This window comes from Micromonospora sp. DT44, assembly GCF_049841635.1.
Taxonomy (GTDB): Bacteria; Actinomycetota; Actinomycetes; order Mycobacteriales; family Micromonosporaceae; genus Micromonospora.
The window spans coordinates 73507-128883 of sequence record NZ_JBNCKS010000007.1 but is presented as its reverse complement, the minus strand read 5'-3'; the positions used below and the strand labels follow the sequence as shown (position 1 = coordinate 128883).

Annotated in this window: 54 protein-coding genes, 1 pseudogene and 1 riboswitch (1 of these 56 only partly in view); of the genes and pseudogenes, 31 read left to right on the top strand and 24 right to left on the bottom strand. The window is 72.4% G+C overall.

All coding sequences use genetic code 11. From position 1 onward, the window contains the following. The 3 genes in view from ACLQ25_RS06285 to ACLQ25_RS06275 are tightly spaced (at most 37 nt apart) and all read left to right on the top strand, a layout consistent with a single transcriptional unit that may run on beyond the window. Positions 1 to 702, top strand: partial view of a S8 family serine peptidase gene (locus ACLQ25_RS06285; RefSeq protein ID WP_425729948.1) — the end only. Its footprint begins 732 nt before the window's first position; only the last 702 of its 1434 coding nucleotides appear in the window; its start codon lies off the left edge, out of view; the stop codon is at positions 700 to 702. A 37-nt stretch (positions 703 to 739) separates the two neighbouring features. After that, on the top strand, positions 740 to 1303 hold the full coding sequence (locus ACLQ25_RS06280; protein ID WP_425729947.1) for a hypothetical protein: 564 nt from the start codon (positions 740 to 742) through the stop codon (positions 1301 to 1303). A gap of 18 nt (positions 1304 to 1321) precedes the next feature. Further along, positions 1322 to 2548 (top strand): WXG100 family type VII secretion target, encoded by a 1227-nt coding sequence (locus ACLQ25_RS06275; protein WP_425729946.1) that lies wholly within the window; start codon positions 1322 to 1324, stop codon positions 2546 to 2548. Between the two features lie 52 nt (positions 2549 to 2600). Here the strand turns inward: ACLQ25_RS06275 and mycP are convergent, their stop codons facing one another. Together mycP and ACLQ25_RS06265 are read right to left on the bottom strand one after the other, a co-directional pair. Further along, a complete protein-coding gene (gene mycP / locus ACLQ25_RS06270; RefSeq protein WP_425729945.1) occupies positions 2601 to 3839 on the bottom strand; it encodes a type VII secretion-associated serine protease mycosin in 1239 nt (412 codons plus the stop codon). 75 nt (positions 3840 to 3914) lie between these two features. Continuing rightward, positions 3915 to 4232 carry a helix-turn-helix transcriptional regulator gene (locus ACLQ25_RS06265; RefSeq protein WP_357124040.1) on the bottom strand — a complete coding sequence of 106 codons (318 nt, stop codon included), beginning with the start codon at positions 4230 to 4232 and terminating at the stop codon, positions 3915 to 3917. Positions 4233 to 4393: 161 nt separating this feature from the next. On the opposite strand from ACLQ25_RS06265, the gene ACLQ25_RS06260 reads away from it, so the two are divergent. Further along, entirely contained in the window at positions 4394 to 5116 is a 723-nt protein-coding gene (locus ACLQ25_RS06260; protein WP_425729944.1) for a carbonic anhydrase, read from the top strand. 58 nt (positions 5117 to 5174) lie between these two features. Here ACLQ25_RS06260 and ACLQ25_RS06255 read toward each other — a convergent pair whose 3' ends face one another. Next, a complete protein-coding gene (locus ACLQ25_RS06255; protein WP_425729943.1) occupies positions 5175 to 6197 on the bottom strand; it encodes a coiled-coil domain-containing protein in 1023 nt (340 codons plus the stop codon). A 4-nt stretch (positions 6198 to 6201) separates the two neighbouring features. Next, positions 6202 to 6332, bottom strand: a riboswitch (cyclic di-AMP (ydaO/yuaA leader). A 166-nt stretch (positions 6333 to 6498) separates the two neighbouring features. Next, positions 6499 to 6918: pseudogene (locus ACLQ25_RS06250) on the bottom strand (YibE/F family protein); the annotation flags it as partial. Positions 6919 to 7437: 519 nt separating this feature from the next. Between ACLQ25_RS06250 and ACLQ25_RS06245 the strand changes: the two are divergent. Next, complete coding sequence (locus ACLQ25_RS06245; protein WP_425729942.1) at positions 7438 to 9477, top strand: heavy metal translocating P-type ATPase; 2040 nt, start codon at positions 7438 to 7440, stop codon at positions 9475 to 9477. A 3-nt stretch (positions 9478 to 9480) separates the two neighbouring features. On the opposite strand, the gene ACLQ25_RS06240 is transcribed toward ACLQ25_RS06245, so the two are convergent. Then, positions 9481 to 9777: a metal-sensitive transcriptional regulator gene (locus ACLQ25_RS06240; RefSeq protein ID WP_007454936.1), complete on the bottom strand. Its 297-nt coding sequence runs from the start codon at positions 9775 to 9777 to the stop codon at positions 9481 to 9483. A 95-nt stretch (positions 9778 to 9872) separates the two neighbouring features. Between ACLQ25_RS06240 and ACLQ25_RS06235 the strand changes: the two genes are divergently transcribed. From ACLQ25_RS06235 to ACLQ25_RS06205, 7 genes are all read left to right on the top strand, one after another. After that, entirely contained in the window at positions 9873 to 10082 is a 210-nt protein-coding gene (locus ACLQ25_RS06235; protein ID WP_425729941.1) for a heavy-metal-associated domain-containing protein, read from the top strand. Between the two features lie 13 nt (positions 10083 to 10095). Further along, a complete protein-coding gene (locus ACLQ25_RS06230) occupies positions 10096 to 11034 on the top strand; it encodes a hypothetical protein (RefSeq protein WP_425729940.1) in 939 nt (312 codons plus the stop codon). 12 nt (positions 11035 to 11046) lie between these two features. After that, complete coding sequence (locus ACLQ25_RS06225; protein WP_425729939.1) at positions 11047 to 13299, top strand: heavy metal translocating P-type ATPase; 2253 nt, start codon at positions 11047 to 11049, stop codon at positions 13297 to 13299. 74 nt (positions 13300 to 13373) lie between these two features. After that, entirely contained in the window at positions 13374 to 13547 is a 174-nt protein-coding gene (locus tag ACLQ25_RS06220) for a CsbD family protein (RefSeq protein WP_278150219.1), read from the top strand. Between the two features lie 160 nt (positions 13548 to 13707). Next, complete coding sequence (locus ACLQ25_RS06215; RefSeq protein ID WP_425729938.1) at positions 13708 to 14055, top strand: ArsR/SmtB family transcription factor; 348 nt, start codon at positions 13708 to 13710, stop codon at positions 14053 to 14055. Further along, on the top strand, positions 14052 to 14321 hold the full coding sequence (locus ACLQ25_RS06210; RefSeq protein ID WP_425729937.1) for a hypothetical protein: 270 nt from the start codon (positions 14052 to 14054) through the stop codon (positions 14319 to 14321). The genes ACLQ25_RS06215 and ACLQ25_RS06210 overlap by 4 nt, the downstream gene beginning before the upstream one ends. Before the next feature lie 121 nt (positions 14322 to 14442). Beyond that, positions 14443 to 15906 carry an alpha/beta hydrolase gene (locus ACLQ25_RS06205; RefSeq protein WP_425729936.1) on the top strand — a complete coding sequence of 488 codons (1464 nt, stop codon included), beginning with the start codon at positions 14443 to 14445 and terminating at the stop codon, positions 15904 to 15906. Positions 15907 to 15925: 19 nt separating this feature from the next. On the opposite strand, the gene ACLQ25_RS06200 is transcribed toward ACLQ25_RS06205, so the two are convergent. From ACLQ25_RS06200 to ACLQ25_RS06175, 6 genes are all read right to left on the bottom strand, one after another. Then, a complete protein-coding gene (locus ACLQ25_RS06200; RefSeq protein WP_425729935.1) occupies positions 15926 to 17179 on the bottom strand; it encodes an RNA polymerase sigma factor in 1254 nt (417 codons plus the stop codon). After that, on the bottom strand, positions 17176 to 17532 hold the full coding sequence (locus tag ACLQ25_RS06195) for a YciI family protein (RefSeq protein WP_425729977.1): 357 nt from the start codon (positions 17530 to 17532) through the stop codon (positions 17176 to 17178). The genes ACLQ25_RS06200 and ACLQ25_RS06195 overlap by 4 nt, the downstream gene beginning before the upstream one ends. 147 nt (positions 17533 to 17679) lie before the next feature. After that, the gene (locus ACLQ25_RS06190; protein ID WP_425729934.1) at positions 17680 to 18957 is read right to left on the bottom strand and encodes a DUF2786 domain-containing protein; all 1278 of its coding nucleotides are present in this window, start codon (positions 18955 to 18957) and stop codon (positions 17680 to 17682) included. 164 nt (positions 18958 to 19121) lie between these two features. Next, positions 19122 to 19400 (bottom strand): hypothetical protein, encoded by a 279-nt coding sequence (locus ACLQ25_RS06185; RefSeq protein WP_425729933.1) that lies wholly within the window; start codon positions 19398 to 19400, stop codon positions 19122 to 19124. 70 nt (positions 19401 to 19470) lie between these two features. Continuing rightward, positions 19471 to 20619 carry a CaiB/BaiF CoA transferase family protein gene (locus ACLQ25_RS06180; protein ID WP_425729932.1) on the bottom strand — a complete coding sequence of 383 codons (1149 nt, stop codon included), beginning with the start codon at positions 20617 to 20619 and terminating at the stop codon, positions 19471 to 19473. Beyond that, positions 20609 to 21769, bottom strand: coding sequence for an acyl-CoA dehydrogenase family protein (locus ACLQ25_RS06175; RefSeq protein WP_425729931.1), 1161 nt, complete (start codon positions 21767 to 21769; stop codon positions 20609 to 20611). Before ACLQ25_RS06175 ends, ACLQ25_RS06180 begins: the two co-directional genes overlap by 11 nt. A 156-nt stretch (positions 21770 to 21925) precedes the next feature. On the opposite strand from ACLQ25_RS06175, the gene ACLQ25_RS06170 reads away from it, so the two are divergent. Continuing rightward, a complete protein-coding gene (locus ACLQ25_RS06170) occupies positions 21926 to 22243 on the top strand; it encodes a hypothetical protein (RefSeq protein ID WP_425729930.1) in 318 nt (105 codons plus the stop codon). A 51-nt stretch (positions 22244 to 22294) separates the two neighbouring features. Here ACLQ25_RS06170 and ACLQ25_RS06165 read toward each other — a convergent pair whose 3' ends face one another. After that, complete coding sequence (locus tag ACLQ25_RS06165) at positions 22295 to 22513, bottom strand: helix-turn-helix transcriptional regulator (protein ID WP_425729929.1); 219 nt, start codon at positions 22511 to 22513, stop codon at positions 22295 to 22297. 156 nt (positions 22514 to 22669) lie between these two features. Between ACLQ25_RS06165 and ACLQ25_RS06160 the strand changes: the two genes are divergently transcribed. The 4 genes from ACLQ25_RS06160 (at position 22670) to ACLQ25_RS06145 (ending at position 25325) form a co-directional block, all read left to right on the top strand. Next, positions 22670 to 22924 (top strand): hypothetical protein, encoded by a 255-nt coding sequence (locus tag ACLQ25_RS06160; RefSeq protein ID WP_425729928.1) that lies wholly within the window; start codon positions 22670 to 22672, stop codon positions 22922 to 22924. A 187-nt stretch (positions 22925 to 23111) separates the two neighbouring features. Beyond that, positions 23112 to 23768 (top strand): TetR/AcrR family transcriptional regulator, encoded by a 657-nt coding sequence (locus ACLQ25_RS06155; protein WP_425729927.1) that lies wholly within the window; start codon positions 23112 to 23114, stop codon positions 23766 to 23768. Between the two features lie 89 nt (positions 23769 to 23857). After that, positions 23858 to 24706 carry an MBL fold metallo-hydrolase gene (locus ACLQ25_RS06150; protein WP_425729926.1) on the top strand — a complete coding sequence of 283 codons (849 nt, stop codon included), beginning with the start codon at positions 23858 to 23860 and terminating at the stop codon, positions 24704 to 24706. Between the two features lies 1 nt (position 24707). Then, positions 24708 to 25325 (top strand): CGNR zinc finger domain-containing protein, encoded by a 618-nt coding sequence (locus ACLQ25_RS06145; protein ID WP_425729925.1) that lies wholly within the window; start codon positions 24708 to 24710, stop codon positions 25323 to 25325. A gap of 18 nt (positions 25326 to 25343) precedes the next feature. Here ACLQ25_RS06145 and ACLQ25_RS06140 read toward each other — a convergent pair whose 3' ends face one another. Further along, entirely contained in the window at positions 25344 to 26171 is an 828-nt protein-coding gene (locus tag ACLQ25_RS06140) for a zf-HC2 domain-containing protein (RefSeq protein WP_425729924.1), read from the bottom strand. A 72-nt stretch (positions 26172 to 26243) separates the two neighbouring features. Here ACLQ25_RS06140 and ACLQ25_RS06135 point away from each other — a divergent pair, with 72 nt between their 5' ends. The 8 genes from ACLQ25_RS06135 to ACLQ25_RS06100 all read left to right on the top strand — a co-directional run bounded on the left by ACLQ25_RS06135 (position 26244) and on the right by ACLQ25_RS06100 (position 37828). Beyond that, entirely contained in the window at positions 26244 to 27284 is a 1041-nt protein-coding gene (locus ACLQ25_RS06135; RefSeq protein ID WP_425729922.1) for a TRM11 family SAM-dependent methyltransferase, read from the top strand. Positions 27285 to 27574: 290 nt separating this feature from the next. Beyond that, positions 27575 to 27664: a K(+)-transporting ATPase subunit F gene (kdpF, locus tag ACLQ25_RS06130; protein WP_036390805.1), complete on the top strand. Its 90-nt coding sequence runs from the start codon at positions 27575 to 27577 to the stop codon at positions 27662 to 27664. After that, a complete protein-coding gene (gene kdpA / locus ACLQ25_RS06125) occupies positions 27664 to 29319 on the top strand; it encodes a potassium-transporting ATPase subunit KdpA (RefSeq protein ID WP_425729920.1) in 1656 nt (551 codons plus the stop codon). Before kdpF ends, kdpA begins: the two co-directional genes overlap by 1 nt. Before the next feature lie 20 nt (positions 29320 to 29339). Further along, positions 29340 to 31535, top strand: coding sequence for a potassium-transporting ATPase subunit KdpB (kdpB, locus tag ACLQ25_RS06120; RefSeq protein ID WP_425729918.1), 2196 nt, complete (start codon positions 29340 to 29342; stop codon positions 31533 to 31535). After that, complete coding sequence (locus tag ACLQ25_RS06115) at positions 31535 to 32419, top strand: potassium-transporting ATPase subunit C (protein ID WP_425729916.1); 885 nt, start codon at positions 31535 to 31537, stop codon at positions 32417 to 32419. Before kdpB ends, ACLQ25_RS06115 begins: the two co-directional genes overlap by 1 nt. A gap of 72 nt (positions 32420 to 32491) precedes the next feature. Further along, positions 32492 to 35044, top strand: a complete 2553-nt coding sequence (locus ACLQ25_RS06110; protein WP_425729914.1) for a DUF4118 domain-containing protein — start codon at positions 32492 to 32494, stop codon at positions 35042 to 35044. Beyond that, the gene (locus ACLQ25_RS06105; RefSeq protein WP_425729912.1) at positions 35041 to 35721 is read left to right on the top strand and encodes a response regulator; all 681 of its coding nucleotides are present in this window, start codon (positions 35041 to 35043) and stop codon (positions 35719 to 35721) included. The genes ACLQ25_RS06110 and ACLQ25_RS06105 overlap by 4 nt, the downstream gene beginning before the upstream one ends. A gap of 97 nt (positions 35722 to 35818) precedes the next feature. Continuing rightward, positions 35819 to 37828 carry an FAD-dependent oxidoreductase gene (locus ACLQ25_RS06100; protein WP_425729910.1) on the top strand — a complete coding sequence of 670 codons (2010 nt, stop codon included), beginning with the start codon at positions 35819 to 35821 and terminating at the stop codon, positions 37826 to 37828. Here the strand turns inward: ACLQ25_RS06100 and ACLQ25_RS06095 are convergent. The 3 genes from ACLQ25_RS06095 to ACLQ25_RS06085 form a co-directional block, all read right to left on the bottom strand. Continuing rightward, positions 37789 to 38157, bottom strand: a complete 369-nt coding sequence (locus tag ACLQ25_RS06095; protein WP_425729908.1) for an SAV_915 family protein — start codon at positions 38155 to 38157, stop codon at positions 37789 to 37791. The genes ACLQ25_RS06100 and ACLQ25_RS06095 overlap by 40 nt on opposite strands. Beyond that, on the bottom strand, positions 38154 to 38546 hold the full coding sequence (locus tag ACLQ25_RS06090; protein WP_425729906.1) for a hypothetical protein: 393 nt from the start codon (positions 38544 to 38546) through the stop codon (positions 38154 to 38156). Before ACLQ25_RS06090 ends, ACLQ25_RS06095 begins: the two co-directional genes overlap by 4 nt. Positions 38547 to 38673: 127 nt before the next feature. After that, entirely contained in the window at positions 38674 to 39633 is a 960-nt protein-coding gene (locus ACLQ25_RS06085; RefSeq protein WP_425729904.1) for an SDR family oxidoreductase, read from the bottom strand. A 132-nt stretch (positions 39634 to 39765) separates the two neighbouring features. On the opposite strand from ACLQ25_RS06085, the gene ACLQ25_RS06080 reads away from it, so the two are divergent. Beyond that, on the top strand, positions 39766 to 40521 hold the full coding sequence (locus ACLQ25_RS06080; RefSeq protein ID WP_425729902.1) for a dienelactone hydrolase family protein: 756 nt from the start codon (positions 39766 to 39768) through the stop codon (positions 40519 to 40521). A 6-nt stretch (positions 40522 to 40527) separates the two neighbouring features. Here ACLQ25_RS06080 and ACLQ25_RS06075 read toward each other — a convergent pair whose 3' ends face one another. The 8 genes from ACLQ25_RS06075 to ACLQ25_RS06040 all read right to left on the bottom strand — a co-directional run bounded on the left by ACLQ25_RS06075 (position 40528) and on the right by ACLQ25_RS06040 (position 47691). Then, positions 40528 to 41634: an L-dopachrome tautomerase-related protein gene (locus ACLQ25_RS06075; RefSeq protein WP_425729900.1), complete on the bottom strand. Its 1107-nt coding sequence runs from the start codon at positions 41632 to 41634 to the stop codon at positions 40528 to 40530. Between the two features lie 100 nt (positions 41635 to 41734). After that, the gene (locus ACLQ25_RS06070) at positions 41735 to 42616 is read right to left on the bottom strand and encodes an SMP-30/gluconolactonase/LRE family protein (protein ID WP_425729898.1); all 882 of its coding nucleotides are present in this window, start codon (positions 42614 to 42616) and stop codon (positions 41735 to 41737) included. 22 nt (positions 42617 to 42638) lie between these two features. Continuing rightward, positions 42639 to 43580 carry a sugar kinase gene (locus tag ACLQ25_RS06065; protein ID WP_425729896.1) on the bottom strand — a complete coding sequence of 314 codons (942 nt, stop codon included), beginning with the start codon at positions 43578 to 43580 and terminating at the stop codon, positions 42639 to 42641. Next, entirely contained in the window at positions 43577 to 44197 is a 621-nt protein-coding gene (locus tag ACLQ25_RS06060) for a bifunctional 4-hydroxy-2-oxoglutarate aldolase/2-dehydro-3-deoxy-phosphogluconate aldolase (RefSeq protein ID WP_425729894.1), read from the bottom strand. Before ACLQ25_RS06060 ends, ACLQ25_RS06065 begins: the two co-directional genes overlap by 4 nt. Before the next feature lie 11 nt (positions 44198 to 44208). Continuing rightward, complete coding sequence (locus ACLQ25_RS06055; RefSeq protein WP_425729892.1) at positions 44209 to 45063, bottom strand: hypothetical protein; 855 nt, start codon at positions 45061 to 45063, stop codon at positions 44209 to 44211. Continuing rightward, positions 45057 to 46202 carry a galactonate dehydratase gene (dgoD, locus tag ACLQ25_RS06050; protein ID WP_425729890.1) on the bottom strand — a complete coding sequence of 382 codons (1146 nt, stop codon included), beginning with the start codon at positions 46200 to 46202 and terminating at the stop codon, positions 45057 to 45059. The genes ACLQ25_RS06055 and dgoD overlap by 7 nt, the downstream gene beginning before the upstream one ends. Beyond that, positions 46199 to 46909, bottom strand: coding sequence for a FadR/GntR family transcriptional regulator (locus tag ACLQ25_RS06045; protein WP_425729888.1), 711 nt, complete (start codon positions 46907 to 46909; stop codon positions 46199 to 46201). The genes dgoD and ACLQ25_RS06045 overlap by 4 nt, the downstream gene beginning before the upstream one ends. A 35-nt stretch (positions 46910 to 46944) precedes the next feature. Next, the gene (locus tag ACLQ25_RS06040) at positions 46945 to 47691 is read right to left on the bottom strand and encodes an SDR family NAD(P)-dependent oxidoreductase (protein WP_425729886.1); all 747 of its coding nucleotides are present in this window, start codon (positions 47689 to 47691) and stop codon (positions 46945 to 46947) included. Positions 47692 to 47850: 159 nt separating this feature from the next. Between ACLQ25_RS06040 and ACLQ25_RS06035 the strand changes: the two genes are divergently transcribed. The 5 genes from ACLQ25_RS06035 to ACLQ25_RS06015 are packed head-to-tail and all read left to right on the top strand — an operon-like array spanning position 47851 to position 55275. Beyond that, entirely contained in the window at positions 47851 to 49146 is a 1296-nt protein-coding gene (locus ACLQ25_RS06035) for an ABC transporter substrate-binding protein (RefSeq protein WP_425729884.1), read from the top strand. Position 49147: 1 nt separating this feature from the next. Continuing rightward, positions 49148 to 50065 (top strand): carbohydrate ABC transporter permease, encoded by a 918-nt coding sequence (locus ACLQ25_RS06030; protein WP_358096092.1) that lies wholly within the window; start codon positions 49148 to 49150, stop codon positions 50063 to 50065. Next, complete coding sequence (locus ACLQ25_RS06025; protein ID WP_425729882.1) at positions 50065 to 50886, top strand: carbohydrate ABC transporter permease; 822 nt, start codon at positions 50065 to 50067, stop codon at positions 50884 to 50886. The genes ACLQ25_RS06030 and ACLQ25_RS06025 overlap by 1 nt, the downstream gene beginning before the upstream one ends. After that, positions 50883 to 52970, top strand: a complete 2088-nt coding sequence (locus ACLQ25_RS06020; protein WP_425729880.1) for an alpha-galactosidase — start codon at positions 50883 to 50885, stop codon at positions 52968 to 52970. Before ACLQ25_RS06025 ends, ACLQ25_RS06020 begins: the two co-directional genes overlap by 4 nt. Positions 52971 to 53016: 46 nt before the next feature. Further along, entirely contained in the window at positions 53017 to 55275 is a 2259-nt protein-coding gene (locus ACLQ25_RS06015) for a glycoside hydrolase family 27 protein (RefSeq protein WP_425729878.1), read from the top strand. Positions 55276 to 55377 lie beyond the last annotated feature (102 nt).

Here is a 55377-nt window from a genome sequence, read left to right as displayed (position 1 = left end):
CCGAACGGCTACTCGCTCGGCAGCGGCACCAGTTCGGCGGCCGCCCTCATCTCCGGGGTGGTGGCGCTGATCCGCGCGAAGTACCCGAAGCTCGACGCGCCCAATGTCATCAGCCGTTTGATCGAGACCGCCCGCGATGCCGGACCGGCCGGCCGGGACCCGCAGTTCGGCTTCGGCCGGGTCGACCCGCTCGCCGCGCTGACCCGCTCGGTGCCCGCGGTGACGGCGAACCCGCTGTTGAAGGGCGAGGCGGCCGGCCCGACCCGCGCCGGCGGCGCAACCCGACCGGGTGACGACGACGGTCCGGCGGTCGAGTTCGGCGTCTCGAACAAGGCGGGCGCGATCGTTCAACTGGGACTCTGCCTCGGCGTGCCGATCATCGGGTTGATCGTGCTGTTCGTGGTGCTGCGACGCCGCAGGCGGCGCAGACCGCCGGCGGCCGTCGGTCCGTACCCGGGCGCACCCGGCATGCCGCCACCCGGCTGGCCCGCCACCCAGCCGCCACCGGCCGGCTACGGCCCGCCGCAGCAGCCCGGCCCGGGGTACGGACCGGCACCGGGCCAGCCCGGCCCGGGGTACCCGCCGCCCGGCCATCCCATCCAGGGTTATCCGCCGGCGCCGACCGCTCCGGCGACACCGCCGGCCGGTTCCGGCTGGCCGGGCTCGGGCCCGCCGTCGCCGGGCCCGCACCAGCAGCAGTGAGCGCACACCACCAGTCAGGGTTTCGGGGAGGGGACCGATGACGGACGACAGGACCACCCAGCCGGAACGGTACGTGAACGACGACCTCTACATCCCGGTTCCGGTGGGCGGGATACCGACGTCCGGCCTCGCCGTGACCGGCCTGGAACTCGACAACGTCAACCACGCCGCGACGCCGGAGGGCCTGATCGCCGCGCCCGGTGAGGCCGGCGTCAAGACCGAGTGGGACGCGACCAGCCTGGACTCGGCCATCACCTGGCTGGAGACCCACGCCGCATACCTGAACAAGCTCTCCTACGACATGGTCGACATTCAGGACCTGATGGGTGGGGCGGCCGGCGGCGTGGCGGGCGGGGCCGGCGGCCAGCCGAGCCCGCTCGGGGGGTTCGACTGGGCGGCCCGGTTGGCCGCCAAGCACCAGGGGCTCTATCAGGGCACCGAGTCCGGTGTCCGCAAGCTGTCGCAGAGCCTGTACGACGCTGCGGAGGCGCTGCGCCAGGTCAAGCAGAACTTCGAGACGGCGGAGGAGCAGAACAGGATGTCCGCCGCCGAGATGCAGCGTGTCTTCGGCGACGTGGCCGGCAACGGCGACGGACGCTAGGACGGGGGAGGACGGCAGATGGGCTTGAGCTGGGAAGAGATGTGCCAGAAGGTCGTCATCGACGGCCGGCCGGGCGACGTGGAGAGCGCCGCCCTCGGTTGGGAACAACTGCTCAAGAATCTCAACAACGTCAAGCAGAGCCTCGAGTCCAACATCAAGGATCTGGGTACGACCTGGAAGGGCCCGGCGTACGAGGCGTTCAAGGGCCACGTCGAGCAGATCGCCAAGGACACCGGGCAGATCGTGGCGGACGCCGAGAAGGGCAACGGCATCGTCCAGTCGCTCAAACGCGCCGCCGCCGACCTCACCGCGGCCCAGCGGGACTTCCCGATCCCGGCGACCTGCGTCAACGACGTGCTGGAGGCGCGCAACGCCAAGCTGACCCTCGGGGTCGGCTTCTTCGAGGCGAAGGTCTCGCCGGACTTCCTGGGCTGGTTCGACCCGGTGACCGCGATCGCCGACTGGATCAACGACCAGTCGGAGGACGCCGCCCGGGTCTACGAGCAGGTGCGCGGTGACTACCAGGCCACTGCCCCCGGCATGGCGGGTGAGGCTAGCGGTCCCACGCATAAAGACCCCACCAGCCAGATTCCCGATCTGGACACCGGTGGCGGCGGTGGTGGCGGTGGTGGCGGCGTGCCGAAGCTCGGCGGCGGTCCGTCCGGGGGTGGCCTGGGCGCCTCGCCCTCGATCGGTACCAGCGACCTGCCGGGCACCGGCAACCTGCCCAGCGGGTCCGGCACCCACCCCGACCTCTCCGGCGGGTACGACACCGGCACGGGCAATTACCCGGGCACCGGCGGCGTTCCGAGCGTCGGCGGTGTGGACGACGAGTTCAGCAGCGGCCTCGCGGGCGCTGGCGGTGGCGGTTCCCCCGGGCTGGGCTCCGGCCTCGGCTCCGGTGGCCTGGGCTCCTCTCCCGGGCTCGGCGGCGGTGGTGGCGGCCTGGGTAGCGCCGGGGGAGGCGTCGGCGCTCTCGCGGGTGGCGGCGCGCTCGGTCGGGCGGTCTCCCCGGGCATGGGCCCGATGATGGGTGGCGGCGGCGGTGCGGGCCGCGGCGGCGCCGGTCGTGGCGCGACGGGTGCCGGGGGGCGTGGTGCGGGTGCGCGCGGCGCCGGTGGCCTGGCCGGCGCGGGTACCGGTGCCGGTTACGGCGAGGAGGACACCGCCCGCAACACCTGGCTGGAAGAGGACGAGGACGTGTGGGGCGCGGACGGCGGCGGCACCTCCGGCATCCTGCGCTGAGCGCTGCGGCACGGCGCTGGTGTGGTCGACCGCATCAGCGCCGTGACCGGGCTCAGCCGGCGACCGGCTCGTCCGTGCGGCGGCCGGCACGCCAGCCGCGTCGGCGGCCCCGCGCCACGATCGGCCGAGTGACCAGCAGCAGTACGGTGAGCAGCGCGCCGACCACGGCCGCCCAGATCGCCGCGGTGCGTTGCCAGCTCAGCGGATCGGCTGCGGAAGCGGGCGGGGCGAGCGCGCCGACCGGCGGGTTGGTGCGGGTGCCCAGCAGGCTCGACACCGCCCGGTACGGGTTGACCACGCCGTACCCGACCTCGGCGTTGCGGCCCTGCGGCGGGTTGTCCGCCGTACGCTCCAGCCGGTCGGCGACCTGCTCCGGGGTGAGGTCCGGGTAGGCGGCCCGGACGAGCGCCGCCGTGCCCGAGACGTACGCGGCGGCGAAGCTGGTGCCACCCGTCGGCTCGGCGCGGTAGCCGGCCCCACCGGGCGCGGGGCCGACGATGTTGAGGCCCGGCGCGGCGACGTCGACGTAGCTGCCAGTGACCGAGGTGCCGACGTGTCCGCCCTGCTCGTCCACACCGGCGACGGCGATGACGCCCGGGTAGGCGGCCGGGTACGCCGGCTTGTCCTCCTGTGTCTCCTGCCGGTTGCCGGCGGCGGCGACCAGGATCACCCGCTTGGCGAGGGCGCGTTCGACGGCCCGGGCCAGTTCGGGCCCGGGCAGGGTCACCAGGGACAGGTTGATCACGTCGGCGCCGTTGTCGACCGCCCAGTCGATGGCCGCGGCGATCTGCCCGGGCAGCGCCTCGTCGTTGGTGCCCTTGGCGTTGGGCAGCACCCGGATGGGCAGGATGCGGGCCGCCGGGGCGATACCGCTGAACGGCGCTCCGGTGCCGTCCTGGCCGGCGATGATGCCGGCGACCATCGTGCCGTGGCCTGCCAGGTCGCACTGGCCTCGGTAGTCGGTCAGGTTGTTGAAGTCGCGCCCGGGGAGAACCTGGTTCTTCAGGGCGGGGTGGATGGCCGAGACCCCGGAGTCGATGACCGCCACCGTCACCCCGGCGCCTCGCGAGATCGGCCAGGCCGAGACCGGATCCAGCCGTTGCAGCGCCCACGGCATCTCCACCATGCCGTCCTCACCGGGCGGGCCGCAGGCGGGTGCCGCCGCTGCCGCCGGCACGCATGGGGCCACCACCAGGGTGATCCCGAGCAGGGTCGCGACCGTTCCACTGAGGACAGCGCGGACGGTACGGCGGGGTGGTTCGGTCGCGCTCGGCGGCAGGCATTCGCGCACCCGCAGAGATTACCGCTGCGCCGCGTCGCGCAGCTGCCCCCCGACGCCGGCCGACGTCGGGGCGCACGGCGGTCGTCAGGGAGTGTCGTCGCCGGGGGTGGGGGTGAACAGCGCGAGGAGGTCACCGACCTGCACTTCGGCCTCGGCGGGGTGCCGGAACCGGCCGGCGGGGTTGAGGGTGTACTCGTTGCGCCGCCCAACCCGGGTGCGGTGCAGGTAACCCTCGGCCTCCAGGTCGGCGACGATGGCCTGGGCGGCCCGCTCGGTGACGCCCACCTCAGCCGCCACGTCACGGAGCCGGGCGGTGGGGTCGCGGGCGATGGCGAGCAGCACATGGCCGTGGTTGGTGAGGAATGTCCAGTTCCGGCCGCCTCCGGCCGTCGTGCTCGCCATCGTGGGGGCCGCCTTTCCGGGATCAACGTATGAAATCTAAATCACGCATATCTTGACGCATCTTGGCGTGCGTGTGACCGTTGAGCGCGAGCCAGCGCCCGCCGCCGGCCCGGTTCAAAAGACCATTGAGCAGGTCAAACGCGTGGAGACGAGGTGCGGGGATGAGCCCTTCCGGTACGCCCGGCGCGCAGCGGGGCACGCAGCGGACCGTCGAGCAGGCGCCGGTCGCCACCGAGCCGGCCCGAGCGTACGCCGAGCTGGTCTCCGGCAACCGTCGCTTCGTCGCCGGAGAGCCGCGCCACCCCAACCAGGATGCCGGGCACCGGGCCGCCGTGGCGGACGGGCAGCACCCCTTCGCGGTCATCGTCGGCTGCTCCGACTCGCGGCTGGCCGCCGAGATCATCTTCGATCGAGGGCTGGGTGACCTCTTCGTCGTCCGGACCGCCGGGCACACCACCGGGCCAGAGGTGCTGGGCAGCGTCGAGTACGCGGTGGCCGTCCTCGGTGCTCCGCTGGTGGTGGTGCTCGGCCACGACTCCTGCGGCGCCGTGCAGGCGGCGCGCGAATCGGCGGCCACCGGCATCGCGCCACCGGGACATCTCCCAGCGGTGGTCGACGCGGTGCTGCCCAGCCTGCGACGAGCCACGGCCGAGGGCGTGCACGACATCGACGGCATCGTCGACATCCACATCGCGCAGACCGTCGAGACGCTGCTCGGGCAGTCGCCCGTGCTGGCCGACGAGGTGGCGCGGGGGCGGTGCGCGGTGGTCGGGATGTCGTACCGGCTCGCCGCCGGGGCGGTGCGACCCGTGACCCCCGTACCGGACGGAGCCCCGACGGGCGACGAGCCCTCGGACGACCCGGCCGCGACAACCGCCGCCTGACGCGCCGAGGGCCGCCCCGCCGGACGGCGGGACGGCCCTCGCACTGCTGAGCGTCGGATCAGAGCAGCGACATGTGTACGTGGTCAGTGTGGTTCGACGGCCCGCTGTACGACTTCCAGCCGGTCGCCGGGAACCAGATCTGCCGGTTCCAGATCACGTAGTAGATGCCGAGCCGGTCGGCGTTGCGGATGAGGAACGCGGCCACGTTGTTGCCGTACATCCGGGTGTCGTTGTTGTGCCACGGGCTGAAGCCGCTCTTCTGCAACGACCAGTCACAGGCGCGACCCTTCGGGTGCTCGTACGGTCCACCGTTGCGGTGGCAGCCCACGAACCGGTTGAACCCGGCCCGCTTGACCTCCTTGTACGCGTGCAGCGTGCGCGGCGTGACGCAGCCGGAGGTGGTCGGGTCCTTCTCGCTGCACGACTGCGCCTTCCAGTCGCCGTCGGCGGTGCGACCCGGGCCGATCCGGGCGACCGGGGAGGTGGCGTCCACCAGGCCGCCGGTGAAGCCCTCGCCGCCGACCAGCGCGAGCGCCTTGTCCGCGTCGCGCTTGTCCTTCGCCATCAGCGCGGTCTGCTTCTGCTGCTCCCGTACCTCGGCGTCGAGGGCCAGCTTGGCCTCCTCGGCGCGGGACTTCACCGTGTTGACCTCGGCGAGCTTCTTCTCGTTGACCATGTTCATCTCGTCGAGCGCCGCGGCCCGCTGGACGAACGAGTCCGGTGCGTCGGCCTCCAGCAGCATCGCGATCGCGCCGACCCGTCCGGTCCGGTACGACTGGGCGGCGATCTGCGCGACCTGCGGGGCCAGCGCGGCCAGGTCGGCCTTCGCCCGCTCGACCTCGGCCGCCAGTTCGAGCTGCCGCTTCTTGGACCTGTCCAGTTTGGACTTGGCCGCCACGTAGTCCCGGTTGGTCTGCTCGATGACGTCGGTGAGCAGCTTGGGCTCGTCGCCGTCCTCCTCGTGCCCGGACGGTGTGGGGGTCGTCGGGGCGGCGTGGGCCGGGAGAGGGCCGGCGAGCACGGTCAGCGCAGCGAACACGGCCACCACGGGCGTCAACCAGCGGCGTAGGGGTGCCGTCACAATCTTCCCTTCCGTCGACCGCCGACCGGGTTAGCTGACGGGTTCGGGGCGGAAGTGGCCCCTACCGCTGTCGCGGATTCACCCCAGGTACCTGGGTCCCCGGCTCGCCGGTTGGCGATTGGGCGGTGGCACCGCAGGCGCCGCTGCGCGCCTTCGTCGGTGACCGGCAGCGAGGTTACCCGAGAGTCCACCGCCTCAGCTACGTCCTGATGCCGACTAAAAGCGTCATTTCGCCATGGCGTTGAGTGACCAGTGACGCGGTTCTCAGGGCGGGTGCCCGATCCGGTCACGCTGAGGAGTGTCACCATGCCGTATCCGTGCTCCTGTTCGGCTCTGGCCACCCGGTGGTGGCGGTGGATGGGGGTGTGTTCCGCTGTGGATCGGGCCGGTCGGCCCGATCCGCCGGCGGGGAACTGAGAGCGGCGAGCGCCTCCGCGCGGTCCGCGCGGGGGCGCGGTGGCACGGCGTCCGCACCGGGCGTGGCTGTCGACCCGGCTGCGGTCACCACTGCGGCCAGCCCGGTGGTGAGGGGTACGGCGGCGATCAGGCCGAGCGTGGCGACCGCGCTGCGGACGATCTCCTGTGCGAGGAGCTCGCTGGTCAGAATCTGCCCGATGGGGCGCGAGTCGGCGGTGAGCAGAAGCAGCAGCGGCAGCGACGCGCCCGCGTACGCCAGGACGATGGTGTTGACGGTGGAGGCGATGTGGGCCCGGCCGACGCGGTTCGGTCACCATCCGGGTCACCGTGCCGTGGTGGCGCGGAAGATCCGCGCCACCGCCGCTCTTCGGTGCGCCGTCCCGTGGCCACAGCACCACGGCGGCGACGACGGTGGCCACGAAGAGCGGTACCACCGTCGCGACGAGGATCCGTCGTACCCGGGGCGGGGCGGGGCGGGACGAGCGGAATGGCTGTGGTCGGAACCCAATGCGAGAGACTCCCAACGATCCGGTGCGGGGTACGTGCCGGCGGCCTGTGCGGTTCAGTTCCGCCGGACGAACGTGGGCGCGAGCGCGTCGGTTCGCCGCCTGACGACCTGGCAATCACGGAGAGTGATGAAGTGACCCGGTCGGCGCCGTACGGGGCCGCGCTGTTGCAGCGCCGTCGCCCGTCTCGGCGGCGGGATCCGGTGGGTCATCGCCGGACGATGCTAACCAGCGCCCCGGGGTGACGCAGGATGTGCGGACGTGTCGGGGGAGTCGAACCGCCGACACCGCCCCGGCCGGGGCGGGATGGTGGGGTCATGCCTGAGCCACCCGCCGAGCACCGACAGCACGACAAGCGCGCCGGGCACGACAAGCACGCCGGGCACGACCCGGCCATGTTCCGTCGCCGGTTCTGGGTCTGTCTGGTGCTCACCGTGCCGGTGGTGCTGACCAGTGACCTGGTGGTGGACCGGCTCGGGCTCCGGCTGGACGTGCCAGGGCGCTCCTGGGTGGGGCCGGTGCTCGGTTCGGTGGTGTTCCTCTGGGGTGGCTGGCCGTTCCTGGTCGGCGCGGTACGGGAGATCCGGGACCGCGCGCCGGGCATGATGCTGCTGGTCGCGATGGCGATCACCGTGGCGTACACCGCGTCGCTGGCGACCAGCCTGGGTGCCTTCGACCTGGACTTCTGGTGGGAGCTGGCCGCGCTGGTCACCATCATGCTGCTCGGGCACTGGCAGGAGATGAAGGCCATCGGGCAGGCCCGTGGGGCGCTCGCGGCACTGGCGGCGCTGCTGCCCGACGAGGCCGAGCGGGTGGCGGCGGACGGGCGGGTCGAGCGCGTGCCGGTCGACGGGCTGCGGGTCGACGACGTGGTGCTGGTCCGGCCCGGGGGTCGGGTGCCGGCCGACGGCCGGGTCGTCGACGGCGACGCGGAGTTGGACGAATCGATGATCACGGGTGAGTCGCGCCCGGTCGCCCGGTCGGCGGGCGATCGGGTGGTGGCCGGCACGGTCGCCACCGATTCGGCGATCCGGGTCCGTGTCGAGGCGCTGGGCGACGAGACGGCGCTCGCGGGCATCCAGCGCATGGTCGCGCAGGCGCAGCGCTCGGGCGGGCAGGCTCAACTGCTCGCCGACCGGTTCGCCGCCGCGCTGTTCTACGTGGCCACCGGTACCGCCGTGCTCACCCTGGTGGTCTGGACCGCGCTGGGTAAGCCCGATGAGGCGGTGGTGCGTACCGTCACCGTGCTGGTGATCGCCTGCCCGCACGCGCTCGGCCTGGCCATCCCGCTCGTCGTCGCGCTCTCCACGGCGCTGGCGGCGCGAAGCGGGATCCTGGTCAAGGACCGGCTCGCGTTGGAGCGCATGCGGACCGTCGACGCGGTGCTGTTCGACAAGACCGGCACGCTGACCCGGGGCGAGCACGAGGTCACCGACCTGGTGACGGCCCCCGGCGTGGACCGCGACGAGGCGTTGCGGATCGCCGCCGGCGTCGAGTCCGACAGCGAACATCCGCTGGCCCGGGCGATCGTGGCGGCGGCCGGGACGGGTGGGCCGGCCCGTGCGGACGGCTTCCGCTCGCTTCCGGGCCGCGGGGTGCGGGCCACCGTCGACGGTACGGAGTACGCCGTGGGCGGGCCGACCCTGCTGCGCGAGCGGGGTGGACCACTGCCGGACGAGGTACGGCAGGCGACCGGCCGCTGGTCGTCACGCGGTGCCGTGGTGCTGTATCTCCTGCGGTTGCCGGACACGGTGCTCGGGGCGTTCGCGCTCACCGACGCGGTGCGGCCGGAGGCCCGAAAGGCCATCGCCGAGCTGCGGGCGGATGGCGTCCGCACCATCGCCATGATCACCGGGGACGCGCGGTCGGTGGCCGAGTCGGTCGCCGCCGATCTCGGCTTCCGGGCCGGGGTGGACGAGGTCTTCGCCGAGGTGCTGCCGGCCGACAAGGACAGCCGGGTGGCGGAACTCCAGCGGCGCGGGCTGACCGTGGCGATGGTCGGTGACGGGGTGAACGACGCGCCGGCGCTGGCCCGCGCTGACGTGGGCATCGCGATCGGGGCGGGCACCGACGTCGCGATCGAGTCCGCCGGGGTCGTGCTGGCGTCGTCCGACCCGCGCGGCGTCGGGGCCGTGATCCGGCTCTCCCGGGCGTCGTACCGCAAGATGCGGCAGAACCTGGCCTGGGCCGCGAGCTACAACGTGGTGGCGCTGCCACTGGCGGCGGGGGTGCTCGCCGGTGCCGGGGTGGCGCTGAGCCCGGCGGTGGCGGCCGTGCTGATGTCCGCGTCCACCATCGTGGTGGCGCTCAACGCGCAGTTGCTGCGCCGGGTCCGGCTCGACCCGGAGCGGACGTGACGTTCAGCCGCGCTTCATGAGTCGGCCGACGGCGGCCATCATCTCGGTGGCCATCTCGTCGGCCCGGCCCTCGGCTGCCCCCTCGTGCATGCAGTGCCGGGCGTGCCCGTCGAGCAGGCCGAGGGCCACCTTGTCGAGCGCGGCCTGGATCGCGGAGATCTGGGTGAGCACGTCGATGCAGTAGCGGTCCTCGTCGACCATCTTCTCGATGCCCCGGACCTGCCCCTCCACCCGGCGTAGGCGCGCGAGCAATTGGTCCTTGCTGGCGGTGTACCCGCGGATCGGTGTGGGTGCGGTCATGGCGACGAGGATAGCGTACCCCTGGGGGGTATGGTAATGTCCGTTCCTGCCGTCATACCCCCACCGGGTACCGGTACTACGAGAGGAGACGTCCGATGGTCGACACGACGTACCAGGTGCAGGGCATGACCTGCGGGCACTGCGTCAGTGCGGTCAGCGCCGAGGTGGGCGCGATCGAGGGCGTACGCGACGTGCGGGTCGACCTCGCCACCGGCCAGGTCACCGTCAGCAGCGAGCAGCCCGTGGACAACGAGGCCGTCCGGGCCGCTGTCGACGAGGCCGGCTACGACCTCGTCGAGGCGTGAGCGGAGGTCCGCGATGACCACCCTGACCAGGCTGGGCGCGTTCGCCCTCGGTCTCGCGGCGGTCTTCGGCGCGGCGTACGGGGTCGGTCGGGTGGTCGACCCGGCCGACCCGGTCGCGCAGAGTCGGCCGGACGTCGCCCACACCTCGGGCCCCACCGCGAGCGGCGAGGTGGCCGACCTCGTTCCCGGCGGGTTGCTCGTCTCCGACCGGGGCTACACGCTCCAACACCTCAGCGCGCCCGCCGGCCAGTTCGCCTTCCGGATCGACGGGCCGGACGGTCGGCCGGTCACCAGGTACGACGTGGCGCACGACAAACGGATGCACCTGATCGTCGCCCGCCGGGACCTGTCCGGCTTCCGGCACGTCCACCCCGATCTCGCCCCGGACGGCACCTGGCGGGTCGCCACCCCGCTGGCCGGCGCCGGGCAGTGGCGGGCGTTCGCCGACTTCACCCCGACCGGGGGCGAGCCGTTGACCCTCGGCGTGGACGTGACCGTCCCCGGCGAGCTGACCGAGCGGACGCTGCCCGCCCCGGCGGCCAGCACCACGGTCGACGGTTACACCGTCACCCTGGCCGGCACGCCGCAGCCGGGCCGGACCTCGGCGCTCACCCTGACGGTGAGCCGTGCCGGGCAACCGGTCACCGACCTGGAGCCCTACCTGGGTGCGTACGGGCACCTGGTGGCGCTGCGTCGGGGCGATCTGGCGTACCTGCACGTGCACCCGGACGGGACGCCCGGCGACGGACACACCCCGCCCGGCCCCGCCGTCACCTTCCACGCCGAGGTGCCCTCGGCCGGCGCCTACCGGCTCTACCTCGACTTTCAGCACGGTGGGCGGGTCCACACCGCCGAGTTCACCATCGTGGCGGGCGCTGCCCCGGCCGCGACGGGCGAGCCGACACCGACCGGCGGGGCCGACCACGGCACCGCCGGGCACGGGCACGACTGACGGGACTGGACGATGACCACCACCAGCAGCAGACCGCTGCCCGAGGCGCCGAACCGGATCGAACTGGCGATCGGGGGGATGACCTGCGCCGCGTGCGCCGCGCGGGTCGAGAAGAAGCTCAACCGGATGGACGGGGTGAGCGCCACCGTCAACTACGCCACCGAGAAGGCGACCGTCCGGTACGCCGACGACGTCACCCCGGACGACCTGATCGAGACCGTCCAGAAGACCGGCTACACGGCGGCCCTGCCGACGCCGCCGACCGCCGAGCCGCCGGCGCAGGACCCGCTGCGCGGTCCGCGTACCCGGCTGTGGGTCTCGGCGGTCCTGAGCGTGCCGGTGGTCCTGCTGGCCATGGTGCCGCCCTGGCAGTTTGACTACTGGCAGTGGCTCTCGCTGACGCTGGCCGCACCGGTGGTCGTCTGGGGTGGGCTGCCGTTCCACCGCGCGGCCTGGACCAACCTGCGGCACGGCGCGGCCACCATGGACACGCTGGTCTCGCTCGGCACGCTCGCCGCGTTCGGGTGGTCGCTCTGGGCGCTCTTCCTCGGTGACGCCGGCATGCCCGGGATGACGCACCCGTTCCGTTTCGCCATCACCCGCGGCGACGGCGCCGGCAACATCTACCTGGAGGCCGCCGCCGGGGTCACCGTGTTCATCCTGGCCGGTCGTTACTTCGAGGCCCGGTCCAAGCGGACCGCCGGCGCGGCCCTGCGCGCCCTTCTCGACCTCGGCGCGAAGGAGGTGGCGGTGCTGCGGGACGGGGTCGAGACCCTGGTCCCGGTGGACCGGCTCGCCGTCGGTGACCGGTTCGTGGTCCGCCCCGGCGAAAAGATCGCCACTGACGGTGTCGTCGACGAGGGTACGTCCGCCGTGGACGCGAGCATGCTGACCGGAGAGTCGGTGCCGGTCGAGGTCGGCCCGGGCGACGCCGTGGTCGGCGCGACGATCAACGCGGACGGCCGGCTGATCGTCACCGCCACCCGGGTCGGCGCGGACACGCAGCTCGCCCGGATGGCCGACCTGGTCGAGCAGGCGCAGAGCGGCAAGGCGGCGGTGCAGCGGCTGGCCGACCGGATCTCCGGGGTGTTCGTGCCGATCGTCATCGCCCTGGCCGTGGGCACCCTCGGCTGGTGGCTCGGCACCGGGGCCGGTCCGACCGCCGCGTTCACCGCCGCCGTGGCCGTGCTGATCATCGCCTGCCCGTGCGCCCTGGGTCTGGCCACGCCGACCGCGCTGCTGGTCGGCACCGGTCGCGGGGCCCAGCTCGGTGTGTTGATCAAGGGACCGGAGGTGCTGGAGTCGACCCGCCGGATCGACACCGTCGTGCTGGACAAGACCGGCACCGTGACGACCGGTCGGATGACCCTGGTGGGCGTGGTGCCGGCCAGTGGCGAGGACCGCGCGGAGCTGCTCCGGCTCGCCGGTGCGGTGGAGGCCGCCTCCGAGCATCCGATCGCCCGGGCCGTCGCGGTGGCCGCCGCCGAAGCGGGCGAACTGCCCCCGGTGACCGGCTTCGCCAACCTCGAAGGGCTGGGCGTGACCGGCACGGTCGGGGAGCGGGTCGTGCTGCTCGGCCGGGTCCGGCTGCTGCGCGAACGCGGTGTCGACGTACCGCCGGAGGTCGAGTGGGCCGTGCGGGACGCCGAGGCCGCCGGGCGTACGGCGATCGTCGCAGGATGGGACGGGCGGGCCCGGGGCGTGCTCGCGGTCGCCGACGTGGTCCGGCCGACGAGCCGGGCGGCCGTGGCGCGGCTGCGCGCCCTGGGGCTCACACCGGTCCTGTTGACCGGCGACAACACCACCGTGGCCCGGGCCGTCGCCGCCGAGGTGGGCGTGGACGAGGTGATCGCCGAGGTGCTGCCGGCCGGCAAGGTCGACGTGGTCAAGCGGCTCCAGGCGCAGGGGCGCTCGGTGGCGATGGTCGGTGACGGCGTCAACGACGCGCCGGCGCTGGCCCAGGCCGACCTGGGGCTCGCCATGGGCACCGGCACCGACGTGGCGATCGAGGCGTCCGACCTGACCCTCGTCCGGGGCGACCTGGACGCCGCGGTGGACGCCATCCGGCTGTCCCGGCGCACGCTCGGCATCATCCGGGGCAACCTGTTCTGGGCGTTCGGCTACAACGTGGCGGCCCTACCGCTGGCCGCCGCCGGGCTGCTCAACCCGATGATCGCCGGCGCCACCATGGCGTTCTCGTCGGTCTTCGTGGTGGCCAACAGTCTGCGGTTGCGCCGCTTCCGTTCGGCCGCTGGCGAACTGTGACGACCGCGATGGTTGGACCGGTGACGACGGGGGTACCTCTCATTTCGTAGCGACGCTTGCGATGGAGGTTGGCAATGGGATTCGACGACAAGGTCAATAACGCCACCGAGGACGCGGCCGGCAAGCTGAAGGAAGGCGCCGGTCGGGCCACCGACAACGAGCAGCTCGAGGCCGAGGGTCGTGCCGACCAGTCGACGGCCAAGCTCAAGCAGGCCGGCGAGAAGATCAAGGACGCCTTCAAGAGCTGACGTACGACGTACTCCGCACGCCGGGCCGGTGATCATCACCGGCCCGGCGTGCTGTCGTGTCCGGGGCGCTGAACCCTGAGATCCCCCTGATTCCGTCTTCGTGCCGCGCCGCAGTGTCGCCGCACCTGCTAACTTCTATTGGCATGTGCAAGGGCTGGTTATGAGTGCGGCTTCGCCGCCGACCGGCGACGACCTGGTCCGGGTGCTGGCCACGCTGGCCAACCCGCACCGGCTACGGGTCGTCGCCGCGTTGGCCCGCGAGCGCGCGTACGTCAGTGGGCTGGCCCGGCAACTGGGCATCAGCCGCGCGCTGTTGCAGGTCCACCTACGGAAGCTGGCGGCGGCCGGACTGGTCACCGCCCGCATGGAGTTGTCGGAGGACGGGAAGGCCATGAACTACTACGAGGTGGAGCCGTTCGTGCTCACACTCACCCCCCAGGTCATCGCTACGGCGATCGAGACGCTCACCATGCCCGACTCGGGCGAGCAGCCGGAGGCGCGGTCATGAGCGAGCACGACTGGACCGAGGTGGTCGGCGCGTTCGGTGTGTTCGCCCTGTTGATCAGCGTGTTCACCGTGACCGTCGTACAGCTCGCCAAGACCCGGCGGGCCCGGTACGAGGCGAACCGCGCGGACGACTACCGCAAGATCGCCGAGACCGCCGCGCAGGCGCAGGCGGAGAACGCCCGACTGCTCGCCGCGATGGACGGCCGGCTGGGCGGGATGGAGACCCGGCTGGACGCTCTCGAACGCGTCCTGCGCGAGGTCGACTGACGCGCGTATCGAGGCCCCGGGCCGTCGAGCGGCTACTCGACGGCCCGGGCGGAAGCAGCATCACCTCGCCCGCTGGGCGAGTTTCACCAGCAACGCTCCTTCGAGGAGAGGACAGCACTCCATGCTGCGCGTACGCAAATCCGGAGTCGGCTGGGCGGTGGCCCTGGCCCTCACAGCCGCCGGTCTGACACCGGCGAGCCCGGCCGTCGCCCGACCCGTCATCGACTGGCACCCCTGCGCCGAGGACGCCCCCGACGAGGAGCCGGAGGCCCCGGCCGAGTGCGGCACCCTGTCGCTCCCGGTGGACTGGAACCAGCCACGCGGCGAACGCTTCGAGCTGGCCCTGGCCCGCCGGGTCGCCACCGATTCGACCGCCCGACAGGGCACGCTGGTGTTCGGCCCGGGCGGGCCCGGCGACAGCGGTGTCGACCGGGTGGTGAACGGCAGCTCCCGGTTCAGCGCCGACCTGCGCCGCCGATTCGACCTCGTCAGCTTCGACCCGCGCGGCACCGGCGGCAGTCACCCGGTGCGCTGCTCCCGGGAGCTGCTCGGCCGGCAGCCCCAGGTGATCGCCGACCAGGCACAGTTCGACGCCACCCTGACCAACAACGCGTTGCTGCGCGCCGACTGCCGGGCCCGTACGGGCGCGCTCTACGACCACGTGGACACGACAAGCGCCGCCCGTGATCTGGACGCGGTCCGTAACGCGCTCGGCGAACGGCAGCTCACCTTCCACGGCAGCTCGTACGGCACCCTGCTGGGCGAGCGGTATGCCGAATTGTTCCCCGATCGGGTGCGGGCCATGGTGCTGGAGGCCGCGATGGACCACAGCCTCGACACCCGCGCCTTCCTCGACACCCAGGCCGTCGCCGCCGAGGACGCGTTCGACGAGTTCCTCGACTGGTGTGCCCGGTCCGCCGACTGCGTCCTGCGCGGTCGGGACGTGCGGGCCATCTGGGCCGGGCTGCACGCCCGGGCCGAGCGCGGAACGCTGACCGACCCGGAGCGGTCCGGTGCCCCACTCGCCCCCTTCGAGTTGAGCCGCCTCGCCCACAAGCGGCTCTACGAGACCGACCGGTGGCCGGGGCTCGCGCAGTGGATCGACAAGCTGGCGGGTGCCCCGACACCGGGCGTCACCACGCTCACGGACGACGCCGTGGTTCCGTACCCCTTCGCGGTCTTCTGCCAGGACTGGAGCCTGCCGGTCCGCGACTACCGCGAGTACGACGCGCATCTGCGCCGCAGCGCCCGGCTCGCGCCGGACCTGCGCTACCCGCCGGCGCTGTTCGCCCTGGTCACCTGCCTGGGCACCCCGACGCCGGTCGCCAACCCGCAGCACCGGCTGCGGGTACGCACCGACGTGCCGGTGCTGATCGCCGCCACCGTGCACGACCCGGCGAGCGGCTACGCCTGGGCCCGCGCGGTGGCCCGGCAGTTGGGCCGACACGGGGTGCTGCTCACCTACCAGGGCTGGGGACACGGCAGCTACAGCAGTAGCCCTTGTGTAGGACGAGTTGTCGACTCGTACCTGATCGATCAGGTCGTGCCGGCGCGTCAGGCGAGCTGCCCGGCGGTCGACGTCTGAGGTGCGGGCGGCGCGGCGGTCACCGCCGCGCCGCCACTCGGGCGGCGCGCAGCTCCAGGTACCGCTGCTCGGGCAGGCTCGTGGTGCCGCGCGCCGCCGCCAGGTACGCGTCCCGCGCCGCCGCCGGCTCGCCGGCCAGCTCCAGCAGGTGCGCCCGCACGGCCGCGAGCCGGTGGTGCCCGGCGGTGCGCTCGTCGGCCTCCAACGGGGTGAGCAGGGCGAGCCCCGCCCGGGGCCCGTCCACCATGGCCACCGCGACCGCCTGGTTGAGCGTGACCAGCGGGTTCGGGGCGATCCGGCCCAGCAGCCGGTAGAGCGCGACGATCTGCCGCCAGTCCGTCTCCGCCGCCGTCGCCGCCTCCGCGTGCACGGCGGCGATGGCGGCCTGAAGCTGGTACGGGCCGGGCGGCGACCAGGTCAACGCCTCGGTGATCAGTGCGACCCCCTCCGCGATGGCGGCGGCGTCCCAGCGGGAACGGTCCTGTTCCGTCAGCGGCACCAGCTCCCCGTCCGCGCCCACCCGGGCCGCCCGGTGCGCGTCGGTGAGCAGCATGAGCGCCAGCAGCCCGGTGACCTCGCCGTCGTCGGGCAGCAGTCCGTGCAGGATGCGGCCGAGTCGGATCGCCTCGGCGGTCAGCTCGGCCCGGTGCAGGTCCGGCCCGCTCGATGCCGTGTACCCCTCGTTGAAGATCAGGTAGAGCACCCGCCGTACCGTCCGCAGCCGCTCCTCCCGCTCGGCCGGTCCGGGCATGGCGAACCGCGCGCCGGCCGCCTCGATCCGCTGCTTGGCTCGCCGGATGCGCTGGCTCATGGTCGCCTCCGGCACCAGGTGCGCCCGCGCGATCTGGGCCGTGCTGAGGCCGCCCACCGCGCGCAGCGTCAGCGCCACCTGCGCCGACCCGTTCAGCGCCGGATGACAGCAGAGGAACAGCAGGGTCAGGGTGTCGTCCGCGTCCGGCACCGCCGGCTCGGCGTCGGCCGGGGCCGCCACCTGGGCGTACGCCGGCTCGCGCAGCGCCACCGCGACCTCGCGCTGCCGGCGGGCGCTCTCGCTGCGCCACTCGTCGGTGAGCCGGCGGGTCGCCACGGTGAGCAGCCAGGCGCGCGGGTTGTCCGGTACGCCCTGCCCGGGCCACTGCGTCGCGGCGGCCAGCAGCGCTTCCTGGACCGCGTCCTCGCACCTGTCGAACTGGCCGTGCCGGCGGACCAGCAGGCCGAGGACCTGCGGCGCGAGTGTGCGCAGCAGGTCCTCGACCGTCCGGTCGTCGGTCACATCTCCGTCCCGGCCTCGTCCATGATCGGGCGGACCTCCATCGCGCCGCCGAAGCGCACGTCCGGCCAGCGGGCGGCGATCTCAGCGGCCCGCTGCGGGCTGTCGCAGTCCACGGCCAGGTAGCCGGCGAACTGCTCCTTGCTCTCCATGAACGGCCCGTCGACGATCTCGGGGTGACCGCCGGCCAGCCGGACCGTCTGCGTCTGCGACGGGTCGGCCAGCGCCTGGCCGCCGATCAGCTCACCGGTCTCGGTCAGCTCCTTCATGATCTCGTCGACCTCGCCGAACAGGGCGGTGCGGTCCTCTTCGGTCAGGCTCTCGGTGAAGCCGGGCCGGTTCCAGATCAGCAACATGTACTTCACGGGGATGCTCCTCGGTTCCTGGTCGCGCCCCGGCTGGGGTGCGGCTCACCGGAGGGTCGGAGCCGTCACCCCGTTCCCTACCGCGTACCGAAGAAGATCCCAGAAACGTCCGGCCGTGGCGTTCCCACGCCGGGCGGATCAGGGTCGGCCCGGCACCTGCCGAGGCTTGGAGCCGCCGCCGACGTCCAGGGACGCCCGGTCGGCGGCCGACGTGCCGGACGACCAGCCCTCGGCGTCACGCACGCTGAGCCGGTGCCGGGTCACGCCGGGGAACAGCGTCTCCAGCCGCTCCCGGACCGCCTCGCCCCGCGCGGCGAGCACCGGCAACAACCGATCCGCCCCGGCCTCGGCCTGCCCCGCCGCCTCGGTCGCCGCGTCCGTGGCCGTGCGCAGCCGCTGACCGATCCGCAGCGCAAACGCGTTGAGGAAGGACTCGTCCCACACCTTCGTCCGGCGGCCCGACCCCGGCCGGCGCTCGGCCCGCCCGCGCAGCATCGCGGCCGTCGCCTGCACCAGCAGCGACGTGTAGAGCAGCTCCACCGCCACGAGGTCCGCCGGCCACCCCAGCACGGTGGTGAAGCCGAGGTCGTCGGACCAGATCGCCTCGCACCGGTTCGCCGCCGCCACCTCCTGCACGAGCAGCGCCTTCGCCCCGGCGTACGGGGTCTCGACGCCCAGGCGCACCCCACTCGGCACGTCGCCCCGCTCGGTGCCGGCGGCCAGCAGCGCCTCGTCGATGCTGTGCCGGGCGATCAGCTCCTGCGCCTTGCCGGTCAACGCCTCCGCCTCGGCCGGGAAGGTGGTCGACTCCGCCTTCGCCAGCAGCGCGCGTACCCGGTCCAGCATCGGCGACCCGCTGCGGGCCGTACCGGCGGCGCGGGGGAGCGCCGCTCCGGTCGAGCCCGGCGGCGGGCGCAGCACCGCGATCGGCGGCAGGCTCTCCACCAGCGCGAGTACGTCGACCGCCGCGCGCAGCGCGTCGACCCGGTCCAGCCCCTCCGCGGCCGTCCAGGCCGCCAACATCTCCGCGCCGAGGTTCCGGCCGGCCTTCGAGCCCTGGGCGGCGTCCTTCGAGCCCTCGGCGGTCAGCGTGCGGAGCTGGTCGTCCCACCAGGCGGGGACCGGCTCGGCCTGCTCGCGTCGCTGCGCGGCCAGCGCGTCGCGGACCAGTCGGGCCGCGCCGGCGTCGAGCCGACGCCGGACGATCCGGTGTACGTCGACCGGCTGCCAGCCGCGCGGCCAGAGCCGCCCGAGGCCGCGAACCAGCCGTCGCGCCAGGGCGGCGTCCACGGCCGTCGCGCCGTCCGCCGTCCCGGTGCCGACCATCAGCCGGTCGAGCTGCCGTTCGGTCTGTCGTACGTCGGTGCCACGCACCGCCGCCAGCGCGTCGGCGACGAGGTCCTCCGCGTCCGGCACCGGAACCTCCTCGGCTCGGGCGGCCCACGACGGCCCGCCTCCACCATGATCATGCCGTCCCCCACCCAAGGCACCCAAAACCAGGAAGGTCAGCCTCGGCCCGTTAGGCGGTGATCAAGAGGTTCGCGTCACGGTCCGGCCGTTTTCTGACGCCAACCTCTTGATCAACTTTGTGGCGGGGTGGCGGCCAGCGCGGCCGACAGCCGGCGGAGGAACGCGCGGATGTCGTCCTCGCTGTGGTGCGTCCCGGCCTGGTCGTTGAGCGGGCCCGAACAGCGCAGCGCCTGATCGAGCGCGTCCCGCGTCTCGGCCCGGTCGCCCGGATAGAGCCCGGCGGCCACCCCGTCGGCGACCCGGGTCACCACCGCGTCGTCGAGGGCGCTGTCGAACTGGACCCCGTACAGGATCCCGTTGACGTGGCCCTTCCAACTTTCCGTACCCATGCGCTGACTCCCCCGGACCGTGGGTGCACGACCGTATCAACGCCGGCTTTCCCGCACGCCGGCCGTGGAGCTACGACCAGGCGGTCAGGATCTCCTCGACCGGCGACACGTCCCGCTCCGGATCGGGCGCCGGGATCGGCGGGTCCGTCGGCGTACGGTCGAAGCGCGGCGCCGGTGCCGGTTGGACCTCGCCGGCCACCTCGACGAACGTCCCCCGGGCCGCGTTGTGCGGGTGCCGGTACGCGTCGCCGGGGGCGAGCACCGGGGCGACGCAGGCATCCCGGTCGGCGAAGATCGCCGTCCACTCGTCCCGCGTCCGCTCGGCGAACCGCTCGGTGAGCCGCCTGCGCAGCTCGTCCCAGCCGCTCGGGTCGTACTGGTGGGGCAGGCCCGCGTCGGCGAGGCCGAGACCCGTCAGCAGTTCGCCGTAGAAGGCCGGTTCCAGCGCCCCGACGGCCATGAAGCCACCGTCGGCAGTGGCGTACGTGTCGTAGAAGGGCGCTCCTCCGTCGAGCAGGTTCCGCCCCCGCGGGGCCGCCCACAGGCCGGTGCCGAGCAACCCGTGCAGGAACGAGGTGAGCAGTGCCGAACCGTCGACCATGGCCGCGTCGACGACCTGGCCGAGGCCCGAGCGTTCCCGTTCGAGTAGCGCGGCCAACACGCCCACGGCCAGCAGCATGCCGCCACCGGCGAAGTCGCCGATCAGGTTCAACGGCGCGTGCGGCCGCTCACCGGCCCGGCCCAACGGTTCCAGCGCTCCGGCGACCGCGATGTAGTCGATGTCGTGGCCGGCCCGGGCGGCCAGCGGGCCGTCCTGACCCCAGCCGGTCATTCGCGCGTACACCAGGCGGGGGTTGCGGTCCCGGCAGACGTCCGGGCCGAAGCCGAGGCGCTCGGCGACCCCCGGCCGGTACGCCTCGACCAGCACGTCCGCCCGCTCGACGAGGCGCAGCAGGTCCGCCACACCGGCCGGGGACTTCAGGTCCAGCGCGGTCAGCCGCCGGCCGCGCTGCAACGGTCCTGCGCTCGGCGCGGCCAGCCGACCGGCGCCCGGCCCATCCGGCCGGTCGACGCGCACCACGTCCGCCCCGAGATCGGCGAGCACCATGCAGCCGAACGGCGCCGGCGCGAGACTGGCCAGCTCGACCACCCGTACACCGGCCAGCGGTCCACCTCGCGACGATCCGTCCGGGCCGCGCGTGAACGCCTCAGAGGGCACGGGCGATCAGCTCCTTCATGATCTCGTTGGTGCCACCGTAGATCTTCTGTACCCGGGCGTCGGCGTACATGCGGGCGATCGGGTACTCCGTCGTGTAGCCGTACCCACCGAAGACCTGGAGGCACCGGTCGACGACCTCGCACTGCCCGTCGGTGAGCCACGACTTGGCCATCGCGGCCGTCGCGACGTCCAGGTCGCCACGCGTGTGCCGGACGACGCAGTCGTCCAGGAAGACCCGACCGACCCGGGTACGCGTCGCGCACTCCGCGAGCACCATCCGGGTGTTCTGGTGGCCCATCAGCGGCTTGCCGAAGGCGGTGCGCTCCTTGGCGTACGCGACGGTCAGCGCCACCGCCCGTTCCATGGCCGCCACCGCGCCGACGCCGATGACCAGGCGCTCCTGCGGAAGCTGCTGCATCATCTGGACGAAGCCCATCCCCTCGACGCCGCCGAGCAGGTTGGCCGCCGGCACCCGGAACTCGTCGAAGAACAGCTCGGCCGTGTCGTTGGCGTGCAGCCCGATCTTGGACAGCAGCCGGCCGCGACGGAACCCCTCGGGATCCGCACCCACCTCGCAGACCAGCAGTGAGATGCCGGCCGCCCGCTGCTCCGGGTCGGTCTTGACCGCCACGATGACCAGGTCGGCCAGGCCGCCGTTGGTGATGAACGTCTTCGCGCCGCTAACCAGGTAGTCGTCGCCGTCGCGGACCGCCCGCGTCCGCATCGCCTGAAGGTCCGAGCCGCCGTCCGGCTCGGTCATCGCGATCGCGCCCACCAGCTCACCGCTGCACAGGCCGGGCAGCCACCGCCGCTTCTGCTCCTCGCTGCCGTACGCCACGAGGTAGCCGGTGACGATGCCACTGTGTACGGCCAACCCGAGGCTGCCCTCCCCGGCGTACGCCTGCTCGTGCAGCACCACGGCCTCGTGGGTGAAGTCGCCGCCCCCGCCGCCGTACTCCTCGGGCACGGACGGACCGAGCAGTCCCAGCTCACCGGCGCGGCGGTAGTGCTCGCGGTCCGGGTGCCCCTGCGCCAGCAGGCGTTCGGTGTGCGGCAGCACCTCCCTGGTGAAGAAGGCACGGGCCAGCTCGGCGAGATCGTCGTGTTCGGGCCGCCGCCAGGGCGCGGGGGAGCCGTCGGGCGTGGGCATGGCACCACCCTCGCGCCCTGTTGGCAGCATGTCAATAAGCCTTCGGCGCCTTGATCGACTCGGGTTCCGCGAAGTCGGGCCATCCGTCCGAGCCAGACACCCCGCCTTCCCGGAAACCGAGTCGATCACGCAGCGCGACCGGGCGAGAATCGTGCCATGAGAGCAATGCCGCCGGCCCGGCTCGACGGAGCCTGGGTCACGATGTTCGCCAGCCTCGCGCCGGGGCAGTCGCCAACCGGGGCGACGCGGCACTCCGTCAGCAACTTCGCGGAGGTCGTCGCCCATCTGGCGATCGCCCGCTACGACGAGGCCGACGCGGACTTCTACCTCTTCTACTGCACGAGCGACTGGCAGGTCTTGACGGACACCTGCCATCCGGCAGAGGCGACGGCGGTCGCCCAGGCCGAGTTCGAGTTCGGGGGCGTGACGTTCACGCGGGTCACTCAGGAGGGCCCCAGCGGCCTTCCGGAATGACGTCGGTGCTCTCGGGAGGCTTGCCGCTGACCGACGAAGCGGCGACGGGCGCTACTCCGCCTCGTCGCCGTTGGTGGGACGCGGCGGGCGGTGCTCGGCGATCCACGCCTCCACATCAGCACGCAGCCAGACCTTCATGCCCCGCAGCTCCTGGTAGGGCTTCGGGAAGCTCGGCCGCATGGCGAGCTGCTGGAATCGGCTTCGGGACACGTTCAGCCGTTGACCGATCTCATACGGCCCCATCAGCTCGCCCGGCCCCTTGTCGCCCACACCTGGACACTAGGCACGTTCGCGTATCCCTAATCGGTGGTCCCCGAATGGGGGTCTCCATCTTGACAGGGGTTCCAGCGAGGGTGAGAGTGGTCGTCGGAGGCGGCCTGCTGTGAATCGGGCCGGGTGGGCGCGGTGCGGCGAGAGGCGGGCGGGATGGATCAGGCGACGGAGTTGGCGTGGTTGCGGGAGCGGGTCGGGGGACTGGAGACGGCGTTGCACCGCGCGCGGCGGGAGCTGTTCGACCTGCGGTGTCGGCTGACGTTGATCGGCCGGGTGGTGCAGGACGTCGACCGGGTGCAGCGCGCACCGCAAGTGGCGGTCGGTGCGATCAACGCGGCGCTCTACTCCGAGACGTCCAACCTGCGGCACCTCGGCCGGCACGTGGTCCGCCGCCGCCGGCTCCGGTGATCACTTGATGCTCACCAGTTGCCAGAGCGCTCCAGCAACTGGTGAGCATCAAGTGATCGACGCTGGGCGGCTAAAACGGCACTCTGGACTTTTGGTTTATTGCCACTGAAGAGCCGCACGAACTCGTTACCTAGCGTGATCAAGGCGAGGGCGTGGCGGGCCGGGTGCTGCCGCTAGGGTCGGGCAGATGAGTGTCGAGACCGCTCCCCGCCGCCGCCGGTTGGAGCCGGACGCCCGGCGTGGCCAGATCCTGGCCTGCGCGGTCCGCCTGTTCGGCGAGCAGCCGTACGCCGACGTGTCGACCGCCGACGTGGCCCGGGAGGCGGGCGTCGCCCGAGGGCTGGTCAACCACTACTTCGGCACCAAGAAGGACCTCTACCTGGAGGTCGTCCGGGTCATGGTGACCATTCCGGAGGTCGCCCTCGAACGGCTGCCCAAGGGTGATCTGCGGACCCGGGTCGACGCCAGCGTCTCGTGGTTCCTCGACGTGGTGTCCCGGCACAGCACCTCGTGGCTCGCGGCGGTCACCGCCCGGGGGATGGGCGGCGACGCCGACGTGGAGCGGGTGCTCGCCGAGGCCGAGGAGGTCGCAGCGGACCGGATGCTGGTCGCCGTCGGGCTGGCCGACGAGGCCGAGGACCACGTGGAATTGCGGGGGATGGTCCGGGCGTACTGCGGGCTGGCGACGTCCACCGCCCGGGAGTGGCTCCAGCGTGACGCGCTCACCCGAGCCCAGGTGCACCTGCTGCTCACCACCACGCTGCTGACGATCGTGGAGCAGATCATTCCGCAGGTCATCGTGGGGGAGGACGTGACGCGGAAGACTCGGAAAACGCCTCGCTGAAATAGGCATACGGTTTACGCTTATTTCGTCGGTGGGAGTGCCGGTAGAGGTGCGCCGACTGTCGTGGCCCGTTTCACCGAGGAGGAGACATGTCCCCATCTGCCCTGTCGTACGAAGTTCTGGTCCTGGATGGCCCGGTCCGGGCCGGAGAGCAGCGCATGCCGGACGGCTCGCCCATCCACTTCAATCCGACCGCCACCACTCTGATCTCGGGGGCCGAGGAGGCGCTGCTGGTGGACCCGCCGTTCACTCACGAGCAGATCGCGACGGCCGGAGACTGGATCGAGCGTTCGGGCAAGCGGCTGACGGCCATCTACGCCACCCACGGGCACGGCGACCACTGGTTCGGTGCCCCCGAGCTGGTCAAGCGCTTCCCTGACGCCGTCACCTACGCGACGCCCGGGACGATCGAGGTCATGCGCCAGCAGGCGACCGTCGGGCGTCAAGAGGTGTTCGACAAGGTCTTCCCCGGGCTGATCCCGGAGTCGCCCATCGACGCCATTCCGGTGCCGCCCGGCGGAATCCTGATCGAGGGCAACGTCGCCCAGCCGGTCGAGACCGGGCACACCGATGGCGACCACTCCACCGTTCTGCACGTGCCGTCGATCGGTCTCGTGGTGGCCGGCGACGTCGTCTACAACGGGGTCCACCAGTACCTGTTGGAGACCGTCAACGGCGGCCTGCGGGAGTGGCTCAAGGCCCTCGACCGCGTCGAGGCCCTCGCGCCCCGGGCGGTCGTCGCCAGCCACAAGAACCGCAACCGCCCCGACGACCCGTCGAGCATCGACGAGACCCGGAGGTACCTGTTGAACGTGGAACGGCTGTTGGCGGAGAAGTCGACGGCCCTTGAGTTCTTCGACGCGATGATGGAGCTCTATCCGGACTGGGTGAACCCGGGACCGCTGTGGTACGGGGCGCTCGGCCTGATCGGGAAGTGACATGACGGTGCCCCCTCCGCCGTGGCCCGCGACCACGAGGTACGGCCTCGAGTCCGCACCAGGAGGCCTCGGGCTCGTCCAGGACCTGCTCAACACGCTCCCGGCGGGCGCACCGCGCCAGCCGGATCTTCTCGACGATCTCGACAGCGCCACGCAGTGGGCGCACGATGTCGCCGCCCGGTGGTCGACGATCACCGGGCGGCCGGCACCCGATGTGGAGCTCGACCCGGCGGGCCTACGGGCGCTGCGGACCTTCCGCGACGAGCTGCGGTACGGGATCGACGCCAGGCTGCACGCCACACCGGAATCCGGGCCGCCCGAGCCGGCGCCGGCCCCTCGCGCCACAGTCGCCTCGCTGCGGCTCGACGGGACCGGCTCGGTCTGCCTCGATCCCGCCGGGACGGGGGCCGAACTGCTGGTCTCCCTCGTCCTGGCGGAGTTGTTCGCGGCGCAACTCACCGACGTCGGCCGCCGCGTCAAGACCTGTCGCAACCCCCGGTGCCAGGTGGCGTTCTACGACCGCTCCCGCAACAACAGCGGGGTCTGGCACTCCGTCCGCGTCTGCGGCCTTCCGGCAAACCTGCGCGCCCACCGGGCACGCCGCCGGCAGGGGGACTGAACGTCCCGCCCCCGACGCTCAGGCGGCCCGATCGGTACGCGCGGCCCGACCGGTCCGCACCGCCGGGGCGGCGTGACGGTCGGCGGCCTGTGCCGGGTACGCCCCGGAGTTGACCACCCGCAGGGGCCGCTCGGCCTCGTCCGCGCCGAACCGCCAGCGCGACGGCGCCGGTTGCCGCTGCGGGGCGGGTCCGCCGGGACGCAGCCCCGGGCGGGACAGCAGCACGGTGACCAGGTAGCCGACCACCAGGAAACCGTGGCTGACCAGTCGTTCCCCGCTCACCGACCCGGTGGCCAGGTCGTTGACCGAGAGCAGCAGCAGGGTGCCGACGAACGCGCTGAGCATCGGCAGCAGACCCGCCGGTGGGCTGCGGCGTACCGCCACGAAGAGGAAGCCGGCCCCGACCGCCACGTTCCAGGCGGCCGACTCGTGCCACAGGTGCTGGCCGGAGGCGTGCAGGTGCTCCGCGGTCGCTCCCTTGCCGACCTGGGCGAGGCCGAGCACCAGTTGGACCGCGCCGAGCAGCCCGAGCGCCGCGCGCAGCCCGACGACCAGGGTGCCGCGTCCGGGCAGGTGGGGCCGCCACCGCGACCGGCGGCTCGCTGGCGCGTCGTCCGCCCCGGCGGTCGCAGCGTCGCCGATGGCGGCCAGGATCGCGTCGGTCCGATCGGGGACATCAGTGACCAATCGGGTACGAACGCGGCGCGTCACCGCCACCGCCGTCGCGAACCAGGCCCGGCACGTGGCGCACTCGTCCAGGTGCCCCTGCGCCGCCGCGCGTTCGTCGGCGGTCTCCTCCCCGTCCAGCTGTGCGGACAGGATCTCCCGCCACTGTTCACACCCCATGCGTGGGTAGTCGTTCCGGGCGTCGCTCCGGTTCCCGGCGGTCGTCACCGGTTGTGAAATACTCGCCCGATCATGACGCGCTACGGCCTGCTGATCCTGCCCGCCACCAACCGGGTGTACGCCCGATCCGCCATCGACCTCACCCGGGCCGAGCTGGAGATCTTCGGCCGGTCGGCGCTCGACGGCCGGATCGGCGAGCTGGACACCGAGGTCGTCGGCGGCGCGACGTACGTCACGTTCGCGGGTGACGGTCTGACCGAGCGGGACCTGGCCGTCCTGGGCAACCTCTCCGCCGGGTACGCCCTGTTCGAGATCGTCGGTGACCTGCTGCGCCCGGTGGAGTGGAGCCGGCTGGACCGGTACGACGACGACCTGCTCACCATCCAGAAGTACGTGGGCAAGACCAACGAGCAGTTCACCAAGCTGCTGCTCAACGTCACCCTGCTCGCGTCGGACTGGGCCGGTGAGCTGACCGACCGCCGGTTCCGGGTGCTCGATCCGCTCTGCGGTCGGGGTACCACCCTCAACCAGGCGCTGATGTACGGCTTCGACGCGGCGGGGATCGAGCGCGACCAGAAGGACGTCGAGGCGTACCGGGCGTTCGTCACCACCTGGCTGAAGCAGAAGCGCGTGAAGCACCGGGTGCTGGAATCGGGACCGGTGCGGCGCGAGCGCAAGGTGGTCGGCCGGCGGGTACGCATCGAGCTGGCCCCGACCCGCGAGGACCACAAGGCAGGCAATACGCAGTTGCTGGACGTGGTCAACGCCGACACCACCCGCGCGGGCGAGTTCTTCCGTCCGGAGACCGTCGACGTGGTGGTCGCGGACGCCCCGTACGGCGTACAGCACGGCAGTCGTACCGCCGATCAGGGTCTGTCGCGCGACCCGCTGGCGCTGCTCGCGGAGGCCGCGCCGGTCTGGGCGCGGTTGCTGCGGCCCGGCGGCGCGCTCGGCATCTCGTGGAACACCCACGTCGCGAGCCGGGACGACGCGGCGGCGGCGCTGGCCGACGCCGGCCTGAGCGTGGTCGACGACGAGCCCTACCGCGCGCTGCGGCACCGGGTCGACCAGTCGATCATGCGCGACGTGCTGGTGGCCCGCCGCCCGGCCTGACCGGCCCGGCTCCTCTCCTCCCGGTCTCGACCGTCGGGTTTGTGCCGCATTTCACCTGATCAGGTGCGTGCGTGAAAACCGCGTCAAGAAAAGGTTCGCCGCCGTCATGGTCGCGTTATGGCCCGTGCCGTCTGACGCGCACCTGGGCTTTGCTTGCCCGGCGCGACCGGGAGGCGGTCGCGACGAACCTTTCCGGTAAGAGGAGTCAGCGTGTCTGACGTGGTGTTCGTGGTCCTCACGGTGGCGCTGTTCGCAGTGCTCGCCCTGGTGGTCCGGGCGGTGGAGAAGCTGTGAACGCGGTCAATGCCGTCGGTCTGGTGCTCGCGATCGTCCTGGGCGCGTTCCTGGTGTTTGCCCTGCTGTTCCCGGAGCGCTTCTGATGACCATGACAACAGCGGGCGTCATCTTCGTGTTGACGCTGGTGGCGGCCCTGGTGGCCGTCTACAAGCCGTTCGGCGACTACATGTTCCGGGCCGTCTCCGGTACGAAGCAGTCGCGCGTCGAGCGGGGGATCTACCGTCTGGTCGGGGTCAACCCGGCCGCCGAGCAGACCTGGGGCGTGTACGCCCGCAGCGTGCTGGCGTTCTCGGCCGTCTCGATCCTGTTCCTGTACCTGTTCCAGCGAGTGCAGAACCACCTGTGGCTGTCGCTGGGCTTCGACTCGGTGGTGCCGCACGGCGCGTGGAACACGGCCGTCTCGTTCGTGACGAACACGAATTGGCAGTCGTACTCGGGTGAGTCGACCATGGGCCACCTCGTGCAGATGGCCGGCCTGGCCGTGCAGAACTTCGTGTCGGCGGCGGTCGGCATCGCGGTGGCGGTGGCGCTGGTCCGCGGTTTCGCCCGCAGCCGTACGGGTCAGCTCGGCAACTTCTGGGTCGACCTGACCCGGATCACGCTGCGGATCCTGGTGCCGATCGCGGTCCTCGGCGCCATCGTGCTGATGATCGGTGGGGTGGTGCAGAACCTGTCCGCCGGCACCGACGTGAGCACGCTGACCGGCGGCGCCCAGACGGTCACCGGTGGCCCGGTCGCCAGCCAGGAAGTGATCAAGGAACTGGGCACCAACGGTGGCGGCTTCTACAACGTCAACAGCGCGCACCCGTTCGAGAACCCCACGACCTGGACGAACTGGATCCAGATCTTCCTGATCTTCCTGATCCCGTTCAGCCTGCCCCGGGTCTTCGGCCGGATGGTCGGGCAGAACCGGCAGGGCTACGCCATCGCCGCGGTGATGGGCATCCTCGCGTTCCTCAGCGTCGCCATCACCAACATCTTCGAGCTGGCCGGACACGGCACGGTGCCGCAGGCGGTCGGCGCGGCGATGGAGGGCAAGGAGGTGCGGTTCGACGTGTCGAACTCGGCCACCTTCGCCGCCGCCACCACGCTCACCTCGACGGGTGCGGTGAACTCGTTCCACGACTCGTTCACCCCGCTCGGCGGCATGATGACGATGGTCAACATGATGCTCGGCGAGGTCGCGCCCGGCGGCACCGGCTCCGGTCTGTACGGCCTGCTCATCCTCGCGGTGATCACGGTCTTCGTGGCCGGGCTGATGGTGGGTCGCACGCCCGAGTACCTGGGCAAGAAGATCGGGTCGCGGGAGATCAAGTTCGCCTCGCTCTACTTCCTGATCACGCCCATCCTGGTGCTCGTCGGTACGGCGGCGGCGTTCGCCACCGGCAACAACTCGACAGCGCTCAACGTCGGCCCGCACGGCCTCTCCGAGGTGCTGTACGCGTTCACCTCGGCCAGCAACAACAACGGCTCCGCCTTCGGCGGCATCACGGTCAATACCACCTGGTGGGACACCGCGCTCGCGTTGTGCATGCTGCTGGGCCGCTTCCTGCCGCTGATCTTCGTGCTCGCGCTGGCCGGCTCGCTGGCCCGCCAGGCACCCACCCCCGCGTCCGAGGGCACCTTGCCGACCCACAAACCGCTGTTCATCGGGATGGTTGTCGGCGTCACGGTGGTCCTCGTCGCGCTGACCTTCCTGCCCGCGCTCGCGCTCGGCCCGCTGGCAGAGGGGCTCTGACCATCATGAGGAACGAGGACATGTCCGTCACGTCCGCCCCGACAGAGCAGCTTCCCGGCACCCCGGCAATGCAGGGCAACCGGATCGGCGGAGGCCTGCTCGACCCCAAGCAACTGCTCCGGTCCCTGCCGGACGCCGTCCGTAAGCTCAACCCGGCCACCCTGTGGCGCAACCCGGTGATGCTGATCGTGGAGGTCGGCGCGGCCTTCACCACCGTCCTGGCGGTGGCCGACCCGTCGGTGTTCAGCTGGGCGATCACCATCTGGCTCTGGCTGACCGTCATCTTCGCCAACCTGGCCGAGGCGGTCGCCGAGGGCCGGGGCAAGGCCCAGGCCGCGACCCTGCGGCAGGCCAAGAAGGACACCATCGCCACCCGGCTGATCGACTGGAAGCCGGGCGCGCGGGCCAACACCTACCGCGACGAGGCGGTGCCCGCGCCGGAGCTGCGCCAGGGCGACGTCGTGCTCGTCGAGGCGGGCGGCATCATCCCGGGCGACGGCGACATCGTCGAGGGCATCGCCAGCGTCGACGAGTCGGCCATCACGGGCGAGTCGGCCCCGGTCATTCGGGAGTCCGGCGGCGACCGCAGCGCGGTCACCGGTGGCACCAAGGTGCTCTCCGACCGGATCATCGTGAAGATCACCCAGAAGCCGGGGGAGAGCTTCATCGACCGGATGATCGCCCTGGTCGAGGGTGCCAACCGGCAGAAGACGCCGAACGAGATCGCGCTGAACATCCTGCTCGCCGCGCTCACGGTCATCTTCCTGCTGGCCGTCGTCACCCTCCAGCCCCTCGCGATCTTCTCCAAGGCGTACCAGGCCGCCGCGCCGGACAGCGGGGCGATCACCGGTTCCGGTGTGACCGGCGTCGTGCTGGTCTCGCTGCTGGTCTGCCTGATCCCCACCACCATCGGCGCGCTGTTGTCGGCCATCGGCATCGCCGGCATGGACCGCCTCGTCCAGCGCAACGTGCTGGCCATGAGCGGCCGGGCCGTCGAGGCGGCCGGCGACGTCAACACCCTGCTGCTGGACAAGACCGGCACCATCACGCTGGGCAACCGGCAGGCCGCCGAGTTCGTCCCGGTCGAGGGGGTCGACGCCGCGACCGTGGCGGACGCCGCGCAGCTCTCCAGCCTGGCCGACGAGACCCCGGAGGGGCGCTCGGTGGTCGTGCTGGCGAAGAACGAGTTCGGGCTCCGCGAACGCGAACCCGGCGTCATGCCGCACGCCACTTTCGTACCGTTCACCGCGCAGACCCGGATGAGCGGCGTCGACCTGAGCCCGGACGCCAGCGTCGACGGTGGCGCGTCGGGCACCGCCCGTCGGGTCCGCAAGGGCGCCGCCTCGGCGGTCATGAAGTGGGTACGCGAGAACGGCGGTCACCCGACCGAGCAGGTCGGCGAGATCGTGGACGCGATCAGCGGCACCGGCGGCACCCCGCTGGTGGTCGCCGAGCACGTCGACGGTGAGCCGGCCCGCGCGTTGGGCGTCATCCACCTCAAGGACGTGGTCAAGTCCGGCATGCGCGAGCGGTTCGACGAGATGCGCCGGATGGGCATCCGGACCGTGATGATCACCGGTGACAACCCGCGTACCGCCAAGGCCATCGCCGACGAGGCCGGGGTGGACGACTTCCTGGCCGAGGCGACGCCGGAGGACAAGCTCGCGCTGATCAAGCGGGAGCAGGAGGGTGGCCGGCTGGTCGCGATGACCGGTGACGGCACCAACGACGCGCCGGCGCTCGCCCAGGCCGACGTCGGGGTGGCCATGAACACCGGAACGTCGGCCGCCAAGGAGGCCGGCAACATGGTCGACCTCGACTCCGACCCGACCAAACTGATCGAGATCGTGGAGATTGGCAAGCAGTTGCTGATCACCCGGGGAGCGCTGACCACGTTCAGCATCTCCAACGACATCGCGAAGTACTTCGCGATCATCCCGGCCATGTTCGCCGGCCTCTACCCGAGCCTGGACGCGCTGAACATCATGCGGCTGGCCAGCCCGGAGTCGGCGATCCTGTCCGCCGTCATCTTCAACGCCCTGGTGATCATCGCGCTGATCCCGCTCGCCCTGCGCGGCGTGCGGTACCGGCCGGCCGCCGCGTCGAAGCTGCTCAGCCGCAACCTGCTGGTGTACGGACTGGGCGGCATCATCGTGCCGTTCATCGGGATCAAGCTCATCGACCTGCTCATCCAGTTCGTCCCGGGGATTTCGTGATGCGTCTACCCACCTGGATCGCCCAACACCTCGCCGCCCTGCGCGCCCTGCTCGTCTTCACGGTGCTGCTCGGCCTGGTCTACCCGCTGGCCCTGGTCGCGCTCGGTCAGCTACCCGGCCTCAACCACAAGGCCGACGGCTCGCTGGTCACCGTGGGCGGCACGACGGTCGGCAGCTCGCTGATCGGCCAGTCCTTCACCGACGCGGACGGCAACCCCGTCGCCCGCTACTTCCAGTCCCGCCCGTCGGCCGCCGGCGACGGCTACGACCCGACGTCCACCTCGGCCAGCAACCTCGGCCCGGAGAGCGTCGTCGACACCATCGCCACCGACCCGGAGGAGTCCAGCGAGAGCCTGCTCACCCAGGTCTGCGGGCGCAGTAAGGCCGTCGGGGAGCTGAACGGCGTCGACGGGCGACGCCCGTTCTGCACCGACGACGACGGGGTGGGCGCCGTGCTCGCGGTGTTCCGCGCCGACGGCCTGACCGGCCCGGTCACCCGGGTGGTCAGCGTCAACCAGGTCGCCCCGGCGACGCCGTTCGTTCCCTCGTACCAGGGGGTCACCGTGGAGCTGGCCAAGCCCGGTGAGGACTACGTCGCGGCCGGCGGGGTGGTCACCCCGATCCGGGGCGACGCGCCCGCCAAGCCGGCGGTGCCCGCCGACGCGGTCACCGCCAGCGCCAGCGGTCTCGACCCGCAGATCAGCCCGGCGTACGCCGAGTTGCAGGTCAACCGGGTCGCCCGGGAGCGCGGCGCGGACCCGGCGGCGGTCCGCAAGCTCATCAAGGAGCACACCGACGGGCGAGGGCTCGGCTTCATGGGTGAGCCCGGCGTGAACGTGCTGGAACTCAACATCGCCCTCGACAAGCAGTTCGCCGCGCGCTGAGCACATCGCGGGCGGGGCCGTGCCGACCGGGCACGGCCCCGCCCGCCACTCTGACCAGGGAGGATGGTTCCCGTGCCACGCGGAGAACTACGCATCTATCTCGGGGCCGCTCCCGGCGTCGGCAAGACGTACGCCATGTTGGAGGAGGCCCAGCGGCGGGCCGCGCGCGGCACCGACGTGGTGATCGGTTTCGTGGAGACGCACGGCCGGCAGCACACCGCCGCGATGATCGGCGACCTGGAGCAGGTGCCCCGGCGCACGATGACCTACCGGGGCGCCGAGTTCACCGAGATGGACGTGGACGCGGTGCTGGCCCGCCGGCCGGAGATCGCGGTCGTCGACGAGCTGGCCCACAGCAACGTGCCCGGCTCGCGGCACGACAAGCGCTGGCAGGACGTCCAGGAGCTGCTGGACGCGGGGATCGACGTGCTGTCCACGGTCAACGTGCAGCACCTGGAATCGGTGAACGACGTCGTCGCGCAGATCACCGGCACCACCCAGCGGGAGACCGTGCCGGACGAGATCGTCCGCGCGGCCGAGCAGGTCGAGCTGGTCGACATGACCCCGGAGGCGCTGCGTCGGCGGATGGCGCACGGCAACATCTACCGACCCGACAAGATCGACGCCGCGCTGGGCAACTACTTCCGGGTCGGCAACCTCACCGCGCTGCGCGAACTGGCGCTGCTCTGGCTTGCCGACAAGGTCGACGAGCAGCTCGACAGGTACCGCAGCCAGCAGGGCATCGCCGCCACCTGGGAGGCCCGGGAACGCGTCGTGGTGGCGCTGACCGGCGGCCCGGAGGGCGAGACGCTGATCCGCCGGGCGGCCCGGATCGCCGCCCGCAGCAAGGGCGCCGACCTGCTCGCCGTGCACGTGGCCCGCAGCGACGGTCTGGCCGGCGCCGACCCGGCCCAACTCGCCCGCCAACGGGTGCTCGTCGAGAGCCTCGGCGGTACGTACCACCAGGTGCTCGGCACCGACGTGCCAGCCGCGCTGCTCGACTTCGCCCAGGGCGTGAACGCCACCCAACTGGTGCTCGGCGCGAGTCGCCGAGGCCGCCTCGCGCAGATCTTCGCCCGGGGCGTCGGGGTCACCACCACCGCGCTGTCCGGGACGATCGACGTACACCTGGTCACCCACAAGCAGGCCGGCAAGGGCCGGCGGGCGGCGGCCGTGCCGGCGGCGCTGTCCCGACGTCGCCGGCTGCTCGGCTTCGGCCTGGCGGTGCTCGGCATGGCGCTGCTCACCCTGCTGCTCAAGGCGCTGCCCGACCTGACGCTGACCAACGACATCCTGCTGTTCCTCGCCGGAGTGGTCGGGGTCGCGCTGGTCGGCGGGGTGTGGCCGGCGCTGGTCGCCGCGCTCGGCGGGTCGCTGCTGCTCAACTGGTTCTTCACCCCGCCGTACCGGACGCTCACCATCGCCGAGGCCGACAACCTGCTCGCGCTCGCCGTCTTCGTCGGGGTCGCCCTCGCGGTGAGCTGGATCGTCGACGTGGCCGCCCGGCGGACCCGCGAGGCCGCGCGCGCCGCCGCCGACGCGCAGACCCTCGCCGCCGTCGCCGGTGGCGTGCTGCGCGGCGAACGCCCGCTGGCCGCCCTGCTCGACCAGCTCCGCGAGACGTTCGGGCTGCGCGCGGTGAGCCTGCTGGAGCTGGCCGAGGAGGCGAGCGGCCGCCCCGAGCGGGCCCGCGAGGAACACGCCTGGTGCGTCGTGGCCAGCGTCGGTGAGCAGCCGGCCTGCACACCGGACGACGGCGAGACCGCGGTACCCGTCGACGAGCGCATCACCGTGGTGCTCAGCGGCCGACGGTTGGAGGCGGCCGACCGGCGGATCGTCGAGGCGTTCGCCGCCCAGGCCGCCGTCGCGCTACGCCAGGAACGGCTCGCCGAGGAGGCCGCCACCGCCCGGCCCCTCGCCGAGGCCGACCGGATGCGCACCGCGCTGCTCGCGGCGGTCAGCCATGACCTGCGTACGCCCCTGGCTTCGGCGAAGGCGGCGGTGACCAGCCTGCGAAGCCACGACATCGAGTTCGACGAGGCCGACCGCGAGGAGCTGCTGGAGACCGCCGAGGAGTCGCTCGACCGCCTCGCCCGACTGGTCGCCAACCTGCTCGACATGAGCCGGCTCCAGGCCGGCGCCCTGGGCATCACGTCGACGACCATCGGCCTGGAGGACGCCGTACCCCTGGCCCTGGACGAACTTGGCCCGGCGGCCGCGACCGTCGCCACGGACATTCCGGCCGACCTGCCGGCGGCCACCGCCGACCCGGGCCTGCTGGAACGGGTGCTGGTAAACGTCATCGCCAACGCGCTGCGCTACAGCCCGTCCGACCAGCCGCCCACGATCACCGCCAGCGCGCACGCCGGCCAGGTCGAGCTGCGGATCATCGATCGTGGGCCCGGCATCCCGGAAGACAAGTGGGAGCACGTCTTCCTGCCGTTCCAGCGCCTTGGTGACCGAGACAACCAGACCGGCGTCGGCCTCGGGCTCGCGTTGTCCCGGGGGTTGGCCGAGGCCATGGGTGGCAGCATCACCCCCGAGACCACCCCCGGCGGGGGTCTCACCATGGTGCTGCGGCTGCCCGCCGCCGCCCAGAGCAGCCCGGAGGAGCCGCAGGAATGACGCGCATCCTGGTCGTCGACGACGAACCGCAGATCCTGCGGGCCCTGCGGATCAACCTGCGCGCCCGCCGGTACGACGTGGACGTCGCCGCCACCGGGGCCGCCGCGTTGAAGGCCGCCGCCAGCCACCCGCCGGACCTGGTGGTCCTCGACCTCGGCCTGCCCGACATCGACGGTGTCGAGGTGATCCGGGGTCTGCGCGGCTGGACGGCCGTACCCATCATCGTGCTGTCCGGCCGGGCCGGCAGCGAGGACAAGGTCGCGGCCCTCGACGCGGGCGCCGACGACTACGTCACCAAGCCGTTCGGGGTGGAGGAGCTGCTGGCCCGCATCCGCGCGGTGACCCGGCGGCTCGGCGCGTCCAGCGAGGCCGTGCCGGCGCTGCGGATCGGCCGGCACACCGTCGACCTGGCCGACCACCGCGTGTGGAGCGACGACGACACCGAGGTCAAGCTGACCCCCACGCAGTGGAGCGTGCTGGAGAAGCTGCTGCGCCACCCCGGCAAGCTGGTCAGCCAACGCCAGCTCCTGCAGGAGGTGTGGGGGCCGGAGTACCAGAACGAGACCAACTACCTGCGGCAGTACCTGGCCCAGCTCCGGCGCAAGTTGGAGGACGATCCGACCCGCCCCCGCCACCTCATCACCGAGCCGGGCATGGGCTACCGCTACCGCCCCTGACCGTTGACACCCGCCCGCGGAGATTGAAGAATTTCGCTAGCAGCGGCAGCGGCGTGCTTCTGTAACCGTCCCCTCCGGTTACCCCTTGGAGTGCGCCGTGTCCCTGCCCCTGTCCCGTCGCCGGCTGTTGACCGCCGGTGGCGCCGGCCTCGTCCTGGCCGGCCTGGCCGACCCGTTCCGCGCCGGCCCCGCCCGCGCCGCCGTCACCACCGCCGACCTGGTCGTCTACGGCGCCACCTCCGGCGGGCTGGCCGCCGCGATCACCATGCGCCGACTCGGCCGCACCGCCGTGGTGGTCGAACCCACCAGCCACGTCGGCGGGCTGAGCACCGCCGGGCTCGGGGCCACCGACACCGGCGTCCAGGCGTCCATCGGCGGGCTGGCCGCCGAGTTCTACCGCCGGGTGTACGTCAAGTACCACGGCGGGACGCTCACGCCGACGTCCCCGCTGCGGATGACCTTCGAACCGCACGTCGCCACCGCCGTGTTCGCCGAGATGCTGGCCGAGGCGGGCGTCCCGGTGGTCGTCAACGCCCGGCTGTCCAGCCTCGGCCGCGCCGGCAACCGGATCACCGAGCTGCGCACCGAGGACGGCTCGGTCTACGCCGGTGGCGTGTTCGTCGACGCCACCTACGAGGGTGACCTGCTCGCGATGGCAGGGGTGAGCTTCACCGTCGGGCGGGAGTCCAACGACACCTACGGCGAGACGATCAACGGGGTGCAGTCCCGCACCACCCACCAGTTCGTCTACCCCGTCGACCCGTACGTGACGGCCGGCTCGCCGGCCAGCGGCCTGCTGCCGGGCATCTCCACCACCCCACTCGCGCCGCAGGGCAGCGGCGACGACCGGATCCAGGCGTACTGCTTCCGGATGTGCCTCACCCAGGCGGCCAACCGCATCCCGTTCGCCAAACCGTCCGGCTACGACCCGATCCGGTACGAGCTGCTGCTGCGCCACATCCAGGCCGGCTACACCGGGCCGTACTTCACCACCGGATCGATCGGCGGCGGCAAGACCGACTCCAACAACAACGGCGCGGTCTCCACCGACGACATCGGCTTCAACTACGCGTACCCGACCGCGAGTTGGACCGTCCGGGAGAGCATCATCGACGAGCACCGCACGTACCAGCAGGGGCTGATGTGGTTCCTGGCCAACGACCCCCGGCTGCCGGCGACCGTGCGCGACTCGACCACCCGCTGGGGGCTGCCCGTCGACGAGTTCACCGCGACGGGTGGCTGGCCACCGCTGCTCTACATCCGCGAGGCCCGCCGGATGGTCTCCGCGTACGTGCTGACCGAGGCCGACTGCCGGGGGCGGACGCGGGCCGCCGACTCGGTGGGCCTGGCCAGCTACACGATGGACTCCCACAACTGCCAGCGCGTCGTGGTCGACGGCCGGGTCCGTAACGAGGGGGACGTGCAGATCAGCGTCCCGCAGCCGTACCCGGTGAGCTACCGCGCGATCGTCCCGCACCAGAACCAGTGCGCCAACCTGCTCGTGCCCGTCTGCCTGTCGGCCAGCCACATCGCGTACGGCTCGATCCGGATGGAGCCCGTGTTCATGATCCTCGGGCAGGCGGCGGCGACCGCGGCGTCGCTGGCGCTCACCGGCGACCTCGCCGTGCAGGCCGTCTCCGTACCCGCCCTCCAGGCCCGGCTACGTCAGGACGGCGCGGTGCTCGACTGGGGAACGCCCGGCGAGGTGATCGTGGACAACGCCTCGACCAGCGGGATCACCCGGGCCGGGACGTGGCTGCGCAGCACCAGCATCGGCGGCTACCACGGCGCGGACTACGAGCACGACGGCAACACCGCCAAGGGCGTCAACCGGCTACGGTTCCGCCCGACGCTGCCCACCGCCGGCTCGTGGACCGTGCACCTGCGCTGGACCGCCGACCCGAACCGGGCGACGAACGTGCCGGTGGACATCGCGTACTCCGGTGGGGTGACCACCCGGACCGTCGACCAGCGGCAGTCCGGCGGCCAGTGGGTGTCGCTGGGCACCTACCCGTTCACGGCGGGCAGCGACGGGAGCGTGCTGATTCGCACGGAGGACACCGACGGCTACGTGATCGCCGACGCCGTGCGCTTCGTACCCGCCTGAACGGGCGCGGTCGGCGCGGCCCGGTCGCCGACGCTCGGGCCGAGCGGCGGCGCCACCAGCAGAGGATCGACCTGGATCCGGTCGATGCCGAGCGGACGCAGCATGCCGCGCAGCGCCGACTCGCACAGCTCCTCCCACGGCTGGTCGGCGCCCATCGCGGTGACCAACAGGTCGGATCGGGTGAAGGCGATACCCACCCGCTCACCCTGCGGCGTCCGCCCGGTCCGCACCGTTCCGACCGGCCGTCCGGGCAGCTCACGCACCGGAACGGCGTAGATTATCGGGCCGTCGTCCATGGCGGTCCTGTCCTGCGCGGCGGAGCGGCTCATGCGGCGGACACCGCCCACGCCGGAACCTCACGGCGTGGCTCGGCCGGTACGGACAGGTCGAGCGCGCGGAGGATGTAGTTGGCCTCGACCACCTCCACCCCGGCGCGTAGGCGCAGGTCGGCCACGGCCCGGTGCAGCATGGTCACGCTCGGCGCGGAGAGCCGCACCACGGCGTCGACGTCGGCGGCGATCCACCACGCGTCGACGGCGCACGGCTCGTGCCGCAGGTACTCGACCAGGTGGCTGCCGGGCGCGGCCGGGCCGAGTCGGACGCTGACCAGCGCCTCGTGTCGGCGTTGCGGCCCGCCCGCGCCGGAAGCCGGCTCGATCGGGTCGCTGTCGGGCGGTAGGTGCCCGCGTTCCCAGCGTGTCATCCGCCAAGGACTCATGGACCCATCGTCACCGCCCGACGGCGGCGAGGAGCCCGCCGATACGCCCTTTCGACGGGCCCGCGCCGATTCTTGACGCGTCGTTCACGCGGGCGCGTTCCAGCTCAGTGCTCGGGCATGTTGCCGCTCAGTACCCGACGCCGACCAGCCGCTCTGAGACGGTCCAGAGCCGGGCCGCGTCGTCGGTGCTGCGGGCCGAACGGTAGACGGTCAACTCGGTTGGCGCGCCGGTGAACTGCCCCAGACCGTCCGGCCCGTAGAACCGGCCGCCCTGCGCCCGTTCGCTGGTGGCCGCGTAGAGGGCGGGCCGCAGGCCGGCGTCCACCGACTGCACCAGGATGCCCCAGCGGGCCAGCCGGCTCATCAGGGCGTGGTGCGGCGAGGGCCGGCTGCGGCCCAGGTTGGGCCCGGACGCGTACAGGTTGGTCATCGTGGTGCCGGGGTGCGCCACGTTGCTGGTGACGCCCCAACCGCCGGCGCGACTGCGCCTGTCGAACTCCAGCCCGAAGTGCAGCGTGGCCAGCTTGGAGGCGTTGTACGCGCGGACCGCCCCGTACCGCCGGGTGCTCTGCAGGTCGTCCCAGTCCAGCCTGCCGGAGCGGGCGGCGCTGCTCGACATGGAGGTGACCTGGGCCTGTCCGGCCCGCAGCAGCGGCAGCAACCGTCCGGTCAGCGCGAAGTGGCCGAGGTGGTTGGTGCCGAACTGCAGCTCGAAGCCGTCGGCGGTGGTGTGTCGGGTGGGTGGCGCCATCACACCGGCGTTGTTGATCAGGAGGTGGATCGGTCGCCCCTCGCCGAGCAGTGTGTCGGCCAGTGCGGCCACCGAGTCCAGCGAGGCGAGGTCCAGCGGCCGGGTCGACACGGTGGCGCCCGGCGCGGCGGCCCGGACGGCGTCCAGCGCGGCGTCACCCTTGGCCGGGTTGCGGACCGGCAGCACCACCTCCGCTCCCGCGCGGGCCAGCCGCTTGGCCAGGGCGAGCCCCAGCCCGTCACTGCCGCCGGTCACCACGGCGAGCTTTCCGGTCAGGTCCCCAACGGTCTCATCGAGCACGACAACCTCCACGTCGCGGCGTCCTTCATCGGTCACCGACAACACTGGGCCGGTCGCCGCCCGGTATTCAGGGTGACCTTGTCCAGGGATCGCCGGTCCCTGTCTGGCCCACGCAGGTGGGGAGAGTAGCGTCCGGGACGGACCAAGATCGGCGTACGAGGAGGCTCGATGCAGACGACGACGGTGGACATCCCGACCAGCGACGGAACGGCGGACGCGAGCCTGACCCGGCCCGACGGTGACGGCCCGTTCCCGGCCGTGCTCCTCTTCATGGACGCCTTCGGCCCCCGCCCCCGACTGGTGGAGATGGCCGAGCGGATCGCCGAACGCGGTTACCTGGTGCTCACGCCCCACCTGTTCTACCGGGCCGGCCGGGCGCCACTGTTCGACCTGTCCCGGCTCGGCGAGGCCGACCAGCGAGGGGCCCTCTTCGAGAAGATCGTGCCGCTGATCGGGGCGCTGACCCCCGACGCGATCAGCCGGGACACCGACGCGTACCTGGACTTCCTGGCCGCTCGCGATGACGTCCGGCCGGGACCGGCCGTGATCACCGGCTACTGCATGGGGGGTACGAACGCGCTGCGGGCCATCGAGGCGTACCCGGACCGCATCGCGGCCGTCGCCAGCTTCCACGCCGGGCGGGTCGTCACCGACGCCCCGGACAGCCCGCACCTGGGCGTCGGCTCGATCACCGGCGAGCTGTACTTCGGGCACGCCGACGCGGACCAGTCCATGACGCCCGAGCAGATCGCCACCCTGGAACAGGCGCTCGACGCCGCCGGGGTGCGCTACCGCTCGGAGGTGTACGAGGGCGCGCACCACGGCTTCACGATGGCCGACACCCCGATGTACCACGAGCAGGGCACCGAGCGGCACTGGGCGGCCCTCTTCGATTTGCTGGACCGAACCCTGCCGGCGAGCTGACGCGGCCTACCCGCGGCGCAGCAGCACCGGGCCGGCGTCGATGCGGGTGCGGAACAGCGCGTACGGCTTGCGTCGCAGGTCCTGGCCGCGCTGGTACTGCGACTGCCTGTGCAGTTGGTTGGCCGTGACGTAGAGGTACCCGTCGGTGGCCACCGACATGGTGTCCGGCCAGAGCAGCCGCGGGTCGTGCACAAGCGTCTCGTACTCGCCGTCCGGCAGTCGACGCAGCACCGCATTGTGCTCGTACGAGGTGAGGTAGATTCGCCCCGCGTCGTCGCTCTCCAACCCGTCCGACGCGGTGCCCTTGTCGCCCTCGTCGACAACTGTCGCCGCGACCGCCTCCTGGGTGGCCGACGGGTCGGCCAGCGCCTCGGTGGAGACGCTGTGCAGGTGTCGGGACGCCAGCGGGCAGTAGTACAGCCGGGTGCCGTCGGCCGAGATGGCGATGCCGTCGGAGCCCATGGTCAACGGCTTCGGCGGGCCGTCCGCCGGCCGTTCGAGGAACGGTCGGCCCTCGACCACCGGCCGGAACGACGTCAGCGGCTCCGCCTTGGTGGACGGGTGGTCGTGCAGCCGCCGCCAGGAGGCCCCGCTGGCCAGGTCCACCACGATGATCCCGTTCGGCCCGGCGCTCGCCGAGTCGGTGATGTACGCGACCCCCGACTCGCCCCGCCGCAGGTCGAAGCGGACGTCGTTGAGGTACGTCGTCGGCAGCGCCACGTCCGCCGGAAAGGTGATCACCTGGGCGACCGTGTCGGTGTCCAGGTCGACCCGGACCAGCTTCGGGCCGCCCGGCTTCGTGGGCTGGAACATCGGGCTGCCGGTGTCCAGCACCCAGAGCCGGTCGGCCGGGTCCACCACGATGCTCTGCACCGACACGAACGCGCCCGCGTCGTCGTTGCCGGACGGGTCGTTCCACGCCTGGTCGGGGTAGGGCACCTCCCGGCCGTCGCGCAGCTCGACGACGGTGGCCGGCACCTCGTCACCCCACTTCGGGAAGTTGACGAAGATCCGGCCCTGGTGCGAGACGCTCACCCCGGTCGGCATCGGGCCGGTGAACGTGTGCACCAGCTCCAGCTCGCCGAGCGGCTCGTCACCGACCGGCCCGTTCATGACGTCCACCCCACGGTGCTCATCGGCTCGCTCCCCACCGGTCGGCTGTTACCGCACTTGAATACGGTTGTTCCCGCCCGGGCGTCCGATATGCCTGCGATCAGCTCAATGGTGCGCCGGCCCTCGCGGCGGGCAGGCCGGGCACCGGCACGTCCACCGCGAGCAGTGCGCCGTCCTGCGGGCCTGCCGCGTCCAGCCCCACCCGGGCGGTGCCGATGAAGAGTCGTCGCAGGTCGGGGCCGCCCAGGCAGATGCCGGCCGGCTGCTTGGCCGGCAGTCGGATCTCCCGGTCGAGGGTGCCGTCGGGCCGGTAGCGGCGGACCGCGGAGCCGCCCCACAGCGCGATCCAGAGGTGGCCGGCCGCGTCGAGCGTCATGCCGTCCGGACCGCCGTCGGCGGGGGACAGCCGCAGGAACGGCTCCCGCCCGCGCAGGTCACCGGTGGTGGGGTCGACGGTGAACCGGTCGATCTCGCCGCGGGGCGTGTCGGCCAGGTACATGGTGGTGCCGGCCGCGTCGAACGCCGGCCCGTTCGGGATGGTCAGCCCGGTCACCGCGGGGACCGGCTCGGCACCCGGGGTGAGGCGGAAGAGCGTGCCCCCGCCGGGCACCATCGCGTACGTCATGCTGCCGGCCCAGAAGCGGCCGTGCGGGTCGGCGACGGCGTCGTTCATCCGGGTCGGCTCGGGGGCGTCGTCGACCAGTTCGGCGACCGGTCGGGGGTCGCCGGCGGCGGGCAGCACTCTGACGCCGGTCCCGGCGGCCGCCAGCCATTCGCCGGGTCGATCGACCATCGGGGCGACCGCGCCGAGCGGCACGTCGATGCGGCGCAGCTCCCGCAGCGGGGTCGGGGCGTCGCCGTCGGTCTCCAACAGTCGCCCGGCCAGCAGGTCGACCAGGACCAGCCGGTCGTCGACCCAGCGCAGGCCCTCACCCAACTCCAACCGGTCGGTGCTCCAGACGGTCGGCTCGGTCAGCTCCATGGTGCTCCTTCGAGAGGGATCGTCAGCGGACCGTACCGCCGGGGCCGTGGTCGAGCAGCGCCAACTCGGCCCGGTCGGGCAGGCCCTCCCAGTCGCCCCTGGTGGCGACGGCGAACGCGCCGGTGGTGACCGCCCGGCCCAGTCGGGTCGAGGCGTCCGCGCCGTCCAGCCAACCGGAGAGCAGGCCCGCCACGAAGGCGTCACCCGCCCCGACGGTGTCCACCACCGGCACCGTCCGGGCTCGCCGGTGGATCGTGCCGGTCGCCCGGTGGCTTGTCGCTCCGTCGCCGCCGTGCTTGACGACGACCTCGCTGACGCCGGCCGAGAGTAGCGCCGTGGCCGGGTCGGGCGCGTCGGTCAGCACCGGCAGTTCGTCGTCGGAGGCGACCACCAGGTCGATCGAGGGCAGCAGCGGTCGCAGCGCCGCCGCGGCCTCGGTGACGGACCAGAGCCGGCTGCGGTGGTTGACGTCCAGGCAGACCGTGCTGCCCGCCGCGCGAGCCTGGCGTACGGCCTCCACCACCGCCCGGTACGGCTCGGTGCCCAGCGCGCAGGTGATGCCGGTGACGTGCAGCAGCCGGGGCGGCGGCCCGGGCGCGTCGAAGGCGCGGGTGACGTCGGCCGGGCCCAGCCGGGAGCCGGCCGAGCCGGCGCGGTGGTAGGTGACCCGGTTGATGTCGGCGACCCGGTTCTCGAAGAGGATCAGCCCGGTCGGTGCGGCCGGGTCGACCCGGGACCAGGTCAGGTCGACGCCCTCGGCGCGCAGCGTCCGGCGGACCAGCTCGCCCGGTTCGTCCCCGCCGGTGACACCGACCCAGGCGGCGTGGTGACCGAGCCGGGCCAGCCCGATGGCCACCGTCGACTCGGACCCGGCGACGGAGATCCCGGCGGTGCCGCCCAGCCGCAGCGGGCCGCTGGTGCGGAAGGCGGCCATCGTCTCGCCGAGCGTGAGCAGGTCGGTCATTGCCGTACCGCCGCCAGGAAGGCGGCGGCGCGCTCGCGCAGCGCCGCCAGGTCACCGCCGCGGACGGCGTCGCCGAGCAGCGGCGAGCCGACGCCGACCGCCACGGCTCCCCGGTCGAGGTAGCGCCGCGCGCCGTCCGCGTCGACCCCACCGACAGGCACGAACGCGGTGCCGGGGAACGGGTCGCGCAGCGCGCCCAGGTAGTCGGGCCCACCGAGTGCCGCCGGGAAGAGCTTGACGGCGGTGGCGCCGGCGCTGTTGGCCTGCACCACCTCGGTGGGGGTGAGCGCCCCGGCGAGCACCGGCAGCCCGAGTCGGGCGGCCTCGGTGACGCTCGGCGCCAGCGCCGGGGTGACGAGGAAGCCGGCGCCGGCCTCGGCGGCCGCCCGGGCGTCCTCCGTGCTGAGCACTGTGCCCGCGCCCAGGGCGAAGTCGGGCCCGAGGGCGGCCCGGGCGCGTCGGATGATGCCGAGCGCGTCGGCGCTGGTCAGCGAGACCTCGACCAGGGCGACGCCGCTCTCGGCCAGGGTGAGCACGGCGGTCAGCGCCGCGGCCGGGTCCGGGCCGCGCACGATGGCCAGCAACCGGTGGGTACGCAGCTCGTCGAGCAGGTTCATCGCGAATGTCCTCAGTGGATGCGGTGGGCGGAGATGGTGAGTCGCCAGGCGACCTCGCCGGCGGGTGGGACGATCGCCGCGTCGGCCGGACCGGCGTCGGCCAGGTCGAAGGCGCTGCCGAGCATCGGCTCGACGCCGATGCTGCGGTAGGGGCAGTCCTCCGGCCAGCCGCCCAGGTTGCGCCAGAGCGCGGTGCTGCGGGGCTGCCCGGCACACTCCAGCTCCAGGGTCAGTCGGTCGTCGCCGTCGATCACCTGGACCCGTGGGCAGTCGAGCAGCACCGCGCCGACCGCGGTCCCGTCGTCCGCGCCGAAGGTGTCAAGTGTCAGCCCGGCGGGAGCGGGCCACGGCCCGGTGAGCCACGGAGCGTCGGTTGGCCAGGTGCCCGGCGGCAGCAGGGCGGCGGCCTCCGGGTGCAGCCGGGTGGGGGTGCCGGCGGGCGCGTCGAGGTGAGCGTCGGGGGACAGGCCGAGCAGGGCGTGCGCGGCCCACACGAAGCGGTGACCGGGGTCGGCGGCCAGCCGGTAGTCGGCCACCACCACGCCACCGGAGTCGCTGATCCGCCGGGTCAGGGTGAACGTCGGCCGCTCGATGACCAAGGTGCCAGGGCCGCCGGTGTCGGGGCCGGCGGTTCGCCACGGGCGCGACCACACCTCGCCGTGGTCGGGCTCGCCGCGCACGGTGGGTAGGCACTCCTCCAGCCCGCCGGCATCGACGAACGCGTCGCCGGGGCGTACCTCATGGCGGCCCGGTTCCGGGCCCCGCCACAGCCACTGCCGGTTGCCGCCGCGCAGGCTGTTCCACCGGCCGCCGTGCGCCGCGTCGTACTCCACGCGCAGCGGGACCGGCGTCGCGCCGGTCACCATTCGGCGAACGACCCGTCGGCGTGCTGCCAGATCGGATTGCGCCAGGTGTGCGGGGTCTGCGTGGCCTTGCGGACCGCCGCCTCGTCCACAGTGATGCCCAGGCCAGGCCGGTCGAAGCGGGCGATGTGCCCGTCGACGAACCGGAACGGCTCCCGGTCGATGAGGTAGTCCAGCAGTTCGGAACCCACGTTGTAGTGGATGCCGATGCTCTGCTCCTGGATCAGGAAGTTCGGTGTCGCGAACGCCACCTGGAGGCTTGCCGCCAGCGAGATCGGGCCGAGCGGACAGTGCGGGGCGAGCAGCGCGCCGTACGTCTCGGCCAGCGCGGCGATCCGGCGGACCTCGGAGATCCCACCGGCGTGCGACAGGTCCGGCTGGACCACGGCAACCCCTGCCTGCAGCGGGGTGAGGAACTCGGATCGGCCGTAGAGGCGTTCACCGGTGGCCACCGGGATCGGCGTGCCGGCCACGATGTCGTGCAGGTGGTGGGCCTGGTCCGGCAGGACCGGCTCCTCCACGAACATCGGGCGCAGGGGGGCCAACTCGGGCAGTACGCGACGGACGGCGGCCAGCCCGGCGCGGCCGTGGAAGTCGAGCGCGATGTCCCGGTCCGGGCCGAGCACCTCCCGGGCGGCGGCGACCCGATTGATGATCGCGTCGACCTCAGCCGAGGTGGGGATGGCCGAGAGCCGACCGCAGGCGTTCATCTTGACCCCGGTGAGGCCGGCGGCGACCTGTGCGGCGGCGGCGTCGGCGACCTCGTCGGGCTCGTCCCCGCCGATCCAGGAGTAGATCCGCACCTTCTCGCGGACGGGTCCGCCGAGCAGGGCGTGCACCGGGGCGCCGTACGCCTGCCCGGCGATGTCCCACAGTGCCTGGTCGAGGCCGGCGACCGCGCTGGAGAGGATCGGGCCGCCCCGGTAGAAGCCACCCTTGGTGAGCACCTGCCAGTGCTGCTCGATGCGCAGGGGATCCTCACCGATCAGGTATTCGGAGAGCACCTCGACAGCGCTGCGCACCACCTCGGCGCGGCCCTCGACGACTGGTTCACCCCACCCGACGAGCCCGTCGTCGGTCTCCACCCGGCAGAACAACCACCGTGGCGCGACCAGGAACGTCTCGATCCGCTCGATCTTCACTGACTGCCCCTTCGTCCCCGTGCCCTCTCGACGTCGCGGACGGCCTTGTCCAGCAACTCACGCATGGCGGTCTCGGCCGCCGACTCGTCCCGCTCGCGCAGCGCGTCGACCACCGCGCGGTGACTCGGCACCGGGTCGTCGTGCGCGGCGCCGCCGTGCACCAGCCGGTCCCGTTCGGCGAGTCCCGTCTCCATCACGACCTCCATGCGTTCCAGCAGCTCGTTGTGGGTGGCGGCGAGCAGCGCGCGGTGGAAGGCGAGGTCGGCGGCGACGGCGGCGGCGGGGTCGCCGTCGGCCTGGGCCATCTCGGTCAGCGCCCGGTCGAGGGCGGCCACGTCGTCCTCGGTCGCCCGGCTGGCGGCCAGCCGGGCGGCGGCGGGCTCGATGATGGCGCGTACCTCGTGCAGCTTTTCGAGCAGGCGCTCGTCGGGGCCCTCGGCGAACTGCCAGCGGATCACGTCGCCGTCGAGCAGGTTCCAGTCCGCGCGGGGCCGGACGAAGGTGCCGCGCTTCTGCCGGGCGTCGACGATGCCCTTGGCGGAGAGGACTTTCAGCGCCTCGCGCAGAGCGGTCAGGCTGACGTCGAACTCCTCCTGGAGCGCGACGATGTTCAGGGTCGCGCCGGCAGGGATCTCACCGGTGAGGATGCGACGGGCGATCGCCTCGACGGTCTGCCCGTGCACACCGCGGCGTGCGTACTGTGCCAATGCTCCTGGCCTTTTCGCTGGTCGGTATCGATCTCTCAGGCCGAGGCTTTCACCGCTGTCCAGCCACCGTCCACCACAAGGCTCGCGCCGGTGACGTAGGCGGCGTCCGGTGAGGCGAGGAAGGCGACTGTCGCGGCCACCTCGTCCGGGGTGCCGAAGCGTTTCGCCACGGTCTCGTCGACGCTGCGCTGTCGGTCCTCTTCGGACACGTCGGCCCAGGCGGCGGTGAGGATGGGACCGGGCAGCACCGTGTTGACCCGGACCTGTGGGCCGTACTCGACGGCGAGTTGGCGGCCGAGCGCGACCAGGCCGCCCTTGGCCGCCGCGTACGCGGGCCGGCCGGGCAACCCGACCAGCGCGTGCACCGAGGAGATCAGCACCACCGCGCCCGCGCGCGCCCGCAGGTCATCCAGGCAGGCGCGGACGCCGAGGAACGAGCCGGTGAGGCTGACGCCGATCTGGTGGTCCCAGGACTGCCGGCTGGTCTCGTGGGCCGGGGCGACCCGCACGGCGTAGGCCGTGCTGACGAGGATGTCGATCGGGCCGAGGTCGGCCCGCACAGCGGTCACGGCGGCCGTCCAGTCGGCTTCGTCGCTGACATCGCCCATTACGGACAGTGCGCGGTCGCCGCGGGCGGTCAGTTCCGCGGCCAGCGGGGTCGTGTCGGCGACGTCGAGCAGTGCGACAGCCGCACCCTCGCTGGCGAGCCGCCGGGCGATGGCCGCGCCGATCCCACCCATCGCACCGGTGACCAGCGCGTTCTTGCCCTCAAGCCGGCGCATAGGCTGATCCACCTGACCCTCGCCTTGGTCTCGTCTAATCATTAATTACGAAGATATCTTGACAGTCGGCGACGGCCGATGCAACCTTCTGGTCACACACATTCACATGGCCGACACATCGCGTCGTGACGCTGCGTGTCGTAGAGGAAGGACACCACCGTGAGCGACTTCGACCCCGGTCGCCGGCGATTCCTTGGCCACCTCGGGCTCGCCGGCCTGGGTGCGCTCGGCGCGAGCTCGTTCCTCAGCGCGTGCGCCAGCTCCGCCAGCGGGCCGGCGGCGGGCAACGGCTCGGGCGGGATCACCATCCAGTCGAACCTCTCCTCGCCGCAGGCCAAGGCGGCAATGGAGAAGCTGATCGCGAACTTCAACGCGCAGGGCAAGGGCACGGCGAACCTCAACACGATCGCCTCGGAGACCTTCCGGACCCAGCTCCCGACGTACCTCACCTCGGCGAACCCGCCGGACCTCTACACCTGGTACGCCGGTTCGGTCGCCAACGACTACGCGAGCCGCAACCTGCTGCTGGACGTCTCGGACGTCTGGAAGTCACTCGACGACTACCCCCAGTCGCTGCGCACCCTCTCCACCGACGCCAGCGGCAAGCAGATCTTCGTGCCGATGAACAACTACTGGTGGGGCTTCTTCTACCGCAAGTCCAACTTCGCCAAGTGGGGCGTGCAGGAGCCGAAGACCTGGACCGAGTTCCTGGCGGTCTGCGAGACGTTGAAGAGCAAGGGCGTCCCCCCGATCGGCATCGGCCTCGGCGACACGCCGTGGGTCGCCTCGGCCTGGTTCGACTACCTCAACATCCGCATCAACGGCGCGTCGTTCCACCGCGAGCTGCTCGCCGGCAAGCAGCGCTTCGACGACCCGAAGGTCAAGGCGGTCTTCACCCGCTGGCGGGAGGCCCTGCCCTACTTCGACCCCAAGGGCAAGGCGTACCCGTTCCAGGAGGCGACCACCGCCCTGCTGGCCGGTAAGACGGGGATGTTCCTGATCGGCACGTTCTTCGCCGACGCCGCCCCCAAGGACGCCCTCGGTGACCTGGACTTCTTCCGGTTCCCGATCATCGACCCGGCGGTGCCGCTGGCCGAGGAGGCGCCGACGGATGGCTTCTTCGCCAGCGCGAAGACCGCCAACCCGACCGGCACCAGGGCCCTGCTCACCTACCTGGCCTCGACCGAGGCGCAGGAGGCGTACGTCAAGGCCAGCTCCGGCATCGTCCTGCCGGCCAACCCGAAGGCCAAGGCGTCCGACTCGCCGCTGGTGGTCAAGGGCAAGGCGATGCTCGACGAGGCCAAGGAGCTGACCCAGTTCTTCAACCGCGACTCCAGCGACGCGCTCCAGCCGACCGCGGACACCGCGCTGACCAAGTTCATCGACAAGCCGGACCAGATCGACGCGATCCTGCGGGAGTGGCAGGCCGGCGCCGAGAAGGTCTTCAAGGGCTGACGTGACAGCAACGATCTCCACGACTTCGGTCACCCCCATCCGGCGGCGGCGACGGTCGGCGCGACTGTCGCCGCTGCTGGTGGCGTTCGTCCTGGTGCCGTTCGCGGTCGAGAGCATCTGGGTGTTCTGGCCGGCGCTCCAGGGCTTCTGGTTCTCGCTCACCCGCTGGGACGGGATGTCGTCGCCGGCCTTCGTGGGCACCGACAACTACGTCGAGCTGGCCGGCGACGCCACCTTCCGGGGCGCACTCGTCAACACGGTGATCTGGCTGGTGCTCTTCGGCGGCCTCTCCGTGCTGGGCGGCTTCGGCATGGCGCTGGTCCTGCAGAAGGAGCGGCGCGGGGTCGGCTTCTACCGGGCGGCGCTGTTCACTCCGGTGGTGTTCTCGCTGGTGGTGACCGCGCTGGTCTGGCGGGTCTTCTACCAGCCCGACGGCATCGCCGACACGCTGCTGCGGGCCGTCGGGCTGGAGAGCCTGATCCGGCCCTGGCTCGCCGACCCGCAGACCGCGTTGTACGCGGTGATCCTGCCCGCCCTGTGGCGGCAGATCGGCTACGTCATGGTGCTGTTCCTGGCCGGGCTCAAGGCCATCGACCCGGCGTTGCACGAGGCGGCCCGGATGGACGGCGCCAACTCCTGGCAGCGGCTGCGGCACGTGACCATTCCCCAGCTCAAGGGGGTCAACGCGGTGGTGCTCTCGGTCATCGTGATCGACTCGCTGCGCTCCTTCGACATCGTCTGGTCGCTCACCAAGGGCGGCCCGTACCACTCGTCGGAGCTGCTGAGCACCTACATGTACTCGACCGCGTTCCAGAGCCTACGGCTGGGCTACGCCTCGGCCATCGCCGTCGTGATCTTCGTGCTCGCGTTGGCGGTCATCCTCGGCTACCTGGTCCGCGCGTTCCGGGAGGAAGCGTGATGAACAAGCTCCGCACCGGAGCATTCCACACCGGCATGATCCTGCTGTCGTTGCTCTGGCTCGGGCCGGTGCTCTGGGTCGTGGTGATGTCCACCCGATCGTTCGACGACATCGCCGCGCACGGGGTGGGCAGCCTGCCCCGGTCGTTCACCCTGGACACCTACCGACAGGCGTGGACCGACGGCGGCGAGCTGCGGGCGCTGATCAACAGCATGGTGGTCACCGTCCCGTCGGTGCTGTTGAGCCTCGGCCTCGCGGCGATGGCCGCGTTCGCGCTGAGTCGGTTCCGGATCCCCGGCCGGCGGACGATCCTGCTGTTGATGCTCGCCGGCAACCTGCTGCCACCGCAGATCCTGCTGATCCCGGTGGCCAAGTTCAGCGAGCTGACCGGCCTGTACGACACGCTCTGGGCGCTGATCGCGGTGCAGGTCGGCTTCGGGCTCGGCTTCTACACGTTCGTCCTGTACGGGTTCATGCGGGACCTGCCGGGCGAGATCCAGGAGGCGGCCACCATCGACGGCGCCGGCACCGCGCAGATCTTCACGAAGGTGATGCTGCCGCTGACCCGCCCCGCGCTGGCAGCCCTCGGTGCGCTCTCCTTCACGTGGATCTTCAACGACCTGCTCTGGGCGATCACCGTGCTGCGTACCGACGACAACATGCCTGTCACCCCGGCGCTGCTCGGCCTCCAGGGCCAGTTCGTCTCGTCCTGGAACGTCATCGCCGCCGGCACTGTCATCGCGGCGGTGCCCACCGTCGCGGTGTTCCTGCGCTTCCAGCGGCACTTCGTCTCCGGTCTGGCGCTGGGAGCGGTCAAGTGACCGCCGCGACCGGGCGGCGCTGGACGCTGCGCGGCGCGCACACCGAGTACACAGTCACCGTGCCCGCGCACGGCCGTTGGCTGGAGCTGGTCGCGTGGGGGCCGCACGGGGTCTCGGACGGGCCGTCGCCCGTCGCCTACGACGGCCCGGTCCCGTTCCTCACCGCCGGGGACGCCGCCCCCATCGAGTACGCCACCGACGCCGCCCGCCCGTTCACCGGCGCCGACCTGGTGGTGGAGACCCCCACCGGGGCTCGCCGGGTGGGCCTGGGTCACACCGACGTGGTGGCCGACGCCGACCAGCGGGGGCTGGCCGTCGGGTTCGCCGACCCGGTCACCGGGCTTCGTGCCACAGTCCACTACCGGGTTCCCGCCGGCACCGACGTGGTGCAGAGGTGGGTCGAGCTGAGCAACGACGGCACCGACCAGCTGCGGGTCATCCGCGCCGGGTCGGGTGGGTTCTGCGTACCCACGCCGCACGGCGCGCTGCTCAGCCATCAGTGGGGGCAGTGGTCGCAGGAGTTCCAGCTCTCCCACGTCGAGCTGGGCCACGGCAGCTTCAGCATCGGCAGCTCCCAGGGCGTACCGGGCCACCTGCACGTGCCCTGGCTGGCCGTCCGCGACACCGCCGAGCCGACCGGTCCGGCCTGGGGGATGGCGCTGGCCTGGACCGGGTCGTGGGAGATCAGCGCCGAGCGGGACACCGGGGGGCTGACCCGGGTGCGGGCCGGCCGCCAGCTGGTCGACGGTCCGCTGGAGCTGGCCGCCGGCGAGTCACTGACCCTGCCGGTGGTCACCGGCGCGTACAGCCCGGACGGTTTGGACGGGCTGGCCCGGGTCTGGCACACCCACCAGCGGTTGCTCGCCGCCGACCGGCTCACCCCGCGTCCGGTGCTCTACAACTCGTGGGAGGCCACCTACTTCGCCGTCGAGGCGCAGAGCCAGTTGGCGCTCGCCCGGATCGCCGCCGAGCTGGGCGTGGAGACGTTCGTGGTGGACGACGGCTGGTTCGTTGGCCGGAACGACGACACGGCCGGGCTCGGCGACTGGACGCCCGACCCGGCGAAGTTCCCAGCCGGCTTCGACGCGTTCATCGCCGAGGTCCGCGCGCTCGGGCTGAACTTCGGGCTCTGGGTCGAGCCGGAGTGCGTCAACCCGAGGTCGGCGCTCTACGCCCAGCACCCGGACTGGGTCTACGCAGTCGACGGCCGGCCACTCACCCCGGTCCGCAACCAGTACCTGCTCGACCTGGGCCGGCCGGAGGTCGCCGAGTTCGTGCACTCCACAGTGGACGGCCTGCTGCGCCGGTACGACATCGACTACCTGAAGTGGGACTTCAACCGCCCGCGTACCGAGCCGGGACGGCCGGGCGGGGTCGGCCCTGTTGACCTGGACGGCGCGCACGTCGCCAACCTGCACCGGATCTACGAGCGGCTGCGCCGGGACCATCCGGGCGTGCTGATCGAGGCGTGCGCGGGTGGCGGCGGGCGGACCGACCTGGCGATGGCCGCCCGCGCCGACGTCTTCTGGCCCAGCGACAACACCGGCCCACTCGACCGGTTGGCCATCCAGTACGGCTTCCTGCACGCCAACGCCCCGCACCTGCTCAGCTCCTGGGTCACCGACGCGCCAGGCCTGTTCGACAGCCGACCGCGAACGCTCGCGTTCCGGTTCGTGCTGGCGATGGCCGGGGTGCTCGGCATCGGCGCGGACATCCGGGCCTGGACCCCCGCCGAGCGGGTCGAGGCGGCCGGCTGGATCGCCCGCTACAAGGAGATTCGGGATGTGGTCACGCACGGCGAGGTGCACCTGATTGGCGGCCCCGACCAGGCCCGCTGCGCCGTGCAGTACACCGCGCCGGACCAGCGGCGGGTGGTCGTCCTGGCCTGGCACACCGGCCGGCTCGACGGCGTCGGCCTGCTTCCGTCGCGCCCGGTGCGGCTGCCGCTGCACGGTCTCGATCCGGCGGCCCGCTACTCCGACGGCGAGCGGCACTACTCCGGCAGTCACCTCGGCGCGGTCGGCCTGCCCGTGCCTTGGAGCGCGACCCACGACGCCGACCTCATCGTGCTGACCCGCGACTGAGCTCGGAGCACCACCACCCCCACCCCCGAGGGACAGGAGTACCCCCATGCGCCTGAACCGACCGCTGACCGCGGCCCTGGCCGTGCTCGGCCTGGGCCTGGCCAGCCCCATGCCGGCCATGGCCGGCCCACCGCAGGCCGGCCCACCGCAGGCCGGCCCACCGCAGGCCGGCCCACCGCAGGCCGGCCCACCGCAGGCCGGCCACGGTCCCGGTCGCCCCGGCCACACGCCGGCCAGCGCCGGGGCCGAGGGCCAGGGCGCGCCCACGTTCTTCGACAGTGGGCTCGCCCCGACGCCCTACCAGGGCTGGAACACCTACTTCGGCCTCGGTGGCGATCCCACCGAGGCCGAGGTCAGGTCGGTCACCGACTACATGGTCCACAGTGGCCTGCGCGACGCCGGGTACACGTACGTCTGGATCGACGGGAACTGGGCCGCGCCCACCCCGCGCGACGGCGCCGGCAAGCTGGTCGCCGACCCGGCCCGCTTCCCGGGCGGGATGGCCGCGCTGGCCGCGTACATCCACAGCAAGGGCATGAAGGCAGGCATCTACACCGACGCCGGCCCGTACCTGCCGGGGCAGTGTGGGCTCGGCAGCAACGGTCACTACCAGGCCGACGTCGCCCAGTTCGCCGGTTGGGGCTTCGACGCCCTCAAGGCCGACTGGCTGTGCGGCCGGGCCGCCGGTCTCGACCCGGAGGCCACGTTCCGCGAGCTGGCCGACGCGGTACGCCAGTCGCCCCGGCCGATGCTGCTCAACATCTGCAACCCGGTCAGCTCGGACTGGGGTGGCGGCCCCTACACCCCGGAGCAGCTCTCCACCTGGAGCTACACGTACGCGCCGTCCATCGCCGACTCGTGGCGGACGTACACCGACGTGGGGCTCACCGACCCGACGCCGCAGTGGGCGTTCCCGTGGGTGCTGCGCAACATGGACGTCAACGCGTACCACCCGGCGGCCACCGGGCCGGGGCACTACAACGACCCGGACTACCTGCTGCCGATGCGCCCGCTGCCGGACGGCGGGTACGAGCTGAGCCTGGAGGAGTCCAAGACCCAGCTTGGCATGTGGGCCATCATGGCCGCGCCGCTGGTGATCGGCTCCGACCCGCGCGGTCTGCCGAGCGGGATGATCTCGGCGCTGACCAACCCGGAGATCGTCGCGGTGGACCAGGACCCGCTGGTCCGACAGGGCGTCAAGGTCGCCGACACCGGCACCGACGCGCAGGTGTGGAGCAAGGTGCTCACCGGACCCGGCAAGCGGGCGGTCGCGCTGCTGAACCGGCACGACACCGCCCAGAAGATCACGGTGACCTTCGCTGATGTCGCGCTCGGCGGTGCCGTCCGGGTCCGTGACCTGTGGGCCCGCGCCGACGTGGACGCCCAACCCGCCACCGCGGGCGTCCAGCCCTTCACCGGCTCGTACACGGTCGACGTCCCGGCGCACGGGGTGGCCATGCTGGGCCTCACCGGCACCGAGCAGGTCGCCGGCACCAACCTCGGCGGCACCGCCAGCGCCAGCCCCGCGCTGGTGCGGGTGGACGACACGCACGCCACCGCCTTCGTCCGCGACGCGCAAGGCGCGCTGGCCGTCAACACCCGCTCCGGTACGACGTGGGGAACCGCGTGGACCTCGCTCGGCGGCCCGGTCGGCGGCCGGATCCTCGGCCAGCCGGCCGCGTACGCCTCGACGAACGGCCGGATCGACGTGTTCGTCCGCGGCACCGACAACGCCGCCTGGCAGCGCAGTTACGTCGGCGGGACGTGGGGGCAGTGGCAGAGCCTCGGCGGCACGCTCACCGACGGGCCGACGGTGGCGTGGACCAGCCCGACGCAGTGGACGCTCGTCGTCCGTGGCGCCGACGGCAAGCTGTGGACGCGTACCCCGACCAGCGGCTGGACCGGCGTCGGCGCTCCAGACGACCGTCCGGTCTACGGCCGGCCGAGCGCTGTCGTCGACGACGCGGGCGTGCTGCACGTGGCCGTCCGCAGCCGTACCGACGAGGTGTGGTGGCGCAGCCGGACCGGCGCCACCTGGTCGGCCTGGACCAACCTCGGCGGCACCACCAGCGGTAGCCCGACGCTGCTCGCCACCTCCGGGCGGGTCTATCTGTTCGCGCTGGCAGCCGACAACCGGCTCTGGCAGCGCAACCTGATCGACGGGGCGTGGGGCGGCTGGTTCCGTCGTGGCGAGTTCGCCACCGACGCGTTCCGGGGCGCCCCGGGGGCCGCCGCGGGCGCCAACGGCAGCGCCTGGCTGGCCGTGCGCGGCGCGGACGACCGGGTGCACCAGATCGTCCTCTGATCCGCAGGGTGGCGGGGGGCCGCCCGGGGGGCCCCCCCCCCCCCCCCCCCCCCGGCCGGGGGGGGGCCGGCCCGGGGCGGGCCCGGCGGGGCCCGGGGCCGG

Coding starts and splice junctions, on each gene's coding strand:
- ACLQ25_RS06280 (WP_425729947.1), top strand. CDS start 740: ATGACGGACGACAGGACCACCCAGCCGGAACGGTACGTGAACGACGAC.
- ACLQ25_RS06275 (WP_425729946.1), top strand. CDS start 1,322: ATGGGCTTGAGCTGGGAAGAGATGTGCCAGAAGGTCGTCATCGACGGC.
- ACLQ25_RS06265 (WP_357124040.1), bottom strand. CDS start 4,232: ATGGCGAGCACGACGGCCGGAGGCGGCCGGAACTGGACATTCCTCACC.
- ACLQ25_RS06260 (WP_425729944.1), top strand. CDS start 4,394: ATGAGCCCTTCCGGTACGCCCGGCGCGCAGCGGGGCACGCAGCGGACC.
- ACLQ25_RS06245 (WP_425729942.1), top strand. CDS start 7,438: ATGCCTGAGCCACCCGCCGAGCACCGACAGCACGACAAGCGCGCCGGG.
- ACLQ25_RS06240 (WP_007454936.1), bottom strand. CDS start 9,777: ATGACCGCACCCACACCGATCCGCGGGTACACCGCCAGCAAGGACCAA.
- ACLQ25_RS06235 (WP_425729941.1), top strand. CDS start 9,873: ATGGTCGACACGACGTACCAGGTGCAGGGCATGACCTGCGGGCACTGC.
- ACLQ25_RS06230 (WP_425729940.1), top strand. CDS start 10,096: ATGACCACCCTGACCAGGCTGGGCGCGTTCGCCCTCGGTCTCGCGGCG.
- ACLQ25_RS06225 (WP_425729939.1), top strand. CDS start 11,047: ATGACCACCACCAGCAGCAGACCGCTGCCCGAGGCGCCGAACCGGATC.
- ACLQ25_RS06220 (WP_278150219.1), top strand. CDS start 13,374: ATGGGATTCGACGACAAGGTCAATAACGCCACCGAGGACGCGGCCGGC.
- ACLQ25_RS06215 (WP_425729938.1), top strand. CDS start 13,708: ATGAGTGCGGCTTCGCCGCCGACCGGCGACGACCTGGTCCGGGTGCTG.
- ACLQ25_RS06210 (WP_425729937.1), top strand. CDS start 14,052: ATGAGCGAGCACGACTGGACCGAGGTGGTCGGCGCGTTCGGTGTGTTC.
- ACLQ25_RS06205 (WP_425729936.1), top strand. CDS start 14,443: ATGCTGCGCGTACGCAAATCCGGAGTCGGCTGGGCGGTGGCCCTGGCC.
- ACLQ25_RS06195 (WP_425729977.1), bottom strand. CDS start 17,532: ATGTTGCTGATCTGGAACCGGCCCGGCTTCACCGAGAGCCTGACCGAA.
- ACLQ25_RS06185 (WP_425729933.1), bottom strand. CDS start 19,400: ATGGGTACGGAAAGTTGGAAGGGCCACGTCAACGGGATCCTGTACGGG.
- ACLQ25_RS06175 (WP_425729931.1), bottom strand. CDS start 21,769: ATGCCCACGCCCGACGGCTCCCCCGCGCCCTGGCGGCGGCCCGAACAC.
- ACLQ25_RS06170 (WP_425729930.1), top strand. CDS start 21,926: ATGAGAGCAATGCCGCCGGCCCGGCTCGACGGAGCCTGGGTCACGATG.
- ACLQ25_RS06160 (WP_425729928.1), top strand. CDS start 22,670: ATGGATCAGGCGACGGAGTTGGCGTGGTTGCGGGAGCGGGTCGGGGGA.
- ACLQ25_RS06155 (WP_425729927.1), top strand. CDS start 23,112: ATGAGTGTCGAGACCGCTCCCCGCCGCCGCCGGTTGGAGCCGGACGCC.
- ACLQ25_RS06150 (WP_425729926.1), top strand. CDS start 23,858: ATGTCCCCATCTGCCCTGTCGTACGAAGTTCTGGTCCTGGATGGCCCG.
- ACLQ25_RS06145 (WP_425729925.1), top strand. CDS start 24,708: ATGACGGTGCCCCCTCCGCCGTGGCCCGCGACCACGAGGTACGGCCTC.
- ACLQ25_RS06140 (WP_425729924.1), bottom strand. CDS start 26,171: ATGGGGTGTGAACAGTGGCGGGAGATCCTGTCCGCACAGCTGGACGGG.
- ACLQ25_RS06135 (WP_425729922.1), top strand. CDS start 26,244: ATGACGCGCTACGGCCTGCTGATCCTGCCCGCCACCAACCGGGTGTAC.
- kdpA (WP_425729920.1), top strand. CDS start 27,664: ATGACCATGACAACAGCGGGCGTCATCTTCGTGTTGACGCTGGTGGCG.
- kdpB (WP_425729918.1), top strand. CDS start 29,340: ATGTCCGTCACGTCCGCCCCGACAGAGCAGCTTCCCGGCACCCCGGCA.
- ACLQ25_RS06115 (WP_425729916.1), top strand. CDS start 31,535: ATGCGTCTACCCACCTGGATCGCCCAACACCTCGCCGCCCTGCGCGCC.
- ACLQ25_RS06105 (WP_425729912.1), top strand. CDS start 35,041: ATGACGCGCATCCTGGTCGTCGACGACGAACCGCAGATCCTGCGGGCC.
- ACLQ25_RS06095 (WP_425729908.1), bottom strand. CDS start 38,157: ATGAGCCGCTCCGCCGCGCAGGACAGGACCGCCATGGACGACGGCCCG.
- ACLQ25_RS06090 (WP_425729906.1), bottom strand. CDS start 38,546: ATGAGTCCTTGGCGGATGACACGCTGGGAACGCGGGCACCTACCGCCC.
- ACLQ25_RS06080 (WP_425729902.1), top strand. CDS start 39,766: ATGCAGACGACGACGGTGGACATCCCGACCAGCGACGGAACGGCGGAC.
- ACLQ25_RS06075 (WP_425729900.1), bottom strand. CDS start 41,634: ATGAACGGGCCGGTCGGTGACGAGCCGCTCGGCGAGCTGGAGCTGGTG.
- ACLQ25_RS06070 (WP_425729898.1), bottom strand. CDS start 42,616: ATGGAGCTGACCGAGCCGACCGTCTGGAGCACCGACCGGTTGGAGTTG.
- ACLQ25_RS06065 (WP_425729896.1), bottom strand. CDS start 43,580: ATGACCGACCTGCTCACGCTCGGCGAGACGATGGCCGCCTTCCGCACC.
- ACLQ25_RS06060 (WP_425729894.1), bottom strand. CDS start 44,197: ATGAACCTGCTCGACGAGCTGCGTACCCACCGGTTGCTGGCCATCGTG.
- ACLQ25_RS06055 (WP_425729892.1), bottom strand. CDS start 45,063: ATGGTGACCGGCGCGACGCCGGTCCCGCTGCGCGTGGAGTACGACGCG.
- ACLQ25_RS06040 (WP_425729886.1), bottom strand. CDS start 47,691: ATGCGCCGGCTTGAGGGCAAGAACGCGCTGGTCACCGGTGCGATGGGT.
- ACLQ25_RS06025 (WP_425729882.1), top strand. CDS start 50,065: ATGAACAAGCTCCGCACCGGAGCATTCCACACCGGCATGATCCTGCTG.
- ACLQ25_RS06015 (WP_425729878.1), top strand. CDS start 53,017: ATGCGCCTGAACCGACCGCTGACCGCGGCCCTGGCCGTGCTCGGCCTG.